Origin of the sequence: Dactylosporangium maewongense (assembly GCF_039531485.1) — a bacterium.
GTDB classification, from domain to species: Bacteria; Actinomycetota; Actinomycetes; order Mycobacteriales; family Micromonosporaceae; genus Dactylosporangium; species Dactylosporangium maewongense.
Window position 1 is genome coordinate 1 of record NZ_BAAAQD010000039.1, and the last position, 56,967, is coordinate 56,967.

Consider the following 56,967-nt stretch of genomic DNA (forward strand, 5'->3'; position numbering starts at 1 on the left):
GGACCTGTGCGTCGCCGGTCTCGGCCGGACCCGGCTTGCCAAGTCGGTGCACGACGCAGCGTGGGCCGGCTTCACAGCCATGCTGGAGTACAAGGCCGCCCGGTACGGGCGCACCTTCGCCCGGGTGAACCGCTTCTTCCCGTCCACCCGCAGGTGCTCCGACTGCGGACGCATCAACGAGAAGATGGCGCTCAACGTCCGAGCGTGGGACTGCCCCTGCGGAGCGGCCCACGACCGGGACGTGAACGCGGCGCTGAACGTGTTGGCCGCTGGACAGGCGGACAACGGAAACGACCGTGGAGCGCAGGTAAGACCGGGACACGTCCCGGCACCACGCGGCGAAGCGGTAACCCACCCGGACGCCGCGCGGTCCACGCGCAGCGTGGCGGGAATCTCCGTCCTTCAGGGCGGAGAGGATGTCAAATCTCGTGCTCCCACCAGCCGCGCGTGTCGACGTCCGCGGCGTCCGCCAGCGCCTCCAGTTCCGCGATCTCCTCGTCGGTGAGCTCGATGCCGCGAGCTCGGACCAACCCGTCGATGTAACTCGCCTTCGTGACGCCGATGATCGGGGTGGTCCCCTTGGCGATGGCCCAGGCGGTGGCGACGTCGGCGGCGGACGCGCCCCGGTCCCCGCCGATCGCCCGCATCCTGTCCGTCAGCGCCTGGAGCTTGGGCAGGATGCCGTTGTACGCGGCCGCCCGGTTACTGCCCGCGGGCAGCGGACGGGCTGGGCTGTACCTGCCGGTCAGCGCTCCCTGCTCAAGGACCATGTAGGCAAAGAACCGCACGTCGTGCTCGCGGCAGTGATCGAGAATGCCCGCGCGCTCGGAGCCGCGGTACAGGAGGCTGTAGTGGTTCTGGACCGCCTCCACGCGATAGCCGGCCTCGCCGAGGATCTGGTCGGCGAGAGCGATCTCCTTCATGTTGTGGTTCGAGACGCCGACATGCTTGATCTTGCCGCTGCGCAGCAGCGGAATCAGCGGCGGCGTCCAGCGGGCCACGTCGGCGGGGTTGTGGATCCAGTACAGATCCACATAGTCCGTGCCCAATCGTTCGAGGCTCTGCTCCAGCATCTCCGCGACCGGATCGTCGCCGTCGCCCGCGGCCTGCGGGGTGAACTTCGTCGACAGCTGGTACTCGCTGCGGGCGTAGCCCTTCAGCGCCTGAGCGAGGACCGTTTCCGAGTGACCCATGCCGTACACCACCGCGGTGTCCCACAAGGTGAACCCGTTCGCTTGCGCCTTCTCGACGACCTCGCGCAGGCCGGACGCGGTCAGCTGACTGCCGAAGTAGCCGTCGCCCGCCTCGCCGCTGTCTCCCCAGGCCCACGTGCCCAGCGCCACCGCCGGCGCTGTCAGCGTCTTGCTCGTCATGTCCCCTACCTCCATTACGCGTTCGGTCCCAGAAGACCGCGATCGCCGGTACCGGAGAAGGTCGCGTTTGTGGGGGTACAACCTCTACCCCCCCTCGCGCCGCGACCGGCGGATACGGTGAAGGACATGGACCAGCAGCCCGGAAACCGCGGCGAGATCCGGGACTTCCTCGCCGGCCGACGCGCCAAGATCACCCCGGCACAGGCCGGACTGCCGACCAGCGCCCGTCGCCGGGTCGCCGGGCTGCGGCGCGAGGAGGTCGCCGTCCTCGCCGGCGTGAGCACAGAGTGGTACACGCGGTTGGAAAAAGGTCACATCGCCGGCGTGTCCGAAGACGTCCTCGACGCGGTCGCCCGCGCCCTGCGGCTGGACGACGACGAACGCACCTACCTGTTCGACCTGGCCCAGTCATCGCGGGCCGGGAGTCGCACGCCATCGCGTCGCCGGGACGTCGAGGTCCCGCCCCGAGTCCAGTGGCTGCTCGACTCCATGACGATGTCCTCGGCGTTCGTGCGCAACGGCCGCACGGACGTCATAGCCAGCAACCCCCTGGCCCGAGCCCTGTACGCGCCGATGTTCGACAGCGCCACCATCGACAAGCGCGGCCGCCCCAACATCGCCCGCTACATCTTCCTCGACCCTGGCGCACACGACTTCTTCGTCGACTGGGACGCCGCCGGCAACGCCACCGCCGCCCTGCTGCGCGCCGAGGCCGCCCGCGAGCCACACGACCGGGCGCTGCGCGACCTCATCGGCGAGCTGTCCACCCTCAGCCCCGAGTTCCGCGACCAATGGGCCACGCACGACGTCCTGATCCGCCACGACGGCATCAAACGACTCCAGCACCCCGACGTCGGCCACCTGGAACTGACCTTCCAGCACCTCGACCTGCCCCTGTCCAGCCGAGCCGTGCACAACCTGATCATCTACACCGCCGAACCCGGCACCGCGTCCGAAGACCGACTCAAACTCCTCGCCAGCTGGTCAGCCACCCCACCTCGGGCGGCAGCCCCTCTTCATCAGAGCGGCGCTCCGACCTCATGAGCTACAGCGACAAACAACAACAAAACACCGCCGACCCCGTACGGCGACGGACAACCCACCCAGGACTGCTGAACCTCGACCAGTCACGGGAGAGGTCCCACTACTTGAGCCCAAGCCAGGGAATCACGTGACCGTCGACAGCGGGCGGCAGCTCGATCGGCGGTTGCGTCGACTCTGAACGCAGAGATCCCCCGGGTCCGGGCCGGGCTGCTGAACCTTGTCGGTCCGTTGCAAGCCTCAGTGACGCCGAATCTGTGCGGGCACCGCGTTCCACGTGCACGCCTCGGGTCGTGGCGGGGCCGGGTGGGATCACCCTGCGTAGCAGCACTCAGGTCACTGGATCAACCGCTGCCACCAATTCGCGATCCCATCGGTCTGGTAGTTGAGCCACCAGATCCACGGAAGTTGCTCCGACAGCTCTCGGACAGCCGGCATCGGCAGTTCACTCAACACCTTCCGCAACTCCGGCGGCACGGCCTCGTCGGTGAGATTGAGCCAGGCGATCACACCACCGAGCCGGATCTCCAGCGGCGAAGCGCGATCCGACCAGTTCGCCCGCGACCATGCCAGCGCCTCTGGAACCTGGTCCAGTTCCCTGAGGTGTTGCGCAATGCAGATGACAAGAATCATCCTCACCGACGCAACGGTCTCGGCCGCAAGTCGTAACCGCAGGATCTCGACCAGGTCCCCATCGACCGGCAACGCGGTGACCAACACGTAGGCCGCGCGACCTCGGACGTCGGGATCGTCGTCGTCCAGCAACTCAACCAGCAGATCCGTGTCGCGCCCGACCATCATCCGCGCGGCCTCAACCGCCCAGTTCTCCAGATAGCCACTGGAATCGTAGACCGGCATCGGCTGCATCACCCAGAGCATCGACGGCCGCATCTCCATGTTGAGGGTAAACACGCGGGCCAGGTCACCAATGAGTTGCAGCGCGTCAGCCCGCGATTGAGCAGACGTATCCGCCGCGGCACGGATCAACATCGGCACGACGAAGGCACCCGACGCGCTCGTGTTGCCATCACTGCAGACTGTCCATCCAAGATCGACGAGCGCCTCAGCCATGGTGGCGGGGCTGCTACCCCGCAGACCTTCGATGGCATCACGAACCCTGGACGGCAGCAGCCCGTTGTCATGCAACGTCTCCCACACCGGGTCGTCCGCGCCCACCGGACCGGCCGGGACACCCGCCACGAGCGTCCGCACGTCGAACTGGGTCAGCCACGGCAGATCCAGTTCATCAGGCACCCAATCGCCCTGCGCCACCCGTCATCCCTTCGCCGACCATGACAGCCGCCAGTTGCATGCCGCAGGCTAGCCTCAACCCCAGCCACCGGCGCGCTGCATCCTCCGATGCCGGCAGGGCCCCCGCCGGTCTCTGGCTGTCATCGCGTCACGGACCGTCCCGTCGACGCGCCGCGGACCACGACCCGCGACCTGACGTCCCACCGCGCCGGCCGGAACCCGGTCGCCAATGGCCTGCACTCCTACGCCGGCGTCTGGTCGGCCAGGCGGCGCCGGGTCCGCGGGGTGGTAGGCGTCGCCCGGGGCGGCAGAAGGCGCACCACCCAGCGGCGGGCGAGCAGGGCCGCGTGCACAGCGGCCCGCACGGGCCGGGGCGGCGGGCGCATGCCCACGGCGGCTCGGGTGCCCGGGGCCAGCAGGGCGGCCACGACCGGGCGGACCAGCGGGCGCAGCCACGGCCGGACCCGGGAGCTCGCCATCGCCAGCGTGCGTTGGCTACACAGCTGACCGGCCTCGCTGAAGGCGAAGCCGGCCTCGGCCCGCTCCAGCTCGCGGGCCAGCTCGTCCGGTGAGCGGGGCAGGGCGCGCACGCCCATCCGCCGGCCGAGCTCCGCGTAGAACACGGCCAGCGCGGTGCGCTCGCCCGGGGTGAGCGGCCGCCAGCCGAAGCGGTCCAGCCAGCGGGTCAGCGTCACCGCCAGGGCGGCCAGCGCGAACGCGTTGTGCTCGGCGGTCACCGGGGTGCCGCGGTGGCTGCGGTTGACCCATCGCAGGATCTCCCGGCCCCGCGGGGAGTCCAGGCCGTGCTCGACGAGGTCGCCGAAGGTCAGCGACGTGATCTCGGCCCGTTCCAGCAGGGCGTCGGTGTGCCCGACCGCGGCGGCGACGGGCGGGTTGGCGTACAGGTGCCAGATCATCAGGCGTCCGGCCATGCGCACGTCCCACGGAAACTCGTGGAACATGAGCAGACGGACGATCTCAGCGTGGTCGCGCACCGGGTCGAGGCCGGAGACGCGGTCTCGTAGGTGGTAGCGGCGCACACCGCCAAGATAGCCACGGGACGCTACTGCTCTTCGTGAGCGCGATCGCGGTAACGGTGCCGTCGGCCTTCTGGCTCTCCACGGTGACGGTGGAGCTGCATCCAAAGCGCCGTCGCGGCGCCACCCGCAACATCTGCTACTGGTCGCCCTGCTCGTTGTGACCGCATATTCGGCGTACCCGTTCATCTTGAGTTTATGCACCGACGTTGACTTCCTGCGTGGTGGCGCGCGGGCAACGCGCTGCGCTGAGCAAACGCGCTCATCCGGTCGGTCGGACCGGCGTTGTCCACACGGATCGTTCGTCGGATAGCCGCACCTGATTCGGGTAACGGATGGACGAGGAACGTGGTGAGGAGGCGACGATGGTTGAGGAGCACGGGCGGGAGGCCCGGTGGAGTCCCGCGCGCTGCGACGATGTCGCTGTGTCCGCGGAGGCCCGCGCCTGGCTGAGGCGCGTTGTCCCGGGTCTGCTCGACGGACCGCTCCGGCCGTGCCTGCTCGACGATGCCGAGCTGCTGCTCGGTGAGCTCACGGCAAACGCGTTGCAGCACGCCGGTGGTGTCGAGCGGGTGGCGGTCTGCTGCACCGGCAGGGTGCTGCACATCGTCGTGCACGATCCGGCGCCGGTGCGGCCGTGGCGCCCGCCTGCCGCCGACGCGGTCAGTGAGCGCGGCCGCGGCACTGTGCTGTTCGGGCGGCTGGCCGTCGACTGGGGTGTGTCGACCGGCCCGGACGATGGCAAGGACGTGTGGCTCGACATTCCGCTGTGACCTCGCCAGTACTGCGCAGGACGGGGTGCGGCGCATCGCCGGCATGGCGGTCTGGGAATGAACATGTCGCAGGCTCAGGCGTCCACGGCAGACGCTGCCGGACAGCGGGCTGGACTCTGGCGCCGGCCGGCCGGGCACTCGCTCGGCCCGGTCTTCGGCGCGGCTCACCGGAGTTCAGGCCAGTCGGCGCTTCGCACAGCTCGACCGGTATCAAAGGCGGAGGGTTCGACGCCGGTAGCTCGGGGTACGGGCGGGATCATGTCGTCGTTGCGTGCCCTGGTCCTGGTCTGTTCGCTGAAGAAGTCTCCGGCCCCGTCGAGTTCGGAGCTACTCGGCCGTGAGGTCCTGGCCGCGCTCGCCGATCACGATGTCGACGGCGAGGTGATCCGGGTCGTTGACCACGACGTCCGGTTCGGCGTCTCGACCGACGAGGGCGGCGGCGACGCCTGGCCGCGGATCCGCGCGAAGCTGCTCGACGCACAGATCCTGGTGATCGCCACGCCGATCTGGATGGGACAGCCCGCGTCGGTGTGCAAGGTGGTCCTCGAGCGGCTCGACGCCGAACTGTCCGAGACCGACGAGCAGGGCCGACTACTCACCTACGGCAAGGTCGCAACGGTCGCGGTGGTGGGCAACGAGGACGGCGCCCACCACGTGACCGCCGAGGTGTTCCAGGCCCTCAACGACGTCGGCTTCACGATCCCGGCGGCCGGCGGCACGTACTGGGTGGGTGAGGCCATGCAGAAGGTGGACTACGCCGACGCCGGCCCGAAGCCGGACACGACCGGTGCGGCGACGAAGGCCCTCGCCGCCAACGCCGCCCACCTCGCGCGGCTGCTGGCCGCCCAGCCGTACCAGCCGTCCAGCTGACTCACCGCACCTGCCTGCAGGCTCAACTCGCTGGTACCGGTGACCCTCAAGAAGCGCGTACTGCGTGGTGGTGAAGGAGCGTGACCGTACCGCTCGATCGACCGCGGTGACGCGTGACTCCTGACGCGTGGTGACGGCCTGCCCTGAACACCGTCACCACGCGACGCGCTCAAGTTCCGCAGCGATCCAGGCGGCCGCCGGACGTGGGAGCTACGATGTGCCGTCCGCCATTGGCCGTTGGGAGCCCGTCATGCAGCTGTCCGTGGCTTCTCCGGCAGGATCGCCGACCGTGGTGGCGGTGACCGGTGAGCTCGACGTCGCCACCAGCCCCGAACTACGCCAGTTCCTGCACGCCCGCCTGGACGACGGTGCGACGGCGCTGACCGTTGATCTGACCGGTGTGGGTTTCCTGGACTCCACCACGCTGAGCGTCTTCGTCGGCGTGCACAAGCGTTTACAGGACGAGGCCGGCGGGCGGCTGGCGCTCGTCGTCCCGCACGAGCGGCTGCTGCGGGTCTTCCGGATGACCGCTCTCGATCGTGTCTTCTCCATCGTGGACGCGTTGCCCGGCGGCGCCGGGGCATGAGCTGCCTCCGGAGGTCACAGGACCGGTTGCCGCCGGGGAAACGGTCAGGCGTCAGGGCATAGCCGGTGAGGCAACGCTGGCGCTGCCCGGTGTCACATCCGGCGGAGTTGCGGCCGGTGCGGTGTCCGTGCCGCGCCGGTTGTTGATGAGGTCGGCAGCCGCAGCTGGCGGGCGTGCGCGGTGAGCTGCTCGTACCGCTCACGTCCGGCCCGAGGCCCAGCACGTACCCGACGGCAAGTCCCGCCGCGAACGTCACCACCCGCCCGGCGACCTGCCGGAGCGGACCCGGCTCCCGGCGTTGGTCCCGCCCGCTGCCGGGCCGGCGGGCGGTGCTCAGGTGGGCCAGGAGCCGGTGGTGCGGCGCACCGCGACCGCTCCGCCCCGGTCGACGGCCGCCTTGACGACGGCGAAGATGGCGCCCTGCAGCGCGGCCGCGGCCAGGATCTCGCCCCAGCCGCGATCCTCGTCGGTGGCGTTCGGAGCGTCGTCGTCGTTGCCGGCCAGCCGCCACGCCTGCTTGAACAGCGCCCCGGCCACCGCGCCGGCGGCCACCCCGAGTAGCAACCCGACCGGCTTGTACGCCAGCTTGCCCACGATGCCGCTCACCGCCGCCCCCGCACGCCCATCGCGACCACTGCCACGGCGACGGTGACCGCGGCGCTCAGCACCGCGGCGGGGATCGGCCGGCGCAGCCGCCGCCACACCTGCGGGTCGCGGACCGCGACCACGACCGCCCCGCTCGTCGCACCGGCCCGCTCGGCGACCGTGGTCGCTGCGGCCGCCGCCTCGCCGAGGAGCACGCCGGCCACCGCTGCGGTCCTTGCCTGCACGCGGTACGCCAGTCCGGCCGCAGCACCCTTCGCGCGGGCCTTGACGTCGGCCTTCCCGGCGAGGGCTTCGACGGTCTCGCCGAGCGCCGCACGGGTACGGGCGATCTCGGCCCGCAACTGGCGCGGATCGCCCGCCGCAGTCGTCGTCATGCCGTCCATCCCTTCGCGTCTATCGCTGCCTCCACCCATTCCCTTGCCGTAAGGAAAATAAACATCGATCCGCCGCAGCTCACCGCCCCTGCGAAGCCGGTGGAACATGCGCCGCTTCGGCTGGCGGCTGCACCCGGCCGGGCATACGATGCACGGCAGGTCAGGTCGTCCAGCACCGGCGGCCAGCACGGACCGTCCGCGGGCACCGCGCAGTGGCACTCAGACCACGGGTAAACCACCGCACCACGCCGGCGTGCGCCACCGCACGCGGCACTGCCCGCATCCTTCGACGCATGCCGCGCTCACCGCTGACCGCCCGCCCCCTGCCGCCGATCACCGCGGTTCAGGAAACGGCACTGCGGAACTTCTTCTTCCGAGGGGTTGCTCACGATGACGACGACCGTTCCTGCGGACACCGTCCGCACCGCCACGCACGCGGCAGCCGATCCAGCGGCCGCAGCCCGCAGCCAGACCACGAACCGCGCCAGGGACCGCGCCGCGACCGACGCGGTCGCCATGTCGCTGCTGTCCCTGCTCGCCGATTTGCCCGCGGGCAGCCCGGACCGGTCCCGCATCAGGGGCCGGATCGTCGAGCTGTACCTGCCCCTCGCGCGCTACCTCGCCCAGCGGTTCCGCAACCACGGCGAACCCTTCGACGACCTCGTCCAGGTCGCCGGCGTCGGACTGGTCAAGTCCGTCGACGGGTTCGACCCCTCCCGCGGGGTCGGGTTCACCGCCTACGCCATCCCCACGATCACCGGCGAGCTCAAACGGCACTTCCGGGACCGCTGCTGGGACATGCGGGTCCCGCGCCGCACCCAGGAGATCCGGCTGCGGATCGGCCGCGTCAGCGAGGAACTCACCCAGTCCCTCGGCCGGTCCCCGACGGTCGCGGACCTCGCCGACCGGCTCGGCTGCAGCGAGGAAGACGTCATCGAAGGTCTCGACGCCGCCCACGCGTACCGCACCCTGTCCCTGGACGCCCCAGCCGGCGGCGACTGCGACGGCGAGTACACCGACCTCGGCGCCTACATCGGCGGCGCCGACCCCGGCATCGAGCAGGTCGAGGCCCGCGAGGCGCTGAAGCCGCTGCTGGCCGCCCTCCCGGAGCGGGAGCGGGTCATCGTCACCATGCGGTTCTTCGGCAACTGCAGCCAATCGCAGATCGCCGCCGAGCTCGGCATCTCCCAGATGCACGTCTCCCGGCTACTGCGCAGCACCCTCGACACGCTGCGGACTCACCTTCTGGCCGGCTGAACCCGGACGTTGACCGGCAGCGTGCCCTGGCGTGGCGCTGGTTGATCGACCGGGTGGGCGTACAGTTGCGCCGGCTCGAACTGCTGCGCCGCGCCGGCGGCGATCGCAGCAGGGCTCTCTCCATCGTTCAACGCGCAGACGGCGCGCCCACGCGGCATGCTCGATGAAGGGACCACCCGTGACCCCTGCTCAGACACTCACCGGTCAGGCGCTCACCGCGCAGATCCTGCTCGTCGAGGACGACCCCGGTGACGAGCTCATGGCCCGCGAGGCGTTCGGCGACGACGCCCAGGACAGCCAGCTGCACGTCGCCCGCGACGGCGAACAAGCCCTCGACTTCCTGTACCGGCGCGGCGACTACACCGACGCGCCCCGCCCGGACTTCATCCTGCTCGACCTCAACCTGCCCCGCGTCGACGGCCGCGAGGTCCTGCGCACCATCAAGGCCGACGCGACCGTGGCCAGCATCCCCGTCGTCGTGCTCACCACGTCCAGCGCGATCGAGGACGTCGTCGCCTGCTACGACACCCACGGCAACGCCTACGTCACCAAACCCGCCGACTATCAGGAGTTCGTCGCCATCGTGCGCCAGATCAACCAGTTCTGGCTCGACACCGTCCGCCTTCCCGGTGCCGCCACGCCCTGAGCGCGCTCAGGACCCGGAATTGGCTTCGCCGTTCGGGGCGGAAGCGATGTCGGTGGTGATGTCGAGGACGGTGTCCAGCGCGGTCAGCGCGAACATGCGATTGAGGACATGACCCGGACTGCAGATCGTGAAGCGGCGGCCGTCGCGCTGCGCGGCCTTGTGCGCGCGGACCAGAACGGCGAGCCCGGACGAGTCGCAGAACCCGACCCCGCCCAGATCCACCCGCACCACGTCGGCACCGGCATCGAACGCCTCCCGCACCGCCGTGATGAACGCCGCCGCGGTGTAGAAGTCGAGGCTACCGACGACCGTCAACACCACGGCGCCTGCCTCACCAGGCGTGGCGGAGGTAATCGCGAGGCGTGGCCCGCTGTCCGGCGAGGGCGCGGGCTGTTGATCAGGGCCCATGCACGCTCCGTTGATCCGCAGTAGGCGGCCAGCCTAACCCGGCGTGATCCGTCCCGCAGGTCGAACACAACGACAGCCATCACCGCGACGGCACAGCACCGCGATCGAGGAAGCCAAAATGGCGACGCCGACCTGCGCGCGGCGACAGGCCCGGCGAGAGGTCACTCAGCCTGGGGCCCGCACGCCGTTGCGGGTGCCCACAGCAGGCAGCCGGCCGGCAAGCGTCGACAGGCCCGCACGCGCCTGGTCCGGTGTGGCCTGCAACCCGACCAGGTCGCCGGCGGGCACACCCATGGCCGCGAGGTGGGCAAGGACCTGCCGCCACGCGCGGATCCGCTGGTCCAGCGCGCGGACCAGGACGGCGAGCCAAGGTTAGAGATCAAGTTAGGCCGGGCGACGGATGATCAGGAGGACGACGTCGTCGTCGACCCGGTCGGTGACGGTGGCGGACAGGTCGTCGCACAGCTGCACGGCGGTCAGTTGCTGGCGGCCGGTCAGCGTGGCACGAAGGGCGGCAATACCGGCATCCAGACCGCGGTCGGGACGCTCGACCAGGCCGTCGGTGTAGAAGATCACGGCGGTGCCGGGCGCCAGCCGCAGGCGGTGGTGGGTTCTGCGGGCCGCGACCCGGGCGCCGAGGATGATCTCGGCCGGCGTTTCGAGCACGGTGACGGTCCCGTCGGGGCCGAGGAGCAGCGGTGGCGGGTGCCCGGCGTTGGACCAGTGCAGTTCGTACGTCCCGAGGTCGACGTAGCCGAGGATGACGCTGGTGAGCGTGTCGACGCCGAACCGGGCCATGGCATCGTCGAGTGCGGTCAGGACCCGGTCCGGGGGTCCGGGCAGCGCCGAGGCGATGCCGCGCAGAAGGCTGCGGATCTGGCTCATGGCCGCGGCGGCCTCGCGGTCGTGTCCGGACACGTCGCCGACGGTGACGGCCAGCCCGCCGTCCGGCAGCAGGAACGCGTCGTACCAGTCGCCGCCGACCCGCGCGCCCTCGGAAGCCGGGTGGTAGCGCACCGCTACGTCAAGATTGTCCGGTTGGGCTGGGTTGCTGAGCAGGCTGCGTTGCAACGCCTCGGCGATCTCACGCTCGACGGCAGCGATCCGGCGGGCGGCGGCCCGGCTCAGACCCTGCACCAGCGCCGCCGCGACCAAGCGGAGAAACCCGCGGTAGGCCTCGTCGTCGGGCAGGTGCGGGCTCAGCCCGGTGATCAGGTCCAGACCGCCGGCCAGTGGGATACGGATCGGCCCGTCACCAGAGCGGTCCATAGGGCTGTCGCCCGCTGGCCGCAGGTCCACGTCGGGCAGGTCATCCGGATCGGACCGTAGGACGGGCAATGCCCGCGCGAGCAGCTGCGGGACGGTGTCGATGTCGCTGATGCGGTCGGTGAGCCGGCCGAGCAGGTCCAGCCGGCGTCGGTCGATCACCTGCACGGTGGTCTCGGAGGCGATGTCGATGACCCCCTCGATCACGCCGTCGGGGCCGCGCACGGCGGAGTAGGAGAAGGTGAAGTAGGTCTCCTCCGGGTACCCGTGCCGGTCCATGTACAGCTTCATGTCCTCGGCCCAGGTCGCCCCACGGCCGGCCAGCACCGACTCCAGCAACGGCCCGATCTCTTCCCAGATCTCGGCGAACACCTCCCGTGCCGGAGCGCCGAGCGCCGCTGGGTGCTTGTCACCGATCATGTCGACGTAGGCGGCGTTGTAGACCATCACGAACTGCGGACCCCAGAACAACGTGACCGCGTTGCGGGTCTGCAGCAGCAGGTCGACCGCGCCGCGCAGTGTCGGGCTCCACGTGGACACCGGCCCGAGCGGTCCGCCCGCCCAGTCGACGTCGAGGTACGCCTTGCGTAACGGCCCAGCGGCCTCGAACGGATCGATCACCCGCCGAATGTATGCCAGCCGGGCGTACAGACCCGAACACCCATGCCGATCAGGCCACGGCCATCAGCAGTACGCGCTCGCACCTGCCTGACGTGTGAACACCCGCTCGATTGGACAACGACTGACCAGCGACACCGACAACACCTGATGCGAAGGAGCCGACCGTACTCGGCGTACAGACAACTGGCCGCGAACCGCATCCGGGGCAGCACCAGCACTCCGGCGGGCAGCAGATCGCGTTGCAGCGCGTTGATGAGCTCACAGGCCTGCTCGTGGCGGCGTTCCGCCTCGGCCGCCTGCTGCTGGGCGGCCTGCCGTTCGCGTCCCCCGCCCGGTGGCGGCGGTCAGGACGACCGTAACCCGGTAGCCTTCCCCTGATGACGACGTCACGTACGGCTGCGAGCTGTTCGGTCACCTCGTCGGTACGCGCTCAACGACCCGTTGCTGTTCTTCGCCATCTTTGACACGGCAGGGCACGAGCTACGCGCCGGCCTCGGCACCACGTTGGTGATGTCGGCAATCCGCGCCGCCCGGCGGGCCGGTGCCGGATTGGACGCCATGGCTCGGGCCGCCGACCAGGCGCTCGAAGAGCACCTGGCCGGACTGCGGTTCACCACAGCGGTCCTCGCCGAGCTCGACCTCGCCAGTGGGTGTCAGCGCTATATCAACGCCGGCCATCCGCAGCCGTTACTGATCCGGCACGGCAAAGTGGTCCGCAGCCTTGTGAGTGGCCGGCGGATGCCCCTGGGGCTCGACGACTCGCAGGTCGAGATCGCCGAGGAGATGCTCGAGCGGGGTGACCGGCCGCTGCTCTTCACCGACGGCATCACCGAAGCCAGGGACCGCACCGGCGAGCTGTTCGGCACCGAACGGCTCATCGACCTGGTACAACGCACCGCCGGCCAGGTGCCGACGCCTGAAGCGCTGCGCCGGCTCTGTCATGCCGCTCTGTCACAGGCTGAATCGTTCATCCCTCGCCCGTGCGCTCACGCCAGTCGCGCATCGCGTCGCGGATCTTGTCGAACACCGCGGTCGGCGGGCCGACCATCAGATTGACGACCGCGGACTCCCCGGCCGCCGGATGCGGGCGTGTCGGCACGACCGCCTCGGCCGCCTCGAACGCGGTCGCCATCCGGCGCAGCCGGTCAATGTCGGCGCGCTGACGCAGCTGCGAGAACTCTTGTTGCTCCTCCTCCATGGCATGGGTCACCACCGACTCGGCCAGAACGCTCAGGTGCTGGTCGAACTCCGGATGATCGATACCTAGGTCGTAGATGTCAGCGAGCGCCCGCTTGGCCTCGGACTCCTCCTGAAGCCGTTCGCCGACCACCTCCTTGCCGTTGGGAATCAGGTCACGCGCCGCCGGATGTACGACCACTTCCTCGGCGTTCTCGTGCACAGCCAGCATCCTGACCAGATCGTGGAACAGCTCCTCCTTCTGCTTCCCCCGAGCGGAGCTGACGCGCGTGAACATCTGCTTGATCTCGGTGTGCCTGGCGAGCAGGATCTCCACGATGTCGCGCGCCTTCGACGGTTCGCTGATCGCCTGGGTGACATCGTTCGGTGAGGCGAACCGCTCGCGGGAAAGGTCCCGGAGGGTCCGCATGACATTTTCGTTGGCACCGTGGTCGCGAGCCTGCTCGACGAGGTGCTGTTTGTCCGTCGGATAGTCCACGTCGCCGAGATAGCGCTGGACCTCGATCGCGCTAGCAGTCATGGTCTTCCGCTACCCACCGCGGCGTGGTCCAAGCCCGGGCCACGCCGCGGAGTCGGCTCTCACCGGGACCGGATGAATTCGCGTTTGCGCAGCTCAACAGGAGAGTGCCCGGACCGCAATCACCCCGTCCGTAGGCACACAGGGAGTGGCGATGTCGGCCGACGCGATCGTGATGCTCAACGACGACCACAGGCACGTCAAGCGGCTGTTCAAGGAGTTCCGGGCCGCGCAAGACGGTGCTGCGGAGCGCAAGTCGAAGATCGCCCAGGAGATCCTCGAGGTACTGACCGAAGGACGTGCTGGAGTCGTACGAGCAACATCACGTCGCCGATGTGCTGTGCTTGGAGCTGTTCACCATGGACCCCGACGACGAGCACTTCGACGCGAAGGTCACCGTGCTCATCGAGAACGTCACCCACCACGTCCAGGAGGAAGAGGACGAGTGGCTCCCGAAGGTCCGTGAGGGCGCCGATGACACCCACTGAGCCCGCCGCCCTCAAGAAGGCGCTCGACGCCGTCTGCGTCTGAGCGTCGCGTCGTCTGCCACCAGGACCAGCCGACGAGTCCGGTCGGTCCTTGCTGTGCAGGAACCGTCGGTCGGTGGACTCATCGGTGTCTTTGCGACCGCTTCTCCGGCAAGCGCGTCGCCGGATCACTCCCGGTGATCGTGCTTTGTGCTGAGTGGTACGTTCCGGTTTCCAGCCGTCGGGCCAGCGCCCGCGACAATGCGGTGGTGAACGCCAGCTGGGGATTCCGCACCACGGAGGAGCAATATCGAGGGGGTGACCTGGCGTGCAGTGGTCCGAGGACGTCGCAGCGGCGCGGTGGATCGTCGAGAGACTGCATCCGTTCGCCCAGGATGTCGGCAGCCTGGTTCCCGAGGCGTTCGCGGCATACGCGCGGATCCGCCATCCGGACGCCGGTACGCTCGACCGGCCGCAACTGGACGCGCTCCTCGAGGTGCTCCCGCGGCACGCACCCGAACCGGGATCGTGTTGGTTCGCCATCTGGGACGGGTACGCCTGGCTGCATGGGCCTCCCGCGATGACCGCGCTGACCCGCGACGGCAGTGCTGATCCACCGGCGTGGCTCACCCCTCCACCGGCGAGGATCCAGATGCCATCTCGTTCCTTCGCGCTGTACCGCGGCGGGCTCGACGCCGCGCGGGCACTGTGGGATCTGTCGTGGGAGCAGAGTCCCAACCTGTGGTGGCCCGACGACCACTCCTGGTGCGTCGCCACCGAGATCGACCTCACGTCGACCTATCTGGGTGGCCCGGCCGCACTCGTGCGCGAACTGCTGGACGACCGCCGGATCAACGCGCAGCCGGCCCGCCCGGGCGACCCGATCGGTGCCGGCGCGTAGCCAGGTCAGGCATAGCACGGACCGTCGGGCGCCGCGACGATGTCGTGCACTGCTGTGCACATTCCTGTTGGTCGGCGTCACTGCCGTGATCACCCGGCAAGCCGATCGGCGATCTGGGTGAGGCATTCAAGGGCCTCGCCGGGTGATCACCGCGTTGGCCGGCTCCTCCTGACAGCGTCCCGGTTGGGTCATCAATGTGATGATGGCGGCCCGCTGAGCTCCCACGCTTCCCCGGACACCTGAGCTGAGGCGACACCGGTCGCCGAGGAACGAGTTCGGATGCCCGCACCACACCGCCGGGAGTTCCGTCAGCGCTTGGGGGGAACTGGGCCCGGCTGCGGGAAAGGTGTCCGCGCGGCCGGTGCGCTGGCTGGGCGGCCCGCCCCGGTGTTCGTGTCTGCGTGCACCGAACCCTGATTGCTCAAGATCGACGAACGTGGCTAGAGCAACAGTGTGCTCGATCTGCCCAGAACGCACCCCACCGCACGCTCACGCGTGCCCATGATCACTCGGAACCTACAGATCAAGGTCGCCGGGCAGGACCCGGCAGCGGCCGCGCCCTACGGATGCCTCACTCCTCGCCAGGAAGAGGACTCCCACCACCGGCACACCGCCGTGCTGATAGGTCACGCCTGTTGAGGCCCCATCGTGTCCGGGTTCAGAACCACGCAACGACCCAGCCACCACGGCGTGGCCCTCGGCGCACCCGCCGCATCCCAATCCGGGCCGCCAGCGCCGGCGTCGTCACCGTCGCCCGCTGTAACCTCACTCCCGCCAGCCACGGCTGCGACCGTGACGGGTCCCCACCCACACCCGGCTGCGGCTGGATGCCCGCCAGGTCGCTACGCCGGTTCGACGGGCAGCCAGAGCTCACGGGCTGCGGTGCTGAAGCCGTTCGTAGGCTCGAGCACCGCGACGATCTCCGGACCTGGCCGCAGTCGCCACGGGTTGGAGGGGAACCACTCGGCTGCGGCCGTGGCCCAGGTCTTCTGCAGGGTCTGCGGATACGGTCCCGCGTCCCGGATGACAACCCATCTGCCGGCCGGGACCTCGATGATGTCGAGGCCGCCGGGGACCGGCGTATCCGGGGACACGGCGACCCCGTGAAGGTAGGTCAGCTCACTGCCCTCGGTGTAGTCGGGGTCGAGATCGTCGCTGACCGCGAGCAGGCCGCTCGGCTCAGCGTTGCCGAGGGCCTTCAAGCGCAGGTGCTCCTCTGTCGGCAGTGCGGTGATGTGCTGCTGGATGTGCGGGTTGACGCCTTGGTGGATCAGCGGCACACGGGCAGCGTGCCCCACGAGCCGGAACGCGGGATGGTCGACGATGCGGGTGTCCATGTGTTCGTTCCCTTCGACGGTCAGGCGGAACTTGAATTGTGGTTGTGCGAAGGGGTCTCCGTCGCGGCGCACATCACCAGGGCCAGCGCCGATGACCGCCCGGAATGCTCGCCCGAACGCCTCGGTCGGGCCGCATCCGTGCCGAATGCCGACATTCAGCCGGTCTTGCTCACCTCGGACGACGTCGGCGAGTCGGTTGAGCGCCGAGATCATCAAGCCTCCTTCTGGCATCAACCTTGGTCCAAGGCACACCGGTCACGCCCGATCGCTGTGGTCCGATCCGATCGTGCGCCTTCGCTGTTGCGGCACATCCGATAAAAGCGGTGCGGAAAGTGTCGGGTGATCGGGACCAATGTCGCCGCACGATGGGGGCGTGGATGACACAACCTTGGTATCCCGCTTTCTTCGCGACGGCTTCGTGAAGGTGAAGGGCGCCGTCGCGCCGCGTGTGGCTGCGGACTGCGCGCGGCTGCTATGGCGCGAGACGGGCTGCGAACCGGACGATCCAGCAACGTGGACGCAGCCCGTGCACTGGGTATCCGGCATGGCGCAGGGGCCGTTCGCCGCCGCACCCAACTCCCCGTTCCTCCATCACGCGTACGACCTGCTCGTCGGCGCGAGACGCTGGGAGCCGCGCTATTCACTAGGCACGTTCCCGCTGCGCTTCCCGCACGAAATGGAGCCGGACGACGCGGGCTGGCACATCGAGGGGAGCTATCTGCCGGAGGGCGAGAGCTGGTACTTCACAAATGTGCGCTCACGGGGCCGGGCGCTGCTGATGCTGTTCCTGTTCAGCGAGGTCGGCGAGGAGGACGCCCCGACCCGGATCAGGGTCGGGTCACACCTCGACGTACCGAAGGTGCTGGAGAAGTACGGGGAGGACGGAGCGAGCGGGCTGGCCCTTGCGCCCGATCTGGTGGCGGCGTCCGACCACCGGCCACTCGTCCTCGCCACCGGGTCCCCAGGCGACGTCTTCCTGTGCCATCCATTCCTGGTACACGCGGCGCAACCGCACCATGGGGTGCGGCCGCGCTTCATGGCCCAGCCAGCACTGATGCCGGCTACACCGTACGAACTGGAGCGGACCGACGGCGCGTACTCACCCGTAGAGATCGCGATCCGTCGCGGCCTCGGACACGACACCCCCGGTCTGGACGGGGACGGCACCAACTGCAGAGCCGGGTAGACATGGCAGGCTCAGCAGGCACCAGGCAGGGCATGGGTGGGCGACGAGCGACGGAGGCGGGGTTGGCGATGGGTCTGCGGGTGAGTGGCCGCAATGCGCGGTTCCAGCAATGGCAAGCTCTCCTCGGCAATCGGACCAAGCGGCAGCGTCGCGGCGAGTTCCTCGTGCAGGGCGTACGCCCGATCACCATGGCCATCGAACACGGCTGGCAGATCCGAGAGCTGCTCTACGACACCAGCGCTCAGCTGTCCCGCTGGGCACGCAAGGCCCTGGACACGGTCCGGGCCGAGAAGATCGCCGTCTCCCCTGAACTGATGCAGGAACTAGGCGAAAAGGTAGACACAGTTCCAGAGCTGCTGGCTGTGGCCGCGATGCCGGAGGACGACCTGCGCCGAATCCCGGTCGGGCCGACCATGCTCACCGCCGTGTTCGATCGGCCCACCAGCCCCGGCAATATCGGGACCCTCGTTCGGTCCGCGGACGCCTTCGGCGCCTCCGGTGTCATCATCACCGGGCACGCCGCCGACGTATACGACCCGAAGGCCGTCCGGGCGAGCACCGGCTCGCTGTTCGCCTTGCCCGTGGTCCAGATGCCCTCACACCAGGCCGTTCTGTCCTGGGTGGCTGACGTCCGCGCCGACGGCATCGGCATGAGCATCGTGGGAACCGATGAGCGCGGCGCCCTGGCCGCCGCCGAGTACGACTTCACGCAAGCCACGCTGACGTTGGTCGGTAACGAGACCACCGGCCTCAGCTCCGGCTGGCGTGCGGCCTGCGACCAGTTCGTCCGGATTCCGATGTTCGGGTCCGCCAGCTCCCTGAACGCGGCGACCGCCGCGACGGTCGTGCTGTACGAATCGGCACGCCAGCGAACCGCTGCTGCCCGGCAGTAGCGCACTGATCGCCGGCGGCCTCCGGCGGCTGCCACCAACCGGCACCCGCCTGCTCGCGTGGGAGAAGCTGGCCTCGGTCGCGCTCGGCGGCGGCGCATACGCCATCCAGACCGTCAACGGCCACTACCTCACCGCCGTGACTCCGGCGTCCGCGTCACCGACACGATCCAATCCAACGCCACCCGCATCGGCGATTGGGAACGGTTCCGCTTCACCTGCGGCATCTGAGGTTCCCTACCGGCCGGCGTACCCGCGGCACCGGGTGTGCCAGCCGGGCCCGTCGCGCGCTGAGTCGTCAGGACGGCGAACCCGGCCCGCCGCGGCGGTGAGTCTCCCAGTTGATCTGGGCGGTGCGCCGCTGCATCGCCTCGAGGTCGAACCGCGGGTCGCCCTCGAGGTCGAAGACGACCTTCAGCGTGGCGGGGTCGTACTTCACCCGCACCACCTCCGCCTCGACCGGCTTGCGTTCGGCGATGTAGAACGCTTGCCGGACGTGCGCCTGGAACGGTGCGCGGTCGTGCGGCCGGACCTCCAGCGCGAAGTCGTAGCGGGGCTTCTCGTTCGAGCTGAACCTGGAGTGTTCCTTGGCGGACAGCACCAGCGCCTGCGCGGCGAGCCCGTTCTTGCGGACCTTGCGGTTGTCGAACATGCCTGCACTGTATTGATCACCGTTCCCCGGCGGTCGATTCCGGCGTGTCGGTGTTGCGACTCGCGAAACCGTGAAGGCTCGCTGTGAGCGATCACAGGACCGGTTGATTCCGCCGGGGGGATCGGCCCTGAAGCGGCCCTGACGTGCGGACCCGCCGAGGCGCTCGATGTCGGATCCATCCGTCGGTGCGGACCTCCATGCCCTGTGGGCCTCGGAAGGGGGACGTGGCCATGTCCTCGGCGGACATCTGCGGGTGAACGGCGAAGACGGTGCCGTTGAAGCGGGTGCGCCTGGCGCCGTACGACTTCAGGCCCACCACCGGCTACTCCAGCATGGTGTGGAACGTTCCGACGACCGCGAAGAAGGCCAGGATCGCGACCCGCAGGCCCGGTGATGCGCCGCATCCGAGGTGAATTATGGGGTGATCCGCTGCGCCCGGGCCGCAACGAGTCCGGCGTTCGATGCCTGCCGCCCTAGCATCGACTGGTTGCCTCTGCTCGACCGGCTCCGCCTGCCCAGCCAGGCCGGAACCGATGTGTTCGACAAGAGGGTCGATTGATGCACGGACGCCTAGCGTCATGGCTGGTGCGGGTCAGCCAGCCGTCAGCCGCCGTAGGGATCGTAGTCGGCGCGGGGTTCACCGTCGTGGAGACCCTGCTGGTCGTCCCGTTGCGGCAGGTTGCTCCGATGGAGGCCCTGGCTCTCGTCTACCTGCCTGGTGTCCTCGTCGTCTCCACGGTGTGGGGCCTGTGGGCGGGTGTGGCGACGTCGATCGTCAGCGCGCTCGCGTTCGACTACTTCCACACCCCGCCGATCGGGCGTTTCCAGACCGGGGACTGGCGGGACTGGCTCGGGCTTTCGGTGTACCTCATGGTCGCCACGGTCTCCGGTTCGCTGGCGCAGCTGGCCCGCGCGCGGGCGCTCGAGTCCATCGAACGGAAACGGGACGCCGACGCGGTCGCCGAGATGACCCGGCTCATCCTCGGCGCGGACGATGTGCGCGCTGTACTTCCGGCAGCCTCCGATCGGATCGCGTACGCCATGCGGCTGCCGTATGCGGCGATCGAGCCTGACCCGGTACCGCGGCGCGAGGACCAGATCCAGCTGCCGTTGGACCCGGGCGCGCTCGTCGTCCCCGGAGACGTCCCGGACCGTGTCCTGCGGCGTCTGCGGGACGGGGTGGTGCCCGGGCTGGCGACCGTGCTGCGGGCCGGTCGATCCTTGCAGGCGAGCCGGGCCGGGCAGCAGGCGCTCCTCACCCAGCAGGCGGCGTTACGCCGGGTGGCGGTGCTGGTGGCCAACGGCGTCGCCTTCGCCGAGATCGTCGCAGCGGTCGCCACCGAGGCGGCCGACCTGTTCGACGCGGACGCCACGCGGGTCTGGCGCTGGGACGGTCCCAGGACGGTGACCGGCGTCGCCGAGTACAACAGAGAGCCAGGATCCCAGTCGATGCTGGGCAAACAGGTCGACTTCGCCGGCGGCGTCGCGGAGCTGGTGCTGCACGGCTCCCGTCCGACCCGCATCGACTCGTATGAGGGCCGCAGCGGCCCGCTGGCCGATCTCGCCCACGCGGAGGGCATGCACGCCTCCGTCGGCGCGCCGATCGTCGTCGAGGGCCGGGTCTGGGGCGTCGTCATCGCCCTGTGGCGGCGGGCCGGCCCGCCGCCGCTCGGCATCGAGCATGAGCTTGCGAAGTTCACCGAGCTCGTCGCGACCGCGATCGCCAACACAGAGAGCCGGGCGGAGCTCACCGCGTCGCGGGCCCGGCTCGTCCACGCCGCGGACGAGGCACGCCGCGGCATCGAACGCGAACTGCACGACACAGTCCAGCAGCGGCTCATCTCACTCGGGCTGGAGCTGCGCTTCGCCGAGGCCATGATCCCCAAGGAGTTCGGCGAGGTACGGTCCCGGTTGGCGGACACCTCCGCGGGGCTGTCCGCCGCCTTCGACAACCTTCAGCGGATCGTCCGCGGCATCCATCCGGCGCTGCTCTCCCAGGGCGGACTGGTCCCCGCGGTCAAGGCGCTCGCCCGCCGCAGCGCGGTCCCGGTGGCGGTGCACGACGGGCTGAACCATCGCCTGCCCGGCAACGTTGAGGTCGCCGCCTACCACGTGATCTCGGAGGCGCTCGCCAACTCGGCCAACCACGCCGACGTCTCGGAGGTCTCCGTGAAGATCGACGTCATCGCCGACGAGTCGGCGATGGACGAGTCAGCGCCCGGCGAGATCCTCACCGTGACCGTCCACGACGACGGCACCGCCCGCGCGGACCCGAACCAGGACTCCGGCCTGGCCGGCCTGCGCGACCGCGTCGAGGCGCTCGGCGGCACATTGACACTGACCAGCCCGACCGGCTCCGGCACGTCCGTCAACGTGAAGCTGCCCATGGGCGGCCAAGGCCGGCAGGGTGTGGAGGCCGACCAGTCAAGTGGTGGAACGTGACGGAGCAGGGCGCAGCGACATGGCCGCCGAAGCTGCTGGTGGCCTTGAACCCGGCCGCGGCGACGCCCACCCTGCACGGCGGTGACGGTACGCAGGACCACGGACTGCTGACCGGCCTCCTGGGCGCTACCGGTCCGTAGAGTTCAGCGCCACAATGACCGTAAACTGCGACATCGGCCAACCCGCAACGGCTCAGGGACGCGAGGTCATGGCAGACACTGGCGCATACGGCGAAGCCGATCTTCTCATCGCCGATGACGAGATGCGGGTGTGGATCTGTCCGGTCATCGCCCTGGGAGAGACGCTGCTCGTGTCCCTGATGGTCGAAGGTGCCGACCCGCTCAGCTTGACAGCCCCGGGAGCCAGGCCGACCGTCGCATTGGCCGCCCGGCTGCCGGGGGAACGCTGGACGGAATGTCGAAGCACCGCCAACGGCGGCGGCACCGCCGACACAGCAATGATTCGGTACGCGACGTTTCAACGCCCGTCACGCGAATCCATCACCCAGGTCCGGGTGGACGTGCGATTCCAAGGAGCCAGCGTCACCCGCACAATGACGCTCCACAGCTCAGACCCGCATCCTCGATAGCTGCAGCATGCCGTGTCCGCTGGCAGCGGACCTGCACGTTGGCCGATACGGCCAGGCAGCAATACCAGTTCCCGGCATCCCGCCACCAGGCCCATAGCGACGTCAATCGCCTCGGTACGACACTAAATAGCAGCATTTGCGGCAGTACGCTTGATCCGAGCAGGACTGTCTTAGCTCGACAGTGCGATGTCATCGCCTCCCAGCTGGCGCATTTCCCGTCCCGGCGGCGGTGTGCTGGATGGAGATCTGCGGTGAAGGTACACAGGTGGGGTTTCGGGCATCGGCCGTCCTGGTCGGGACTCCTCGGCGCCGGGCTCACCCGCCAGGTGGTCGGGCTGTGCACGGTGTTCGCGGTGGCGTTGAGCGCGATCCTGGCCGTGATGCTGACCGCGGTGGCGAAGCTGGATCAGGAGGTTCGATCGGCACGCAGCTCGCAGGCCGCGCTCATCAGCGCTGGGCAGCTGCAGTCCTCCGTGCTCGCGGTGGCGAGCGCTGAACGCGGCTACATCATCACCCACGATCCACGGTTCATGCAGTCGTGGGAACAGGCTCGCACGGCGATCCCGCAACAGACCACCCAACTCGCCGGCTCCGTCCTGGGAGATCCGCGGCAGCAGGCCCGCGTCCAGCTCCTCAACCAGGAGATCACCGCGTACATGAGTGAGGAGTCCGCACCGGTGGTGGTCGGGGTCCACCCCGGCGGCCCAGCGTCTGACCCGGTCCATCTGGTCGACAGCCAGCAGCGTCTCGATGAGATCCATACCGGATTCGCGCAGTTCCACGCCATCGAGTTGCGGGCCGCGGCCCGACAGGCGGCCGGCGCCGACGTTGCCACCGTGTGGGCACGGGCCGTGGCCGGCGCCGGCCTGGCCGGCTCCGTGCTTGTCATGCTGATGTTCGCAACGCTCGTGAACCGCGGGATCGTTCGACCGGTGCGCGCGGCGGCCGGGATGGCCGATCAATTGGCCGGCGGCGCCCTGTCCACCCGGATGCCTGAAGACGGTCCGCACGAGATCGGCAGCCTGCAACGTTCGTTCAACACCATGGCCACGTCGTTGGAAAGCCACCGTGACGACCTCAACCGGTTTGTGGCCGAGCAGCGCGCCCTGCGGCGGATCGCGACCCTGGTGGCCCGCGCATCGCCGCCGCAGACCGTGTTCAGCGCGGTCACCGACGAGGTCAGAGAACTCCTGGGAGCCGACCTGACGATGCTGTTGCGGTACGAGCTGGACGGTGCGGCGACCGTCGTCGCGGCGTGCAGCCCGCATGACATACCCGTGGCGGTCGGCACCCGCACGATCCTGCCACCGCACGGAGCAGCCGTGCATGTCTACACCGAACAGCGGCCATGCTGGACCCGCGTCGGCGAGGGAACCTGCGTCGCCGACCCGTTCCTGTCCCAGTACGGGATCAAGGTTTCCGTGGGCGCGCCCATCGTGGTCCAGGGCAACCTGTGGGGGGTGCTGATCGTCATGGCCTCAAGCGACGAACAGCTGAGTCCGGACGATGCCCCGCGGACCGCAGCGTTCACCGATCTCGCCGGCCTGGCCGTCGCGAACCTCCAGGCCCGCGCCGACCTGGCTGCCGCGAGCGTCCGCATCGTCGAAGCCAGCGACCAGGCCCGCCGCAAGGTCGAGCGCGACCTGCATGACGGCACCCAGCAACGGCTCCTCGCGCTTCTCCTGGGTTTGCGCCAGCTCCAGGCGCGGACAACCGCCGAGCCACCGGGGCTGGCCGACGAGCTCGCGACGATCAACGCCGACCTGGCTGGCACCCTCGACGAGCTCCGGGAACTCTCCCACGGCATCCACCCGGCGATCCTGACCGAACGTGGCCTCGAATCCGCCCTCAAGACCCTGACGCGCCGCTCACCGGTGCCTGCCGAACTGCACATCCACCTACCGTCCCGGCTCCCGCCCAACATTGAGACCGGTGCGTATTACATCATCGCCGAAGCGTTCACCAACACCGCCAAACACGCGAGCGCCTCATACGTGTGCGTCACCGTCACGGCCGACGCACACACCCTGCGGCTGCGCATCGAAGACGACGGCGTCGGCGGAGCGGACCCGAGCGCCGGCTCCGGCATCCGCGGCCTCGACGACCGGGTGACCGCCCTCGGTGGCAGCAGCCGGCTCACCAGTCCACCCGGCCAGGGCACGACGCTGCGGTTCACCATCCCGCTCGAACTGACAACCGTCGACAACCCCACCCAGACTCGCCGACCGCCTCCCGGGACCGCACCCGGCGCGAACGGCGAGTGACCGGACATCGATCTGGGTACCTGCTGAAACCACGCCCGAGCCGCAGCTGAGCCAGCACGCCTACCACCAGCTCAACCAGGTCGGCCTGCACCTGGTGCACTGGGTCAACCACATCAACCGGCTCCTGTCCGCCGACCTCGCCGCCGTCCGCCGCCACGACCAGCGCCACCGCGCCCAGTTGCACGAGCTCACCACCCGCATCGAGGCGACCCGGCAGCGCGCCGACCGGCTGCAGTCGTGCGCCCGCGAGGCCGCCACGCTGCCCAGGCAGCGCACCCGCTGCGCAGGTCCGCACCCTGCCTATGCTGGCACCATGTTCTCCAACGCGGACCTGCCGCTGTACTACGAATGGCACGGCGAGGCCCGCGCGGACCGCCGGCCGCTGCTGCTCATCCACGGCGGCGGGTCCACGATCGAGTCGAACTGGGGCCGGCTCATCCCGCTGCTGCGCGACTCCCGCCGCCTGCTCGCCGTCGAGCTGCAGGGGCACGGCCGGACCGGCGCGGGCGAGGGGCCTGCGTCGTTCGAGCGTTCCGCCGACGGCGTCGCCGCGCTGCTGGCGGAGCTGGGCGTGGGGCCGGTCGACGTGCTCGGCTTCAGCAACGGCGGCCAGGTCGCCATGCAGCTCGCCGCGCGCCACCCGGCGGCGGCCGGCCGCCTCGTCGTGGCGTCGGCGCCGTTCCGCCGCGACGGCATGATCGACGGCTTCTGGGAGGGCATGGCCGGTGCGACGTTCGAGCACCTGCCGCAGGTGTACCGCGACGCCGACCTCGCGGTCAGCGGCGACCCGGCCCACGCCGAGCGGATGTTCGATCTGGACCACGAGCTGATGCTCACCGGATTCACCGACTGGCCCGACGCCCTGCCCGCCGCGATCGCCGCGCCGACCCTGGTCGTCGTCGCCGACCGGGACGTGGTGCGGGTCGAGCACGCCGCGCGCCTGGCCGCCCTGATCCCCGGCGCCCGCCTGCTGGTCGTCCCCGGCAACCACGGCGACTACCTGGGCGAGCTGGCCGCGGCGAGCGACCCGGGCCCGCTGCGCCGCACACTGCCCTTCATCGAGGACTTCCTGGCCTGACGCGCCGCTGGCGCCTACTCCCCCGCGACGGCGGTGTCGAAGCGGCCGGCCAGCTCAAGAAACGCGTCCCCCCAGCCGCTGGAGATCGCGACCTCCTGGATGGGACCGGTCGGCGCGAAGAGGATCGACAGCCCCACGGGTGTACCGCCGGCCAGGACCGCGGCCATCGCATTGTCGAACTCCTCGACGGCGGCCGCCGAGTCCACAAAGGACGACCAGGTGAAGTCGTTGCCGGGCCGGGCCAGCAGCGCCCGCGCCGCCTCGAGCACCCGCACCAGCTCGACACGGCTCACGACGCCTGCCCGGCGCGGCAGGCGTCGAGGATGTCCGGGCGCAGCAGGTGGCCGAAGCCGGCCCGGTCCAGCCGCTGCACCAGGCCCGGCCGGTCGGTGCCCAACGCGGCGGCGGTCGCGTCCAGGTCCCATCCGGTGGCGGCGAGCCGGGACAGCAGGTGCCCGCGGCGGGTCTGTGCCGCGGACAGCCGGAACGTCTTGAGGTACGCGACGGTGCCGTGCTCGTCGGTGATGACCTCGCCGATGTGGTTGTCCAGTGCCGGATCGAACGGTGGCAGGAACCGCGACAGCGTGAAGCGGCCCATGCGGTACACCGGCCGCGTCGTCCCGGCCGTCACCGTGAACATGGTGTCGTCGTGGAACGCCGACCACTGCGCCGCGACCCGGGACAACTCGGCCTGCAGATCGTCCACGGTGGACACCGCGGCGGCGTCGAGCGGCTGGTGGAAGTCCGGCACGGCCGGGAAGAGGTGCGCGTACTGGTACAGCAGCTCACCGTAGAAGTCGCGCAGGAGCGTCGGGTGCAGGGCGCGGTAGTCGGCCGGGTGCGGCACGGCGAAGACCGCGGCGAGCGCGTCGGCGAGGTACACCACCACGCCGCACTGCGTGGGGTGGATCTCGAAGATGCGCAGGGCGTCGTCGAGGCCGGTGATCGAGGCGCCGCAGTAGGCCTCCTCGACCCGCGGCGACAGGCCGTGCGTGACGGCCCGGTGGGTCCACTCCTGCCAGGCGATCGGCGGCCCGCCGAACTGCAGGTCCAGGAAGCCTTCCAGGGCCAGGTGCAGCGGCAGGAAGCGCAGGCGGCGGCGGTCCTCGCGGCGGGCGAGCCGGCGGCGGAACCGCAGCCCGATCGCCCGCGGCAGGCCCGGCTCCCGCGGGTCGATCAACTGAGTGCCGTACGCGGCGGCGGGTGAGCCGTCGGACGTCCACGTCGCGACGAACGCGTGCGGCACGTACGCGACGTAGGCCTCCCGCGGCGACAGCTCCACCACGGACAGTTCGTCCTCGTCGTGCAGCCGGGCGTGCAGCCGCAGGTCGGTGACCGGCTCGTCGCGCAGCAGCGGTACGAGCCGCACCGCGCCCCACGTCTGGGCGGGGCCGGCCCGCAGACCGGCGATCATCGCAGGAATCCTTCCACCAGATCGTCCAGGTACGCGCGCAGCTGCGCGAAGGTCGCCGTCCCGGTGGAGAACCGGGCCAGCTCGACCAGGGCCGCGGCGTCCTCCGCGTCGCGGACCCCGACCGTCGCGACCGTCGGCGCGAGGCGACGCACGTCGAACGCCTCGCCGTCGTACACCGGGTTGAGGTGCACGATCGACGTGTGGCCGGCCGGGTCGAGGCGCTCCCGCCACACCCGCAGCACCTCCGCGGCCTGCCCGGGCGGCGCGTTGTCCCAGCCGTCGGAGACCACGACGAGCCGGTCGGGGCGCAGCCGCAGCCCGTCGAGGAGCCGCTGGCCCAGCGGTGTCGCCCCGATCGGGTGCACCAGCAGCGGGTCGCCGGTGTGCGCGAGCCAGACCGTGTGGTGCCGCGTGGCGAGCGCCTCCAGCAGGTAGTGCATGGCCAGGGCGACCGCGAGGGGCCGGCGCCGCTTCACGCCGGAGCCGGCGGCGGAGTAGCTGTCGTCCAGCACACCGACGACGGTGCCCCAGGTGCCGGCCCGGCGTCCGGCCGCGCGCCGGGCGGCCGAGCGCAGCGCCGCGGTCAGCTCGTCGCGGCGGCGGGCACGCTCCGGCCGCGGCAGGGACAGCACGTAGACGGCGAGGCGGGTCAGCGGGGTCCGGTGGAGGTCGACCTCGACCCGTACGGGGGCCTTGCGACCGGCCCGGGTGGCGGTGTCCTGCAGCCGTAGCCGCTCCAGCCCGGTCAGCTGCGGGCCCACCTGCCGCAGCAGCCGGGCCCGGTCGATGCGGTGCATGGCGGCGAAGCCCTCCGCGACCGTGTACGGCAGGTCGAACACGGCACGCTGCTCGTAGTGCGCCCGCCGCCACGTCTCCAGGATCGGGGTGGCGTAGCGCTTGGGCCGCCGCCAGTCGAACAGCATCGTGCCGACCTCGTCGGGCAGCCGCACGTGCGTGTGCCGGACGGCGCCGGCCAGGTGGCGCCGGTACTTGACGGCGTCGAAGGCGATGTCGGGCCGGCCCGCGACCCAGTCCCGCACGATCGCTCGGGTCCGCCGGTTGTTGATGCCTTCCGCCCGCAGGGTGCGCAGGATGCGGTACACGCGCTGCGGCGGCAGCGTCCGCAGCCGCGCGGCGATCAGGGCGCCTTCCAGCTTCCGTCGTGGCAGCGGTACCTCCTGCGCCGTGCGCAACAGGTTGAGCACGACGAGCCCGGCGTTGAAGTCGTTGACATCCAGGGCGAGCGTGGCGGCGTACAGCTCACGGTAGTTGACGAGCACGTACTCGTGCAGGAACGCCAGTGACAGCCGCTGCTGCGCGGCGCCGGCGTGGAACTCCCGTTGCCCGGTGGACGTGACCGCGGCGTTGACGAACATGACGACGTCCTCGCACGCGACCCGCTCGGCCAGGTCCACGGCCCCTCCCCCACGTTGTCGAGGGCCGGTCGGGGAGTTCGCCGCGCGAACTGCGAAGCATCGCTTCAGAGGCGGGTTCCGGAAGTCGCACAGACAGTCCCGCGACCGGCCCCGGCCAGGATAACGTCACGTTCGCCCGGCCCGCGCGCCAGTTTCATCGCCGGCCGGGCCGGCCGGCGCGCTTCGTCGGGGTCAGCCGGCGGGGATCCGCGGGGTCACGGCGCGGGCGGGGCGGTGCGGCGCTGCTGTGGCGCCAGTCGGGGTCGGCGGTGTCGATGGCACCGTCGAGGGTCTCGTCCTTGGAGGCGACGTGGTTGTACAGCGGCTGTGCGCGGACCGGTGGCCTGGACGGCACGGAAACCGGTGGTGTGCGGCGGGGCCGGCTGCTATCAAGGTCCCCGTGATCGCCCTTGAGCCGTAGCCTGCGCACCGACCCGTACCCGATCCGCGCCGCCCGGCGCGCCGGCGCTTCCGTGCCCGTGCGGGTGTGCCGGCCGCGACCGGGGTTCGTTCACCCGGCCGGCGCCGACGACGTCGTTCGGGTCCTGACCTTCTTCGGGCCGGCGGCCGCGTACGGGCTGCGCGGCGTCGAGTTGCGGCAGTGCCCGGCAGCATCTGCCGGGCCGGCGGTCGCGGTGCTGCGGGTGCCCGGGGTGGTGCTGCTGTTCGAGCAGCCCGCGCCGCCGTGGGTACTGCCGGGCCGGCTCACCGATGCCGCCGCAGCGCGGCTGGAGCGTGCCGGTGCCCGGGTGATGGCTGGTCCGGCCGGCACGCTGGTGGACTGGCCGTCGGAGGAGGCGCTGCGCGACTTCGTGCTCTTCGACGGGCTCATGCACGAGATCGGCCACCACCGGATCCAGCACGCGGCGCGCCGACGGCACACCCGCGCGATGCGTACCGCCGACCATGAGCGCCGCGCGGACGCGTTCGCCGCGCGGGCACGGGCCGCCTGGGCGGCGCGGTGGTGAGCCCACGCGCCCGCCTGGTCGGCGACGGTGTGGAGAACCCCGCCAACGCGCTGGCGCTCGCCGAGGCCGCGCGGATGTTCGCGGTGCCGTGCGTGTTCCGCGACAGCCGCGGCCTCGCCGGGCACGTCCCGGACCTGTCCACTGTCGACACTGAGGCGCTGCTCGGCGGCGCGGACCCGGTCGTGGCCGTGGACAACGCACCGGGAGCGGAGTCGGTGTACCGCGCCGGAACAGTCCACGGTGGAGCGTCCATCGTGGTCGGCAACGAACGCCGTGGCATCCGCCCGGACGTCCTGCGCGCCGCCGCGAAGACGGTGCACATCCCGATGCCGGGCCGGGGCGTGAACACGCTCAACGTCGCCACCGCCGCGGCCGTGGCGCTGTACTACCTTCTCGACGCGGACGGCCGTCGCCGCCCCCGCGCCCCGCGGCCCGAGTCGCACCGTCCGGCGCTGCTGCTGGCCGCCCCGCGGGACCACGTGGAGGCCGGCAGCACGCTGCGTTCCGCGGCGGCGTTCGGATGGCAGAGCGTGACGCTCGACGACCGCGAGAAAGTGTGGTTCGGCACGCCGCGCCCGGTTCGCAACGAGGCCCGCGCCGCCGCGCGCAGCCACCGCAACCCGCTGCGGGTCGTGCCGGCCGGCGACGCCTGGTCCCCGCCACCCGGCGGCCGGGTCGTCGTGTGCGGACCTGACGTCGACGGACCGCCCCTGCACCGCACCGAGCTGACCGGCCCGGGCACCACGCTGGTCATCCCGGACGGTGACGGCTGGGAACCCGTGCCCGGCGCCGAGTTCGCCCGCGTCACCACGCCCGGCAACGTCGGCCGGTACCGACTCCTCACCGGCATCGTGCTCGCCGAGGCGGCCCGGCAGCTCGGCGCCCGCACCGGCGGGGTGCCCCGCCCGCCGCGGCGCGGCCTGTCGTTCGGCAGCGGCGTCGACCTGACCGTGCCGCCGGACGCCGACCTGGTGCAGCCGTGGGAGCTCACCCTGTACTGAGTGCTACCCGCGTGAAGGACGGTGTCTGACCGTCACGCCGGCTACCGGCTCGCGGCCGCCGCGACGTCGATGACGACCTTGCCGCGACGGTGCTCTGTCTCCAGCGAGGTGTAGGCGGCGCGTGTGCCGGCCAGTGGGACGGTGCGGTCCACCATCGGGATGAGCCGTCCCGCCTCCACGAGCTGCGCGATCGTCTGCAGCTGTGCCCGGTCCGGCTCGACCACGAAGAAGGCGGCCCGTACCCCGTGCGCGGCGGCTCGCTCGGCGTCCGGCGGGGCGGCGACGCTCACCAGTACACCGCCGGGCCGCAGGACGCCCCACGACCGGTCCTGCATGTCGCCTCCGACCAGGTCGAGGACCACGTCGACGGCGGCGACGCGGTCCTCGAAGCGTTCGGTGGCGTAGTCGACGACCGCGGCGGCGCCGAGCTCGGTGACGAAGTGCCGGTCTCGCCCGGCGGCGGTGGCGGTGACCGTGGCGCCCAGGCTCACCGCGATCTGCACCGCGAGTGACCCCACCCCGCCGGCCGCGCCGTGGACGAGCACGTGCTGGCCGGGCCGGACGGATGCGTGGCCGACCAGCGCCTGCCAGGCGGTGAGCGCGGGCATGGGCACGGCGGCGGCCGCGACGTGATCGACGGTCGTGGGCTTGGCCGCGAGGACGTCGGCCGGCACCGTGACGTACTCGGCGGCGGCGCCGTCGCGGACGAACGGGATGAGACCGTAGACCTCCTCGCCGGGGGCCGGCTCGGTGACGCCCGGACCGCGGGTGGTCACCACCCCGGACAGCTCGTGCGCGGGGATGATCGGGGTCCGGTCGCGGCCGCCCGGACCGGTCCGGTCGGTCCATGTGGCGTTCCACGAGAGTTCGCCGGGGGTGATCGCGGCGGCCTGCACGGCGACCAGCACCTCGCCCGCCCGCGGTTGCGGGCGTGGAGCGGTCTCGTCCACGAGCTGCTCCGGGCCTCCACGCCGATGGGCGCGTACCGCTCGCATGGTGTGCATCGGCGTCTCCGTCGTCACGGGCTGCGGGTGGGCCGCGGCGCGGCGGCCGTGCCGATCCCGAGCAGCGGCAGCACCACCTCGGCGAGGTTCGCCGCCTGCATCGGCGTCTCGGCCGACACCAGCAGGGCCACCCGGCGTGCCGGACCGGCCCGGCTCGGGCCGTCATCCATCGCGTGTCCGATCCACGAGGGCTCTGGCTGCCCAGTCCGGCGAGGGCCAAACCAGGCGACGCTCCGTCACGTCGTCGCGAAGATCGGATGGATGCCGGCATGCCGGCCCGCTGGGCCAGGTTTCGGCGGTGGGTAGGTGTCGTGCTCGAGGTAGTAGCGGCCGCGTCGACGTCCACGGCGGCGACCCGGCCGGCCAGGGCGCGGCCGAGCAGGTGCCCCGCGCCGCGGACCACGGTGGCCGCGACCGGTCGCCCGCCCGCAGCCGCGCCACGACCTCGGTCAGCGGCGGTGTGCCAATGGCCCGGTGCCGCCCGTACACCGCGGCAATGGCAGGGCCCGAGACCGCTGCCTCGAGGTGGTCCAGCTGGCCGCAGCCATACGGGATCGAGCCGCGCACGGGGACGAGCAGGTGCGCCAGCTCGCCGGCGCCGGCGTGCGGTCCAGCCACCGCGGTGCCGTGCCGAGCAGGGCGCGGTCGGACATCCGGCTTTGGCCTACAAGCATCGGCCGGCCCGACGGCGAGCGCCGGATCAGCGGAACCAGACGAACCCAGACACCGGACCCCCTCACGAACGCTGTGCACGGCGACGCCGGCCGGCCCTGTTCACAGCAGATCGTCGGCGCGAGTGCGGTGAACAGTTGTCGGCTCTGCCCGCCTCCTGGAGGTCATTCGGATCGGCCGAGGCCGGCTCACCCGGTCCGGCAGGAAGCTGCAACGAAACGACGAGAAGACGCCGAGGAGCCTGCGCCATGCCCGCCGGGCTGAGCGGCGAAGGCAGCGACCCTCGAGAGGTACGCCCAGCATGACCACGATGAAGCAACAGGCCAGCCACGTCGTCCGACCGTTCACCGCGCAGATCGCCGACGAAGTGCTGGAAGACCTGCGGCGACGCGTGGCGGCGACGCGCTGGCCGAGTCCGGAGCTGGTCGACGACCGCTCGCAGGGGGTACAGCTGGCCACGATGCGGGCGCTGTGCCGGTACTGGAGCACCGACTATGACCGACGGCGGGTCGAATCCCGGCTGAACGTGCTGCCGCAGTTCACCACCGAGATCGACGGCATGGCCATCCACTTCGTACACGTCCGGTCCCGGCACGAGGACGCGCTGCCATTGATCATGACCCACGGCTGGCCCGGCTCGGTCATCGAGATGCTCGACGCCGTCGACCCGCTCACCGACCCCACCGCCCACGGCGGCACCGCCGAGGACGCGTTCCACCTGGTGCTGCCGTCACTGCCCGGGTACGGCTTCTCCGGCGAGCCGGCCGAGGTCGGGTGGGATCTCGTCCGGACCGCGCGCGCCTGGTCAGAGCTCATGGCCCGGCTGGGCTACGACCGCTACGTCGCCCAGGGCGGCGACGTCGGCGCCGGCGTCACCGACGCAATGGGTCGTCTCGGCCCCGACGGGCTGGCCGGCATCCACACCAACCTGCTCGTGCCGGCGCTCAACGATCCGGCGTCGCTGCCCGCCGACGGCGACGCGGAACACGCCGCCCTGGCCGCGATCACGACCTTCCAGACGAGCGGGAACGGCTACTTCGTGGAGATGGCCACCCGGCCGCAGACCATCGGGTACGCGCTGATGGACTCACCGGCCGCGCTGGCCGCCTGGATGCTCGACCACGACACCGACGCCTACAACAAGATCACCCGCGCGTTCGTCGACGGTCAACCCTCGGGCAACCTCACCCGCGACCACATCCTCGACAACATCACGGCCTACTGGCTGACCGGCACCGGGGCGTCCGCCGCCAGATCGTACTGGGAAGCCTACGGGCCGGACGCGCCGTCCGCGGGCAGCCAGCCACTCCCACCACCCCGAGTCCCCGTCGGCTTCAGCACGTTCCCCGGCGAGATCTGGCGGACACCGCGCAGCTGGGCCGAGACCTCCTACCCCACGCTCACCTACTTCGGCGAGGCCGAACGGGGCGGCCATTTCGCCGCCTGGGAGGAGCCGGAACTGTTCGCGGCGGAGCTGCGGGCCGCGTTCCGTCCGCTGCGGGAACCGCAGCGGACGGAACGCGGCGCTGACCTGCCAGAGCTGGTCACGGCACGAACGGGCGTCCCGGACACCGCGCCGGGGCCAAGTCCTGAGAGGAGCCGGTGATGACACAGCCGTACCGGCGCCGGCGCGACCCCGGGCGCGGGAGGCGTGCAGCACCTGGCCCGGCTGCTCGGGCGGGGCCGGGCCATGGAAGCGATCCTCGGCGCGGCCGACTTCGACGGTGACCAGGCCGAACGCTACGGCTGGGTCAACCGCGCGCTACCCGACACTGAGCTAGACGCGTTCGTCGCACGGCTCGCGCGGCGGATCGCGTCGTTCCCGGCCGAGGCGGTGCGATCCGCCAAGCGCGCCATCAACGAGCTGACCCTGCCCGGCGCGGACGCTATCCGCGCCGACGCCCGGCGATTCCAGCAGCTGGTCCGCTCGGACGCGGCCAAGCAGCGGACCGCCGCCCTGTTCGCGCAAGGGCTGCAAACCCGTGGCCCGCTCGAACACCACCTCGGCGAACGCCTCGGAGCCCTCTGACCCGGGGCCGGAGTAGCACTCGAAGAAAGCGAGATCGATGGCAAACGAACACGTCCTCGACATCCCCGTTCGCCGCTACGTCATCGAAAGCGAACGGTCGTTCCCAACCGTGCTGGGCGGTATCCTCGGCGGCATCGGCCAGCCTGACGTCACGTCGCTGCTCGCCGACCTCGAGGCGAGCACCTCGTACGAGCAGTTCAGCGCTCTCGTCCGGCAGGCGCAGGGCACTGCCGGACTCTTCCGGTTCTGGCAGCTGAATCTCGACGTCGCGCTGACCCTCGACCCGCTGGTACACCGGCAGACCAGCCGCCGCCTGGTCCGGCTGATCGCCGGCAATCCGGTCACCATGGGTGAAATGACGAGGCATGTCGCCGACGCCGGCTCGTACGCACCGGTCACCGTCCTGATCGAGGAACTGCCCGATGGCGGAACCCGGGTCGCCTACGACTCGGTCGCGAGCGCGATCGCTCCCTACCACAACGCCGCCGCGTCCACGGTCGCCGAGCATCTCGACGCCGAGGTGCTCACGCTCCTGCGGAAAGCGACCGGCGTGCCGGCATCGACGACCACCGCATAGAACCGATGGGACCCGGATGTGATACGACGTCGCGCAGGCCGTCATCGGTTTGAAACGGACGTCAGGCGAACGTGAGCAGGATCTTTCCGCTGCGTCCCGGTGTCATCGCGCACCATTGGCTCCAGCGGCAGCCCTCGACAGACGCGGAGCCGAAACCGGGAAAATCGGACTACAGTTGCTCGGTGCATGTCGGTTCGCGGCCGCGACTGGTGCGACTGAACCCTCCTTCCCGCAGGGCCGGAATCACGGTCGCGGTCTTGATGATCGTGGTGGAGACCGTTGTGCTCTACCCGCTGCGATCGATCGTGCAGCCGTTGTCCCCGGGCATGATCTACATCATCGGCGTGCTGGTCGTCTCAGTGGTGTGGGGAACGCGGTTAGGCATCGCCACATCAGTGGCGAGCACCCTGGCGTTCGCCATCTTCCACGTCGCGCCCTCCGGCAAGCTTGCCGTCTCGGACGTGCGGGAACTGTTCGAAGTGGCGGTCTTCCTCGTCGTCGCGGTGGCCACGAGCGTCGCGGCGAACGTGTTTCGGCGGCGCATCGTGCAGGCGGAGGAATCCGACCTCACCGCCGACATGGCCAGGCTGCTGCTACACGCGGACGATCCTGCCCAGGTACTGCCCGCAGTCGCGCAGCGCATCGCAGACGCGCTCGAAGTACCGAATGTCGCGATCGATCACGCCGCCGCTTCCGACGTAGACCGGCAGTGGGCCTTTCCGTTGCGTGCCGGCGCCACCTCGCTGGGCACCCTGCTTGTGCCGAGCGGGGCGCCCGAGCCGACGGTGCAGCGCCTGCGGGAGCGCGTCGTGCCGTCGCTGACCTCACTGCTGGAGGCAGGGTACGAACGCGCGGCAATGATGGACTCACTGGGTCGGCTCGCCACCGAACAAGCAGCCCTGAGGCGAGTGGCGACGCTCATGGCGAGAGGTGGCCCTCCACCCGAGGTCTTCGACGCAATCACCACGGAGCTGCACGGGCTTCTAGCTGACGGCACTCTGCAGGGTCAGTACTCCACATCGCTGCTGCGCTACGAACCCGACAACATGGTCACCGTCCTGTCGACCACCCTCTCCGGTCCCACCCCGGAACAGCTGCACTGGTCGGCGGAGGGCGAGAACCTCCTGGCGCTGGTGCGGGACACGGGCCGGCCCGCCCGGATGGACAGCCTGGAAGGCGCCACCGGTCCCGCCGCCGCGCTCGCACACCAGCTAGGCATCCGCTCCGCGGTCGTGGTCCCGATCACCATCGAAGGGCAGCTATGGGGCGCGGCGACCCTGGCATCGGATCAGCCCGGTCCGCTGCCACCCGATACCGAGGCGCGTTTCGCGAACTTCGTTGACCTCGCCGCCACCGCAGTCGCCAACGCCGACAGCCGAGCCGAACTCGCCGCATCCCGCGCCCGGCTCGTCGCCGCCACGGACAAGGCCCGTCAGCGGATCGAGCGCGAGCTGCACGACAACGCGCTGCAGCAACTCATCGGCATCGGGCTGCAGCTCGGTCTCGCGCAAGCCAGCCTGTCGCCCGAACTGGACCGGACCAAGGCAGAGCTGTCGAACGCCGTGTACGGCCTGAACAACGTCGTGGACAACATGCGAGAGATCTCGCGGGGCATCCATCCGACACTGCTCGCCGATGGCGGGCTGCACCCCGCGATCAAGTCACTCGCCCGCAAATCACCGGTACCGGTCGAACTCGATATCCATGCCGAACAGCGCATGCCCCCGGTCATTGAGGTCGCCGCCTACCACGTCGTGTCCGAAGCGCTGACCAACACGGCCGAATACGCCCACGCCTCCGTCGTCCAGGTGGAGGCGGCAATGCGAAACGGCACGCTGCGGCTGTCCATCCACGACGACGGTGTCGGAGGCGCCGACCCCGATCGCGGCTCTGGCCTGACCGCCCTGCGGGACCGGGTCGAAGCCCTCGGCGGACACCTGACCATCACCAGCCCCACCGGCAGCGGCACATTACTGCAGGCCGACATCCCGACCGAGCTTCCCGAACCCCACCCCGACGCCGACCGGCCTTCGCAGAGACACCGACCATAGCCAAGTGGCCCACGTGTGTCACGAACGTCGATGGGAGCCTGATGTACGAAAGCTGCTTGTCGTCCCCGCGCCGGGCCAGCGACACATCTTGTACGACACGCCGAACCTGAGGAAACGTCATACCTGCCACCGGATGGCGACGACCGGGCATACGCCGTCCCCAGCCGTCCATGAGATCGCTGCATATCGGGATAGTGGCAGGGTAGGTGAGCGGGTCAGGTGAACAGCTACTCCCGGCTGGAGACTGACGTGACCAAGGTACTCATCACCGGATGCGGCACCGGTTTCGGCCATGAGGTGGCGATGCGGCTGGCCAAGAAAGGCTTTGACGTCATCGCCTCCGTGGAGATCTGGGCTCAGGTTCAGACCTTGAAGCAGCAAGCCGCACAACGCGGAGTCAACTTGCAGGTGGAAAAGCTCGACGTCACCGACGACGGAGATCGCCGGAAGGCCTTGACCTGGGACGTCGAGATTCTGGTGAACAACGCCGGCGTCGGCGAGGGAGGTTCGACGCTCGACATCCCGGCCGCGAACGTCCGCCGGGAATTCGAGGTGAACGTCGTCGGGCCGCTGCTGCTGACACAGGGCATCGCCAAACAGATGGTCAAGCGCGGAAAGGGACGTATCGTGTGGGTCTCTTCTCGGGAAGGGCTCAACGTCAATCCCTTCACCGGCATCTATTCGGCGTCCAAGCACGCGCTGGAGGCCATCGCCGAGACCATGGCGCAGGAGCTGCAAGAGTTCGGGATCGAGGTCGCCACCGTCAACCCAGGGCCGTTCCTGACCGGGTTCAACGACCGGATGTTCCAGACCTGGCAGAGCTGGGAGGACGACCAGTCCGAGCGACTCTTCGACTACTCGAGACTCGCGTTCCCCCGCGCGCAGTTCGACCCCGAGGAGGTGTACGCCACGCTGACGGCAGTCGCCGCCGGCGAGGTGGACACCTATCGCAACCTGGTACCGAAGTCGATGATCGACGAGACCAAGCGCCTGCAGCGGGAACCGTGGGATCGGAAGACGAAGGACGGCCTTGGCACGCGACCCAAGCAACTGCAAGCCTCCTACGACATGGAGCCCGAAACCCTGATCGCTGCGTAGGAGATGAGACAGACGGCATGCTCGCGTATCACCTGTCCTGACCCGCTTCAGGTCACTGCGTTGATCTCCGGGCCGGTTTCATCGAGTCTTCGGTCGGCGCCCGAAAGGCCCGTTCCTCGGCCACCGCGAGTTCGCTGAGCGTGGCGACCGCCTGCCGCATGTATCCGCGCCAGAAGATCTTGACGATGGGCAGCAACGCTATCGCGGCGAGCCGGTTGCGGGCGTTGAACGTGTAGGTCCACGTGATGTCCGTCGACCCGTTCGGCCCGTCGGCGAACCACCATCGGCCGACCGCGTCGGCAGCGAGCCGGCCGAGGAAGTTGTCGAAGTCGCTGACCCGGTAGGCGAAATAGCTCGACCGCTGGTAGCCCGTCACCGACTCGCGAGCTGTGTGGCCGTCGGCAAGGTGCACGATGCGGCTGTTGCCGACGACGTCCCAGGGGCCGGTCTGCCCGGTGGTCGAGGCGACCGACGGGATCGGGCCGTACTTCAGCAGGATGCGCGGCAGCGGGATCGAGATGAACCAGTCGAACAACGCAGCACGGGGAGCTGCCACCCGGGCCGTCACCGTGGAACCGATGGTGGTCATGATTGTAATCCTGTTCGTCTCGAGGGTGCTGATGCCCTCGACGATGCTGCGGCCGGTCACGTGATACCAGAGCCCTGCGTTGCCTGGCACTGACAGGTCCACCCTGATCACGGGCCCAGCCAGTGGCGCGGTGCGATGATGGCCGAGTGGACGCCGAGGAACTCGCCACCGCACTGCGATCCTGGCGCGACCGGCTGGAGCCGACCGCGGTGGGTCTGCCGGCAGGCGGCCGGCGCCGTGCGCCTGGGCTACGCCGGCAGGAGGTCGCCACCCTCGCCGGTCTCACCGTTGACTATCTGGCCCGCCTGGAGCAGGGACGGGCGAGCAACCCGTCGCCGTCGGTGCTGGAGGCGTTGTCCCGCACCCTGCGGCTCAGCGATGCGGAGCACGACCACCTGTTCCGGGTCGCCGGGCAGGCCAGTTCCCGAGCAGTCCGCATGAACACACACGTGACACCCGGCGTGCAACGTCTCCTCGACCGCCTCACCGACGTACCGGTGATGGTGCTCAGCGCGTCATGGCATCTCGTGGTCGTCAACCGGCTAGGCGCTGCGCTGCTCGGCGACCTGTCGTCCGCGCCGACGCGTGAACGCAACATGATCTGGCGCCACTTCACCGGACTACCGGACCGCTTCGTCATGACGGCCGCGCAACGGCGGGCGCTGGAGGCCGAGGCTGTGGCAGACCTCCGCGTGGCGTTCGGCCGCTACCCGCACGATCGCGACCTGCGTGCCTTGCTGCGCGACCTGCGGCGTACTAGCGAACGATTCCGAGAGCTGTGGAATCGCACGGACGTCAGCGAGCGCGCCACCTCCCGCAAGACCATCGAGCACCCGGAGGTGGGCCGGCTGACGCTGGACTGCGATGTCCTCACCGTCGCGGGAACGGACCTACGGCTGGTCGTCTACACCGCCGAATCAGGCTCGGCGGACGCCGGTGCGCTCGCGCTGCTCGCCACGATCGGCACCCAGGCGATGCAGAGCCCGACCCGGCCCGCGTAGCCCGTCAACGATCGGCGCTCAGCCGGGACAAGAAGACGCTCACGGTGCCGTGCCGGCCGTACCTTCAAAGCAGTGGACCTGATCGCCGCATGGCTACGTGACATCGGCTATGGCGCCGCTGTACAACAGACCGGATTCCACCCGCTCGACGGCGCCCGCTACCTCGACACCCATGGCTGGCCGCCACGCATCAGCGCCCTCGTCGCGCATCACTCCGGAGCTCACTTCCTGGCCCGCGCCCACGGCCTGCACACCGCCCTGGCCCACTATCCCCAGGAGCACATTCCGGTCGCCGACGCCCTGACCTACGCCGATCAGACCACGAAACCCACTGGCGAACACGTTGACGTGCACACCCGCATACGCGAGACGCTCGAGCGGGCCGGCAGCGTGCGCCGCCGCGAACAAACGGTCAGGAAACTCCAACACCGCTCCCGGGCAGGCCCGCGCGAGCGCCTCAAGCCCCACGACGGCCCGCGCGTCAAGATCAACGATCGCATCAAAGGATCTCTAACGCATCCCACGGAACGCACGGCGCAGCTGGTCGACAAACAGGTCCGGCTGTTCGAACGCGGCGAAGTGGCCGCCCCGGTCGACCTGCTCGTAGAAGCGCAGGTCGGCGTACTGCCGCTCACACCAGCGCCGCGACGGCCGGGTGATCTCCTTCGGGAACACCGAGACGCCGACCGGCACACTCACCGGCGGGACATGCCACTCGCCGCCGCGCGCGAACCCATCCTCCCAGTAGATGCGCGCTGACGAGGCGCCAGTCCGGGTGTGCCAGTAGACGCTGATGTTGTCAAGGATCTGGTCGCGGGTCAGGGCGGTGAGCGGGTCGCCGGCGTGGTCGGTCCACGCCCAGAACTTCTCGGCGATCCAGGCGCATTGGCCGACCGGCGAGTCGACCAGCGCGTAGCCGATCGTCTGTGGGCGAGTCGCCTGCTCAACGGCGTAGCCGCTGCCCCATTCTCTGTGGTTCGCCAGATCGGCGATGCTGTGCCGCTCGAAGTCGGTCAACTCCTCGGCGGTGTCCGCTGCGGGCGGCGGGACGGCCGACGGCGCAAAGTTGAGGTGGATGCCGACGACCCGGTCGGGATGCTGCGCCGCCAGGTGCGTCGTCACCGTCGCACCCCAGTCGCCGCCCTGCGCGCCGAAGCGTTCGTACCCGGCCCGGCTCATCACCACCGCCCACGCCGCGGCGATGCGCTGCGGTCCCCAGCCCGACTCGACCGGCTTCCCGCTGAACGCGAACCCCGGCAGCGACGGGCACACCACGTGGAAGGCGTCGACGGCGTCGCCGCCATGCGCGACCGGGTCGGTGAGCGGGCCGAGGACGTCGAGGAACTCCACGACGGAGCCGGGCCAGCCGTGGGTCAGCACGAGCGGCAACGCGTCCGGCTGCGGCGACCGAACGTGGAGCAGATGGATGCCGAGCCCATCCACATCGGTGACAAACTGTGGCACGGCATTGATCCGGTGCTCAAATCGGCGCCAGTCGTAGCCGTCGGCCCAGTAGTCGCACAGCTCCCGCAGCCAGCCGGCGGGCACGCCCTGGCTCCAGTCCGGCACCGTCGCCGGTTCCGGCCAGCGGGCCCGGGACAGCCGCCGCCGCAGATCGTCGAGCGCGTCGTCGGGGACGTTCACGGTGAACTCCTCCATGCCGCCACCGTAGGCCGGGCGGGTGCCGCCGCCGGGGCCGTTGCAGACCCGCTCACCCGCCGGCCCCTTCGGCCGGGCTCGCCGTACCAGAGGACCATTCGGCCGGGTTGTGGGCGACGGCTTGGGCCTGGGCGACGGCGAGCGACGCCACGGACGACAGGCGGCCTGGTAGCCGCGCGGTAGCCCAGCCGCATGAGGCTCGGGTACGTCTTGTCGTGCAACGAGAACGGGCCGGCCGACCTGATCGAACGGGCCACGGCCGCCGAGCGAGCCGGCTTCGAGGGACTGTGGATCTCCGACCACTACCATCCCTGGCCGGACGATCAGGGCCAGTGCCCGTTCGTCTGGTCGATGATCGGCGCGCTCAGCCAGGTCTGCTCACTGCCGATCACGACCGCGGTGACCTGCCCTACGGTTCGCATCCACCCGGCGGTCGTCGCCCAGGCCGCGGCGACCAGCGCGGTGCTCACAAGTGGGGAGTTCGCCCTGGGCGTGGGCACCGGCGAAGCCCTCAACGAGAGACCATCGGCTCTGGACCTCGATGCTTGGACACGGGCTACCGCGCGCGCCGCAGTGTAGGTGCATTTTCCTTTCGCTGGCGGGTACGGCATGGATGCCGGATGTGGGGAGGGGCCGGCGCCAAGCCGCGACGGCGCTTTGACGCCGCAGAGGTGGCCGAACTCGTTACTGCGATGAGGTGGGCATGACGGGACAGATGGATGGGAAGATCACGCTGGTGACCGGTGGTTCGGCCGGGATCGGTCTGGCTATCGCTCGCCGGTTCGCCGCCGAAGGCGCCATCGTGTACCTCACCGGTCGACGCACGGAGGAGTTGGACGCGGCCGTGGAATCCGTCGGCGAACGGGCCGTAGGCGTGCAGGGCGATGTGTCGAAGCTCGACGATCTCGACCGGCTCTTCGCGACCATTGAGGCGCGCAGTGGACGGCTGGATGTGGTGGTGGCCAATGCCGGAGTCGGTGAGTTGGCCCGGCTGGAAGAGATCACCGAGGAGCAGTACGACAGGACTTTCGACGTCAACGTCAAGGGGACCCTCTTCACTGTGCAGAAGGCACTCCCCCTGATGCCGCGTAACGCTTCGGTGATCGTGCTCGCTTCCACCAATGCGTCGATGGGCGTGGAGGCGATGAGCGTCTACAGCGCCACGAAGGCCGCCGATCGCAACTTCGCCCGCACCTGGGCCGTCGAACTCGCGGGCCGCGGCATCCGGGTCAACGCCATCAGCCCGGGCCCGATCGAGACCCCTGGCATCCGCGGCCTGGGGGCCGCGGCGCAGAGCGACCAGCAATTGGCGGACGCCATCGGAGACATGGTTCCGTTCGGCCGGCTGGGACGCGCTGACGAAGTCGCCGCCGCAGCCGTATTCCTCGCCTCGGACCAGAGTTCTTTCACCACTGGGGCCGAACTCTTCGTCGACGGCGGGCTGTCCCAGACCTGAACCCCGATCGCCAACTCCCGCCGCCAAACTGTACGACGGGAAGGGATTCGCGAAATGAAGGCGATATTGTTTGACACGTTCGGCGGCCCCGAGGTGCTGCACGTGGCCGACGTTCCTGTGCCCGATCCAGGACCGCGGCAGGTGCGCATCAGGGTACGTGCGAGCGGGGTCAACCCGGTGGACTCCACGATCCGCTCCGGTGCAATACAGGCCATCATCCCGACCACTTTGCCGGCAATCCCCGGCATCGACGTCGCCGGCGTCGTCGACGCGGTCGGAGCGGATGTAACGGATGTTGCGGTAGGCGATCCGGTCGTCGGCTGGGCCGACTCCCCGGCCGGTTCGTACGCCGAGTATGCCCTGGCCAGCCAGATTGCCCCCATACCTACCGGGCTGTCGTTCGCCGATGCCGCCACGTTGCCCACCGCTGGTGAGACCGCCGAACGCGCCTTGGACCTGCTGGGACTACGAGCCTGAGAGACCGTGCTCATCCACGGGGCCAGCGGGTCGGTGGGGACCATCGCCGTCCAGCTGGCTGTTGCCCGCGGCGCAACGGTCATCGGCACCGCGAGCGAAGACAATCAGGACTACGTCCGATCGTTGGGCGCCATCCCGATGCCCTACGGTGAAGGCCTCGTCGACCGCGTTCGTGCAACGTCCCGGCAGGTCGACGCCGTATTTGACGTGGCCGGCAAGGGCGCGCTCCCCGACTCCATCACGCTGCGTGGAGGAACCGACCGGATCGTCACCATTGCCGACCCGACCGCCAGAGAGCTGGGCGTAACGTTCAGTGCCGGCACGCCGAAGGACTGGTCCACGGGCGATCTGGCCAGATTGGCGGAGCTGGTCGCGCGCGGCGACTTGACCACCGCGGTAGCCGGCACGTATCCACTCGAACGCCCGGCTGGCATCGGCGTTGGGCCTACGGGTCGGCCGTGACACCCTGCTCGACTGGCGTGCGTGGTTCAGCCGGTGGTGTCCGGTTCGCCTGGGCGGAGCAGGCCGCTTTCGTATGCGAACGCGACGGCCTGGACCCGGTCGCGCAGTCCCAGCTTCATGAGGAAGTTCGCGACGTGCGTCTTGACGGTCGCCTCACCGATGTGGAGCCTTGCGGCCACCTCGGCGTTGGACATGCCCCGGGCGACGAACGCGAGCACGTCAAGCTCCCGTGGCGAGAGCCTGGCCAGGTCGTCGGCACGGCTCGTCCGTCCGGCCTGACCGGAGAACGTCTCGATCACCCGCAGGGTCACCGACGGGTCGAGCAACCCGCCGCCGTCGGCGACGACCCTGATGGCGTCGAGCATCTGCTGCGGCGGGGAGACCTTGAGCAGGAACCCGCTTACCCCCGCCCGCAGCGCGTCTTGCAGGTACCGGTCCTCGCGGAACGTGGTCAGCATAACGATCCGGGCCTCCGGGCGGGCGGCGATGATCTGCCGGGCGGCTTCGATCCCGTCGACGTTCGGCATGCGGACATCCATGAGGACCACGTCCGGCGCGGTCCGCCCGGCGACCGCGACGGCCTCGGCACCGTCGACGGCCTCGCCGACCACCGTCAGGTCGGGCTCGTTGTCGATGAGCAGCCGCAGGCCGGCCCGGACCATCGCCTCGTCGTCAGCGAGCAGCACGCGGATGGTCGTGACGGTCACAGTTGCCTCTTCCGGATCGGGAACGTTGCGGTGACGCGGTAACCGCCGGTGGGTTCGGGACCGACGTGGAGGACGCCTTCGTACAGCGTGACCCGCTCCCGCATGCCGACGTGCCCGTTCCCGCCGCCGGGCACCCGCGTGGCGGGGACGGGGACCGGCCCACCCGGCGCGTTGACGACTTCGACCGTGAGAGTGTCGCGCTGGTACCGCAGCCGGACGTCGGCCGGGGCGCCCGGTGCGTGGCGCAGGAGGTTGGTGAGCGCCTCCTGCACGATCCGGTACGCGGACAGCTCCAGCCCAGCAGCGAGCGGCACCGGGTCGCCTTCGACGTGAAGCGTCAGTGGGCAGCCGGCCCCGCGGACCTGCGCGACCAGGGCGTTGAGCGAGCGCAGTGACGGCTGCGGGGCATGCTCGTCGGCCTCGTCGGCCTCGTCGTTGTCGCGCAGGATGCCGACGGTCCGGTGCAGTTCGGCGACCGACTCCCGGCCCAGCCGCTCGACGTCGGTGAGCAGTCGCTCGGCCTCGGGCCGTCCGTACAGGCGGCGGGCGACACCGACCTGCAGCACCATCACACTCACGGAATGCGCGACGGCGTCGTGCAGCTCGCGGGCGATCCGGGTCCGCTCCGCCGCCACCGCACGCTGGGTCCGCAGCTCACGCTCTTCGGCCAACTGCGCGGCGAGTTCGGCCAGTTCGGCCGAGCGGGTTCCCTCTCGCCGCACGAGGCTGCCCGCGCCCCAGGCCGCGCCGGCGACGAGGGCGAAGAACACCGGGTCCCACGCTGGTGCGCCCTCGCTGAGCGTCGTCATCCCGAACACCGCGACGAGGGCGGCCGTCGCCCATGCCGCCCGCGTGACCGATGCGGCCTGGGCAGCGGCCCAGCCCACCACGACGAACATCGCGACCAGTCCCGCCCCGCCGAGGTCGGTGAGCCCGAGCAGCTTCGAGGACGGGTAGAGGGCGGCGACGATGACCAGCGATGTCAGCGGCCGGATTCCCGCCAGGATCACCGCGAGGCCGTATGCGACTGCTACGCCGGCCGCTGTGGCCTGCCGCCCCCGCCAGAGGGCGTCCGCATACGCTTCGTAACTGCCAGCGGCGGCCAGCAGCAGCCCGAGCGGTAGCGGCGCCCAACGGCCGGCGATGTGCGACCCGTTCCCGCGCATCGGTTGCCCCTCCGGTTCCGGCGTTCGGCTCGACGCCACCGGCGCTCGACGATACGGCACTGGGCTGTGTGGATGCCTCCGTCGTCGGGCGGAGTGCCGTTCGTTGCGACCTCCGCCGCACGGCGGAGGTCGCATTCGGCACCGCGGCAGAGGCCCGACGAACGCATCGGTTCCTACGGTGGTCACCGATCGCCGCTACTTCGCGGCGACAACTACCTGGAGTGACGTGATGACTGAACAACATATCGACGCCAGTCTGACCAAGCGCCGTGTCCTGACCGGTACGGCGCTGATCCTCGGCGTGGTGATCGAGGTGGCCGGTTGGGCGACGGTCCCGCCGCAGGAAGACCTGAAGAGTGCGACCTACCTTGCGGCGCTCGGGAGCCGGCCCGGCCTGGCTCAGCTGTCGGCGGTCCTGCTGAGCTTCGGCTGGGCGATGCTGGCACTCGGGCTCGTCGGCGCGGTGACGCTGGTCCGCGGGCCCAGGGGTGCCGTGCTGACAATGCTCGGCGCGGTCCCCGCCGCCTTCGGGATGATCTCCGTGTCGGGCCAGGTCTACTCGGACTTCTACAAGATCGCCCTGCACCGCGGGCTGCCTGTCGGTGACGCGGTCCGGGTGTACGAGAGCGCCGAAGCTCTCAGCGGGACCACCGCTTGGACGGTGACCGGGTTCCTCATGTTCCCGGCGCTGCTGGTGATGCTCGTCGGGTACGTGCGGGCCGGCGTCCTCGGCTGGTGGGCCCCCGCGCTGTACGGCGTCGCCACGGTCGGCTTCTTCGCCACGCCACCGGTCGGCTGGATCCCGACGGCGGTCCTCGCCGTCATGTTCGCGCCGCTCGTCGTGCTGGGCGTCCGGGCGTTCGACAGGGCCCGTGCCTCGGTCGTCGCTGCCGAGCGTGTGCCGGCATCCGCCCGCTGAGCCACGCCGGCGCTGTGCCGGGAAAACCCGTCGGCATGCCTGTCGCCCACTCGGGCGTGCAGATGGCGACAGGCACGCCGGTCGTAGGCCGTCACCTACTCGACCCCAATCGGCTCTACGGGGTGGCCCGAGGTCACAGTGAAGCACTACGCCAAGCGCAAGTACACGGCCTACGATGCCTGACCACGCTCGGGTTCGCGTTGCCTGACTCGGCGCGGCAGTGGGCGCAGCGCCCACCAGCGACCCCCTGCCGTACCGTCGAGCGCGCCACTCGCCCGGTCCACGACGAGTGGGGAATCATGCAGGACGGCAGGCCGTTCTTCGTTGCGGGCTACACCTCCGGTGGTGCTCTGTACGGCTGGTTCCGCATTCCGGCGGCGTCATTTGCATGTGCCCGGCGGCCTACGATTCGGTGGTTGATCGTGACGTTGAGGTGCCGGTTTGGGGTGGTTGCATGTATCTAACCCAGGTTTTGCACAACGCTGTCCGGCACCGGGCCGCCTACCCGTTGACGATGTTCGACGGTCGGGTGCGGTCGGTGGCCGAATGCGTCGACCGGGTGGGGCGGCTCGCCGCCGGTCTGCGGGTGCTGGGCGTTGGTGAGGGCGATCGGGTGGCGCTGCTGGCCGCCAATTCCGACCGGTACCACGAGTCGCTGCTCGCTGTGGCCTGGGCCGGCGGGATCGTGGTGCCGCTCAACACCCGGTGGGTGGCCGATGAGGTCCGGTTCGCGTTGTCCGACTGTTCGGCGACGGTGGTGATCACCGACGAGCGGTTGCTGCCGGTCGTGGCTGCGGTCCGGCAGAGCGCCCCGGTCCGCACTGTGGTGGTGATGTCGGATGGCCGTCCGCCGGCTGGAATGGTGTCGTTCGAGGAGCTGATCGGTGGCCACGCTCCGATGCCCGACGTGGGCCGCGGCGGTGCCGAGACGTTGGGCGTCTTCTACACGGGTGGCACGACCGGCCGTGCCAAGGGTGCGGTGCTCAGCCACGACAACGTGTTCGCGTCGGCGTGGGGGTGTCTGGCCACGGGGCAGTTCACCACGCCCGGGGGGCGGTTGTTGCACGCGGCGCCGATGTTCCACCTGGCCGACTTCGCGATCTGGATCGCCGGCCTGCTGACGGGCGGCACCCATGTGATGGTGGACGGGTTCACGCCCGGCGGCGTGTTGGCGGCGATCGAACGGTACGCGGTGACCGACGTGCTGCTGGTTCCCACGATGATCCAGGTGTTGGCCGACTGCCCGGAGGCGGAGCGGTTTGACGTGTCCAGCCTGGTCCGGTTGATTTACGGCGGTTCGCCGATGCCAGCGGCAACGCTGGCTGCGGCGCGCAGGATGTTCCCCGGGGCGGGTCTGGTTCAGGCGTACGGCATGACAGAGCTGGCGCCGGTCGCGACGCTGCTCGGCCCGGCGGAGCATGACGTGCCGCGGCTTGCCGCGTCGGCGGGACGGGCGGCGCCGCACGCCGAGGTCCGTGTCGTGGACGCCGCCGGTGACGAGGTCGCGGCTGGGGTCGTCGGTGAGGTCGTGGTGCGCGGCGACCACGTGATGGCCGGTTACTGGCAGCGGCCGGAGGAGACCGCGGCGGCCCTGCGGGACGGCTGGATGCATACCGGCGACGCCGGGTACTTCGACGACGACGGCTACCTGTTCGTCGTCGACCGGATCAAAGACATGATCATCGTCGGCGGCGAGAACGTGTACTCGGTCGAGGTCGAGCATGTGCTGTTGCAGCACCCGACGGTGGCCGCGTGCGCCGTCATCGGCCTGCCTGATGCGCGGTGGGGCGAGCGGGTGCACGCGCTTGTGGTACCGGCCGGTGACGGCGCGGATGGTGAGCAGCTGCGGGCGTTCTGTCGCGGGCGGCTGGCCGGATACAAGATTCCGCGCACCGTGGAGCTCGTGGCGTCGCTGCCGGTCTCGCCGGCGGGCAAGGTTCTCAAGAGCCGGCTCCGGCAGGAACGCGTACGGTGAGCGACGACCCCGGGTGGCGTGCACACACGCTGGTCGGCCGTGACCATGACGTTGCCCTGGTCCGGTCGTTCGTCGACGACGCCGCGGTCCGCGGAGGGGCCCTGGTCGTCACCGGCGACGCCGGCGTGGGCAAATCGGTGCTGGTCGTCGATGCGGCAGGTTACGCGGCGACGGTCGGCGCCCAGGTGATCTGGGCCGTCGGCATAGAACACGACGCCGGCGTCAGCTTCTCCGGCCTGTCCCAGGTCCTGTCGCCGTTGCTCGACGAGCTGGACGGGCTCGACGCGGGGCACCGCGCCGCGTTGCGCAGCGCGCTCGGCCTGCAGACCCCGAGCACCGCGCCCGGCCGGCTGGCGATCTGCAATGCGGCGCTGGACCTGCTTGTCCGGGCCGCACAGGCCCGCCCGCTCCTGCTGGTCGTCGACGACATGCCGTGGCTGGACACGATCAGCGCCCAGATCCTGGCGTTTCTTGCCAGGCGCGCCGTCGGCCACCGGTTCGGCGTGCTCGCCACCGCCCGGACCGGCGAGCCGACCGAGTTCGACACGAGCCAGCTGCGCACGCACGAACTCGGGCCGCTCACCGACGATGCGGCCCGTGCCCTGCTCGACAACCGCCACCCGGCACTGGCGCCACGATCCCGGCAGCGGCTGCTGGCCGAGGCCCAGGGCAATCCGCTTGCACTGCTGGAACTGCCGATCGCGCTCGCGTCACGCGGCGCACGGCCGACGGAGGTGCTGGCGCCGGTGCTGCCGCTGACCGGTCGGCTGCAGCAGGTGTTCGCCGCCCGGATCGATGCGATGCCGCAGGGCACCCGGGACGCGCTGCTGCTGGCCGTTCTCGACGGCTCCGGTGACGTCGGGGTCCTGGGTGAGCCGTTGAGGGCCGCCGAAACGCTGGCCCCTGCCGTGCGCGAACGGCTGGTCACCATCGACGTTGCCGCAGCGGTGCTGCGTTTCCGGCACCCCTTGATCCGGTCCGCGATCGTCGGCGGTGCGACGGAAGCCGAACGTCGGCAGGCCCATCAACTGCTCGCCAGGCATCACACCCAGGATCTGTTGCGGCGTGCCTGGCATCTTGCTGAGGCGAGCACCGGCCCGGACGAGACCACCGCTGCGTTGCTGCAGCAGGCCGCCCATGTCAACCTCTTCCGCGGCGACGCCGTCCGCGCGATCAGCGAACTGCTACGCGCGGCCGACCTGAGCCCAGCCGGCACCGACCGCAGCCCCCGGCTGGCCGAGGCGGCGTACCTGGGTGCGATCGTGACCGGTGACCTCCGTGACGTACCGGCCCTGCTCGACGCGGCCCGCCGGGCCGACCCAGAGCACCACGGATCGCTGGCCGGGGCGGTGGCCGGGGCCTATCACCTGCTCAACGAGACCGGCGACGTGGACACCGCCCACCGGCTGCTGAGCGGCGCCGTCAACGCGCTGCCGGACCCCGGCGACGCCGGCAACAAGACCCTCGTCGAGGCCCTGTACACGCTGCTGATGGTCTGCTTCTTCGCCGGCCGGGCCGAGTTCTGGCCGGACTTCCACACCGCCGTCGAGCGCCTGAAGCCCCGCCCGCCGCGGCTGTTGTCGGTCCTGGCCGGCACGTTCAGCGATCCGGCCCGGGCCGCGCCGCCAGTGCTGGACCTGCTCGACGAGGCGGTCGCGCAGCTGCACAAGGAGAACAGCCCGGCCCGGATCGTACGCACCGCCATCGCCGGGAGCTTCCTGGACCGGATCGGCGACTGTCGTGAGCCACTGTGGCGCGCGGTGCGGCACGGGCGCGAAGGCGGCGCCGTCACCTCCGCCATCGAGGCGCTCGCGTTGCTGGCCAACGACGCCTACTTCGCAGGCCGCTGGGACGAGGTGCAGACCCTGACCGCCGAGAGCCTCGACCTGTGCCGGACCCACAACTACCGGCTGCTGCGCTGGCCCGGGCTCTTCCTGCAGGCTCTCGTGGCCGCCGCCCGCGGCGAGGAATTCGCCGCCCGTGCGGCCGTCCAGGATATGACCCGCTGGGCCGCGCCCCGTCGGGTAGGCGTCGTCACCTGGTACGCGTGGCACGTCCGCACCCTGACCGCGCTGCCGCGAGGTGAGTTCGACGAGGCGTACCGGTGCGCGGCGATGATCAGCCCGGCCGGCCGGCTGGCGCCGCACACCCCGAACGCCCTCTGGCTGATCATGGAGCTGGTCGAGGCCGCCGCCCGCACCGGTCGACTCGCTGAGGCTCGCGCGCACGTGGCCGCGGCCGACGCGGCGATGATCGGCGACCTGTCCGGCCGTTTGGCGCTGACCGTCGCGGGAGCGCGCGCGATGGCCGCTGACGACGCGGCGTTCCCGGCGCTGTTCGATCGGGCACTGTCGCTTCCTGATGTCGACCGGTGGCCGTTCGACTTGGCCCGCATCCGGCTGGCGTACGGCGAGCGGCTGCGGCGCACCCGGGCCGCGGCCGCTGCCCGCGATCATCTGCGGGCCGCTGCCGACGCGTTCGATCACCTCCGGGCCCGCCCGTGGGCGCTGCGCGCCGGGGGCGAGCTTCGTGCCGCTGGCGGCCACCGTGACGCTGCCGCCGCGACGGTGCCGTCGGCGGTGCTGACCCCGCAGCAGGACCAGATCGCGCGGCTGGCCGCCACCGGGCTGACCAACAAGCAGATCGGGGAACGGCTCTTCCTGTCCGCCCGCACCGTCGGCTACCACCTCCACCAGATCTTTCCGAAACTGGGCGTCGCGGCCCGGGCGGGGCTGCGCGACGCGCTGCAGGACCGGCCGCCACCCGGACCGGTCATTTGACAGACGCGGTCCGCGGCGATCCGGCCGTAGCGTCCAACTCCAGATCCCTGACCGGACGGAAAACTCGGTCCTTCCCCGGACGAGCTACTGGAGATGACGATGCGCATGGCCGGCGACTCCAGCCGGGCGGCAGCCGGCCCGCGATGACCACCACATTCGCGCTGCTGCTTCGGACCGCGCGGCACGAATGCGGCCTGACCCTGGAGGAACTGTCGGAGGTCTCGGGCGTCAGCGTACGCGCACTCAGCGACATGGAACGTGGAAAGGCGCTGGGCCCGCAGCGACGGACCGTCGAGCTGATCGCCGACGCGCTCAAGCTCGAGGGGGTACGCCGCGCCGAGTTCGTTGCACTGGCGAAGGCCGGCCGCGCCCGCCCGGAGCGGTTGACGGTCGCGCCAGGGTTGTGTGAGTTGCCGGGGTCCATCGGAGACTTCACCGGCCGGACCGCGGAGCTTACGTGGATCGCCGGGCTGCTCGACGCGTCGGACGGGCCGACCGACCGGCTGGGCGCGGCGGTGATCTCCGGCGGCGCCGGCGTGGGCAAGACGACCCTCGTCGTCCGCGCCGCGCACCGGCTACGCGACCGGTTCCCCGACGGCGTGTACTTCCTCAACGCCCTGGGCATGAGCCGCCGGCCAGCGGCCAGCACCGATCTGCTCGGACTGGCGCTGCGGGCAATCGGTGTCCGCGACCAGCAGCTGCCGCAGGCACCGGCCGAACGCGCCGGGCGATACCGGCAGTTGCTGCGGCAGCGGCGCGTCCTGGTGATCGTGGACGACGCGGCGGCGGAGTCCCAGGTGCGGCCACTGCTGCCCGGCGCAGGACCCAGCCAGCTGATCGTCACCAGCCGGCGGCTGCTGGCCGGGCTGGAAGGCGTCCAACGGCTCCACCTGGATCCGATGCCGGCCGTCGACGCCAAAGACCTGCTGGGCCGGATCCTGGCCGAGCGGGCCGGCCCGCCGCGCGCCGACGACCTGCAGCAGCTGGTCGACCTGCTGGGCGGACTGCCGCTGGCGGTGCGCATCGTGGGCAACCGGCTGACCTCGCGGCCGGGCTGGAGCACGGCGGACCTGGTGGCGCGGTTGTCGGCAGCGGAGCGCCGGCTCGATCAGCTCAACGCCGGCGACCTGAAGATGGCGGCCGCGTTCGAGATGTCGTACGAACAGCTCCCCGATCTGGTGCGGCCCTTGTTCCGCCGAGCGTCGCTGGTGCCCGGGGCGGACTTCAGCGCGGCGCTGCTGTCGGTCATCGGCGAGGTCCCGGTCGCTGTGGCCGAGGACCGGCTCGACGATCTCGTCGACCTGGGGCTGCTGGACGCCGCAGAGGGCGGCCGATACCGCTTCCACGACCTGGTCCGCCTGTACGCGAGCCGCTGCCTGCAGGCCGAGGACCCGGTCAATGTCGTGACCGACGCGCGGCGACGGATGGTCGCCTGGCTGCTCGACACGCTGACGACGGCGGGCCGGTCGGTCCAGCCGGGAGGGGTCGACACCGCGGTGTTCGGCTGCGCCGACGACGCGGAGGCGTGGATCCGTGCGGAGTCCGAGCACTGGTTCCAGGCGCTCGGCGCCGCGGCCGTCGCCGGAGACCACCGGGCCGTCGTCCGCGCGGTCAACGCGGTCTACGCGTTCTACGAGCGCTGGGTGCACTGGCCCCACTGGGCCGACGTGTTCACCCTCGCGCTGGACTCGGCGGTGCAACTCGACGACGCTGCGTTGCAGGCCGAGTTCCTGAACCATCTCGCCTACACCCACACGCTGCCGTGGCGGATGGACGGCACGGCCGCGCTGGACTGCGCGCAACGGGCGCGGGCCCTGGCCCGGCAGGCCGGCGACCTTCGGCAGGAGGCGTTCGCTCTGCTGTACACGGCCGCAGCCCTGCGGGTTCGGCCGCCGCGCGACCCCCAGGCGGCGCTCGGCGCCATCCGGCAGGCCACCGATCTCTTTGCACGGGTCGGCGACGTCGGCGCCCACATGGAAAGCGTCCTGGGCTGCGGCGTCATCGCCTTCGACCTCGGCAACACCGCAGCGGCGCTGGCCGACTACCAGCGGGCGCTGGCCATCACCGAGGACCCCGGCTCCGGGCTGACACCATTCGCCGTCGAAGCGGTCCTCCCGCACATCCTCGGCCACACCGCCCAGGCACTGGGCCGACTCGGCCGCCGCGGCGAGGCCATCCCGATGATGCTGCGCGCGGTGCACCTCTTCGAACGCCTGCAGGTCGTCATGGGCCAGGCGGCGTGGCTGCGGATCCTCGGTGAGGAGCTCTACGGCAACGACCACGCGGCGGAGGCGCGGGCGAGCCTGTCACGGGCGGGCGAGCTCTACGAGACGGTCGGCCAGCATGATCGCGCCGCGTACTGCCGGGACAGGGCCAACGCCATCTCCACGGCTGGCGCGGAACCGTAGTTCTGCGTCCTGTTCTGCCTGGGCTGGCGCGCCCGGCGGGACTTGCATGGAGGACGAGCGGCGGGCGTCTCGCCCGCCGCCGGACCCGAGGAGCATCCCATGATTCGCAACGTCGTGCTGGTGCACGGTGGGTTCGTCGACGGATCGGGCTGGCTGGGCGTACACCGGCTGCTGACCGCCGACGGGTTCACCGTCAAGATCGTGCAGAACCCGACGCTGTCGCTGGAAGGCGACGTCGCCGCGACGCGGTTCATCCTCGACGGGCTCGACGGGCCGGCCGTGCTGGTCGGTCACTCCTACGGCGGGGCGGTCATCAGCGAGGCTGGCACCCACGACGCCGTCGCCGCGCTCGTCTATATCGCGGCGTTCGCCCCGGACAAGGGCGAGTCCGTCAACACGCTGATCGCCGACCCGCCGCCCGGCGCACCGGTCCCGCCGATCCTGCCGCCCCGCGACGGGTTCCTGTTCCTCGACCGGGACAAGTTCCACGCCTCGTTCGCCGCCGACCTGCCCGAGGACGAGGCCGTGTTCCTGGCCGACGCGCAGGTGCCGTGGGGCGTCGACGCGCTCGCCGGCACGGTCACCGAACCGGCCTGGCGGCACAAGCCCGCCTGGTACCTGGTCGCGACCGAAGACCGGATGATCCCACCGCCGGCCCAGCGGGCAATGGCGACCCGCGCCGGCACAGTCACCGCCGAGGCCATCGGCAGCCACGCCATCTACGCCTCCCAGCCTGGCGCGGTCGCCGACCTCATCCGCCAGGCCGCCGCCGACCGCTGACCATCACCAGGAGATCACCATGACACCGAATGTCTCACGTCGGCAGGTGCTGGCGGCCGGCGCGGCACTGGCCGGGTCGGCGGCGCTGGTAGCCACCCCGCTCGGCGCGGAGGCCGCAGCCGCTGCGGCGCCCCGCACGGACCGGCCCGGGTCGAGGATCAAGCCGACCGTCGTGCTGGTGCACGGCGGCTACGCCGACTCGTCGTGCTGGAACGCGGTCATCGCGGACCTGCAGCGCAGGGGCTACCCCACGATCGCGGGCTCGAACCCGCTGCGCGGCATCCCGACCGACGCCCCCTACATCGCCAGCCTCCTCGACTCCATCGACGGGCCCGTCGTGCTGGTAGCCCACTCCATGGGCGGCACCGTCATCACCAACGCCGCCGCCGGCAAGAGCAACGTCAAGGCCCTGGTCTACGTCGCGGCGTTCGTGCCGGACGTGGGCGAGACTCAGGCGGATCTCATCAACAGGTACCCCGGCAGCGAGGTCCTGCCCGTGAGCGTCCCAGTCCCGTACACCAAGCCCGACGGCAGCACCGGCACCGAGCTGTACCTGAGCGAGGACGGCCAGGCGGCCTTCGCCGCCGACATCTCCCCGGCGGCGTTCCGGCTCCTGCAGGCCACCCAGCGGCCGTTCGACGCGGACTCATTCATCTACCCCACCACGGCCGCCGCGTGGCGGACCATCCCGACGTGGGGGCTGGTCGCCGGCCGGGACAAGGCCATCCCGCCCGCGTGCGAACGCTTCATGTACGGCCGTGCGAAGGCCCGCAAGGTCGTCGAGGCGCCGACAGCGTCCCACGTCGTCATGATCAGCCACCCCAGGACCGTCGCGGACCTGATCCACGACGCCGCCACGGCCACCTGCTGAACCCGTCGTTCGCTGCGGTACCCTCCGCCGTCAGTGCCCCGGCTCGCCGTCGCGAGCCGGGGCACTGTCACGCCCGGCGAACGGCGCCGTGCCGTCGTGCGCTCGGCGGTCCTGATCAGGCAGTACGCCGCGGCGGTCAGCGCGCTGCTGGCACAGCCGGACACCATCGCGCGGGCCTCCCGGCTCGACGAGGCCCTCGTGGCTTCTTCGCAGGCGGCGGAGATGTTCAAGAAGGCCGACTTCTACGTCCAGGGCCGCCCCGCAGTCACCAGGTGCCGCTTCGACGCAGGGCGCTACGCCGAAGCGTCACTGCCGGAACACGGCATCCTCGGAAACGCGCGAAGTTCGTGTGGCCGTAGAAGCGGAACCAGCTGCATGTCCTCGGGGTCCGGGTCAGCCGGGCTGCGCGTTCGCCCGGCTGACCCGGAGTTGTACGAGGAAGTGCCCAGGCCTGCGCTCGCGGCCGGTGGTGCTTCCGAGCCCTGCTCCACCAGTGCGACCGCCAACCGCGACACCACGCCAGTGGCAGCACCATCGTCAACCGTCAGAACAAGCTCGATGTCGGTGTCGCAGTGCAACAGCGTTGGCGGTTCGAGTAGACCCGGCTCACCGCGGCGTGCGGCGGGCCACGACGGGTGGTGTCGCGGTGGCGCCCGCGGCGAGCAGCGGCGCGGCAGCGTCCAGCAGTACCCGGCCGAGGAACGCGGCCAGGTACGTACCCGTGACCCGCAGCGCGGTGCCGCCGTCGACGGGACCCAGGGCGAACAGTGCCCGCAGCGGCGCGGCGAGGTAGTAGACGCCGGCGTCGCTGAAGTTGAAGTGCTGGGCACCGCGGATCTCGTAACACCACACGTCGCCGGTCCCGGCGGCGAAGAGCGCGCGGGCCGTGTCCCGGTCGGCGGTGTCCACCGGCCCGGCCGGGTCGCAGGCGCCGGTCACGCAGGAGCCGTCGCTGCCGACGATCATCATCGGCCGGTCGAGTCCGTCGTGCACGACGGAGCCGAACTGGGTGCCGTCGAGGTCGGCGGCACCGGCGCAGCGGTCGTCGAGATGGCACGCTTCCAGCGCCGCCGCGCCGCCGAACGAGTGGCCGATGTAGGCGGTCCTCGCGGTGTCGACGTGCCCGGCGAACGGTCCACCGGCGTCGAGGGCGCCGAGGGCGGCGGTCCGGGCCACCGCGAAGCGGGCGTCCGCGGCCCACACGGCGACGAGCTGGTCGCCGGCGGCCTGGGCCGGCCCGGCGTGCAGATCCTCGGCGTTGAACGCATCCGGGTTGCCGGCAGCGGTGGCGGTCACCGGCCGCCCGTCCAGCACGGTGAGGTTGGCGCTGTAGGTGGGGGTGACGCCGGCGACGAGGAAGCCGTGCGAGGCCAGTTCCTCGGCGAGGCTGCTGTACTGCGGTGCGGCGAACCCGAGACCGGGTGCCAGGACCACGACCGGGAACCGGCCGGCGGCGACCGGCGAGTCCTGGACGGCGTGGCCACGGATCTTGTCGAAGCGGGTCTCGCCGAGGCCGGGCAGCCCGCCGAGGTGCAGCCGCGCCCAGGCGCCCGGTGCGTAGGCCGCGGGCCGGGCTCCCGCCGGCGGGGCGGCCGGATACCAGAGCCACACCGACAACGTGCGATGGATGTCCGGCTGCGGTCCCAGCGGGTCAGTACGGGACTCGTCGGTCCAGTCGAACATCGCCCGGCCGACCGGGTAGGCGCCGTCCGGTGCGGGCAACGTCACCGGCCGGGAGTGCCGGACCGCCGCGTAGCCGACGTAACCGACGCCGACGCCGACGCCGGTGATGGCGAGCAACGAAACCAGCACATATCGCAGCAGCCGGCGCGCGAAGGTCGAACGGGTCGCCATGACCG

General features: G+C 70.6%; 54 protein-coding genes and 2 pseudogenes. 34 read left to right on the forward strand and 22 right to left on the reverse strand.

The annotated features are described in order from the left end of the window. The first annotated feature begins 79 nt into the window (after window positions 1–79). The gene (locus tag ABD332_RS60330) at window positions 80–505 is read left to right on the forward strand and encodes a zinc ribbon domain-containing protein (RefSeq protein WP_425552443.1); all 426 of its coding nucleotides are present in this window, start codon (window positions 80–82) and stop codon (window positions 503–505) included. Here the strand turns inward: ABD332_RS60330 and ABD332_RS52865 are convergent. Next, window positions 420–1,343, reverse strand: coding sequence for an aldo/keto reductase (locus ABD332_RS52865; protein WP_344513482.1), 924 nt, complete (start codon window positions 1,341–1,343; stop codon window positions 420–422). The genes ABD332_RS60330 and ABD332_RS52865 overlap by 86 nt on opposite strands. Before the next feature lie 156 nt (window positions 1,344–1,499). Here ABD332_RS52865 and ABD332_RS52870 point away from each other — a divergent pair, with 156 nt between their 5' ends. Further along, window positions 1,500–2,417 carry a helix-turn-helix transcriptional regulator gene (locus ABD332_RS52870; RefSeq protein ID WP_344513484.1) on the forward strand — a complete coding sequence of 306 codons (918 nt, stop codon included), beginning with the start codon at window positions 1,500–1,502 and terminating at the stop codon, window positions 2,415–2,417. 333 nt (window positions 2,418–2,750) lie between these two features. Here the strand turns inward: ABD332_RS52870 and ABD332_RS52875 are convergent, their stop codons facing one another. After that, a complete protein-coding gene (locus tag ABD332_RS52875; RefSeq protein ID WP_344513486.1) occupies window positions 2,751–3,686 on the reverse strand; it encodes a hypothetical protein in 936 nt (311 codons plus the stop codon). Between the two features lie 221 nt (window positions 3,687–3,907). Further along, on the reverse strand, window positions 3,908–4,705 hold the full coding sequence (locus tag ABD332_RS52880) for an oxygenase MpaB family protein (protein WP_344513487.1): 798 nt from the start codon (window positions 4,703–4,705) through the stop codon (window positions 3,908–3,910). Between the two features lie 35 nt (window positions 4,706–4,740). Between ABD332_RS52880 and ABD332_RS52885 the strand changes: the two genes are divergently transcribed. The 4 genes from ABD332_RS52885 to ABD332_RS52900 all read left to right on the forward strand — a co-directional run bounded on the left by ABD332_RS52885 (window position 4,741) and on the right by ABD332_RS52900 (window position 6,931). Beyond that, window positions 4,741–4,866 (forward strand): hypothetical protein, encoded by a 126-nt coding sequence (locus ABD332_RS52885; RefSeq protein ID WP_344513489.1) that lies wholly within the window; start codon window positions 4,741–4,743, stop codon window positions 4,864–4,866. A gap of 261 nt (window positions 4,867–5,127) precedes the next feature. After that, window positions 5,128–5,475 carry an ATP-binding protein gene (locus ABD332_RS52890; RefSeq protein ID WP_344513491.1) on the forward strand — a complete coding sequence of 116 codons (348 nt, stop codon included), beginning with the start codon at window positions 5,128–5,130 and terminating at the stop codon, window positions 5,473–5,475. A 258-nt stretch (window positions 5,476–5,733) separates the two neighbouring features. Then, window positions 5,734–6,345 (forward strand): flavodoxin family protein, encoded by a 612-nt coding sequence (locus tag ABD332_RS52895; RefSeq protein ID WP_344513493.1) that lies wholly within the window; start codon window positions 5,734–5,736, stop codon window positions 6,343–6,345. Window positions 6,346–6,595: 250 nt separating this feature from the next. After that, window positions 6,596–6,931, forward strand: a complete 336-nt coding sequence (locus ABD332_RS52900) for an STAS domain-containing protein (protein WP_344513495.1) — start codon at window positions 6,596–6,598, stop codon at window positions 6,929–6,931. A 333-nt stretch (window positions 6,932–7,264) separates the two neighbouring features. Here the strand turns inward: ABD332_RS52900 and ABD332_RS52905 are convergent, their stop codons facing one another. Both ABD332_RS52905 and ABD332_RS52910 read right to left on the reverse strand, forming a co-directional pair. Further along, entirely contained in the window at window positions 7,265–7,537 is a 273-nt protein-coding gene (locus ABD332_RS52905; protein WP_344513497.1) for a DUF4235 domain-containing protein, read from the reverse strand. Next, a complete protein-coding gene (locus tag ABD332_RS52910) occupies window positions 7,534–7,911 on the reverse strand; it encodes a DUF3618 domain-containing protein (protein ID WP_344513499.1) in 378 nt (125 codons plus the stop codon). Before ABD332_RS52910 ends, ABD332_RS52905 begins: the two co-directional genes overlap by 4 nt. 390 nt (window positions 7,912–8,301) lie before the next feature. Between ABD332_RS52910 and ABD332_RS52915 the strand changes: the two genes are divergently transcribed. Continuing rightward, window positions 8,302–9,168 (forward strand): RNA polymerase sigma factor SigF, encoded by an 867-nt coding sequence (locus ABD332_RS52915; protein WP_344513501.1) that lies wholly within the window; start codon window positions 8,302–8,304, stop codon window positions 9,166–9,168. Window positions 9,169–9,346: 178 nt separating this feature from the next. After that, on the forward strand, window positions 9,347–9,814 hold the full coding sequence (locus tag ABD332_RS52920; protein WP_344513503.1) for a response regulator: 468 nt from the start codon (window positions 9,347–9,349) through the stop codon (window positions 9,812–9,814). A gap of 6 nt (window positions 9,815–9,820) precedes the next feature. Here the strand turns inward: ABD332_RS52920 and ABD332_RS52925 are convergent, their stop codons facing one another. After that, window positions 9,821–10,222: an STAS domain-containing protein gene (locus tag ABD332_RS52925; protein WP_344513505.1), complete on the reverse strand. Its 402-nt coding sequence runs from the start codon at window positions 10,220–10,222 to the stop codon at window positions 9,821–9,823. 384 nt (window positions 10,223–10,606) lie between these two features. Further along, window positions 10,607–12,109 (reverse strand): PP2C family protein-serine/threonine phosphatase, encoded by a 1,503-nt coding sequence (locus tag ABD332_RS52930; protein ID WP_344513507.1) that lies wholly within the window; start codon window positions 12,107–12,109, stop codon window positions 10,607–10,609. 441 nt (window positions 12,110–12,550) lie between these two features. Between ABD332_RS52930 and ABD332_RS52935 the strand changes: the two genes are divergently transcribed. After that, window positions 12,551–13,165 carry a PP2C family protein-serine/threonine phosphatase gene (locus tag ABD332_RS52935; RefSeq protein WP_344513509.1) on the forward strand — a complete coding sequence of 205 codons (615 nt, stop codon included), beginning with the start codon at window positions 12,551–12,553 and terminating at the stop codon, window positions 13,163–13,165. Here the strand turns inward: ABD332_RS52935 and ABD332_RS52940 are convergent. Continuing rightward, window positions 13,077–13,826, reverse strand: coding sequence for a DUF2795 domain-containing protein (locus ABD332_RS52940; protein ID WP_344513511.1), 750 nt, complete (start codon window positions 13,824–13,826; stop codon window positions 13,077–13,079). The genes ABD332_RS52935 and ABD332_RS52940 overlap by 89 nt on opposite strands. A gap of 341 nt (window positions 13,827–14,167) precedes the next feature. Between ABD332_RS52940 and ABD332_RS52945 the strand changes: the two genes are divergently transcribed. Continuing rightward, a complete protein-coding gene (locus ABD332_RS52945) occupies window positions 14,168–14,311 on the forward strand; it encodes a hypothetical protein (protein WP_344513513.1) in 144 nt (47 codons plus the stop codon). A gap of 307 nt (window positions 14,312–14,618) precedes the next feature. Continuing rightward, on the forward strand, window positions 14,619–15,191 hold the full coding sequence (locus tag ABD332_RS52950) for a hypothetical protein (protein WP_344513515.1): 573 nt from the start codon (window positions 14,619–14,621) through the stop codon (window positions 15,189–15,191). Window positions 15,192–16,033: 842 nt separating this feature from the next. On the opposite strand, the gene ABD332_RS52955 is transcribed toward ABD332_RS52950, so the two are convergent. After that, window positions 16,034–16,741 carry a GyrI-like domain-containing protein gene (locus ABD332_RS52955; protein WP_344513517.1) on the reverse strand — a complete coding sequence of 236 codons (708 nt, stop codon included), beginning with the start codon at window positions 16,739–16,741 and terminating at the stop codon, window positions 16,034–16,036. Between the two features lie 160 nt (window positions 16,742–16,901). On the opposite strand from ABD332_RS52955, the gene ABD332_RS52960 reads away from it, so the two are divergent. Both ABD332_RS52960 and ABD332_RS52965 read left to right on the forward strand, forming a co-directional pair. Next, window positions 16,902–17,714, forward strand: a complete 813-nt coding sequence (locus ABD332_RS52960; protein ID WP_344513519.1) for a phytanoyl-CoA dioxygenase family protein — start codon at window positions 16,902–16,904, stop codon at window positions 17,712–17,714. Window positions 17,715–17,776: 62 nt separating this feature from the next. Continuing rightward, a complete protein-coding gene (locus tag ABD332_RS52965; protein ID WP_344513520.1) occupies window positions 17,777–18,607 on the forward strand; it encodes a TrmH family RNA methyltransferase in 831 nt (276 codons plus the stop codon). A 295-nt stretch (window positions 18,608–18,902) separates the two neighbouring features. Here the strand turns inward: ABD332_RS52965 and ABD332_RS52970 are convergent, their stop codons facing one another. Further along, window positions 18,903–19,256, reverse strand: a complete 354-nt coding sequence (locus ABD332_RS52970) for a hypothetical protein (protein ID WP_344513522.1) — start codon at window positions 19,254–19,256, stop codon at window positions 18,903–18,905. Between the two features lie 558 nt (window positions 19,257–19,814). Between ABD332_RS52970 and ABD332_RS52975 the strand changes: the two genes are divergently transcribed. From ABD332_RS52975 to ABD332_RS52990, 4 genes are all read left to right on the forward strand, one after another. Then, entirely contained in the window at window positions 19,815–21,698 is a 1,884-nt protein-coding gene (locus tag ABD332_RS52975; protein WP_344513524.1) for a sensor histidine kinase, read from the forward strand. 208 nt (window positions 21,699–21,906) lie between these two features. Then, window positions 21,907–22,287: a hypothetical protein gene (locus tag ABD332_RS52980; RefSeq protein WP_344513526.1), complete on the forward strand. Its 381-nt coding sequence runs from the start codon at window positions 21,907–21,909 to the stop codon at window positions 22,285–22,287. Between the two features lie 353 nt (window positions 22,288–22,640). After that, window positions 22,641–24,551, forward strand: coding sequence for a CHASE3 domain-containing protein (locus ABD332_RS52985; RefSeq protein ID WP_344513527.1), 1,911 nt, complete (start codon window positions 22,641–22,643; stop codon window positions 24,549–24,551). Between the two features lie 94 nt (window positions 24,552–24,645). Continuing rightward, window positions 24,646–25,629 carry an alpha/beta fold hydrolase gene (locus ABD332_RS52990; RefSeq protein ID WP_344513529.1) on the forward strand — a complete coding sequence of 328 codons (984 nt, stop codon included), beginning with the start codon at window positions 24,646–24,648 and terminating at the stop codon, window positions 25,627–25,629. A 14-nt stretch (window positions 25,630–25,643) separates the two neighbouring features. On the opposite strand, the gene ABD332_RS52995 is transcribed toward ABD332_RS52990, so the two are convergent. The 4 genes from ABD332_RS52995 to ABD332_RS53010 form a co-directional block, all read right to left on the reverse strand. Beyond that, window positions 25,644–25,922, reverse strand: coding sequence for a hypothetical protein (locus ABD332_RS52995; RefSeq protein WP_344513531.1), 279 nt, complete (start codon window positions 25,920–25,922; stop codon window positions 25,644–25,646). Next, entirely contained in the window at window positions 25,919–27,043 is a 1,125-nt protein-coding gene (locus tag ABD332_RS53000; RefSeq protein ID WP_344513533.1) for an ARPP-2 domain-containing protein, read from the reverse strand. The genes ABD332_RS52995 and ABD332_RS53000 overlap by 4 nt, the downstream gene beginning before the upstream one ends. Continuing rightward, window positions 27,040–28,458 carry a hypothetical protein gene (locus ABD332_RS53005; RefSeq protein WP_344513535.1) on the reverse strand — a complete coding sequence of 473 codons (1,419 nt, stop codon included), beginning with the start codon at window positions 28,456–28,458 and terminating at the stop codon, window positions 27,040–27,042. The genes ABD332_RS53000 and ABD332_RS53005 overlap by 4 nt, the downstream gene beginning before the upstream one ends. A 154-nt stretch (window positions 28,459–28,612) precedes the next feature. Further along, window positions 28,613–28,813 carry a hypothetical protein gene (locus tag ABD332_RS53010; protein ID WP_344513537.1) on the reverse strand — a complete coding sequence of 67 codons (201 nt, stop codon included), beginning with the start codon at window positions 28,811–28,813 and terminating at the stop codon, window positions 28,613–28,615. Between the two features lie 55 nt (window positions 28,814–28,868). Between ABD332_RS53010 and ABD332_RS53015 the strand changes: the two genes are divergently transcribed. Together ABD332_RS53015 and ABD332_RS53020 are read left to right on the forward strand one after the other, a co-directional pair. After that, a complete protein-coding gene (locus tag ABD332_RS53015) occupies window positions 28,869–29,426 on the forward strand; it encodes a hypothetical protein (protein WP_344513539.1) in 558 nt (185 codons plus the stop codon). Next, window positions 29,420–30,427 (forward strand): TrmH family RNA methyltransferase, encoded by a 1,008-nt coding sequence (locus ABD332_RS53020; protein ID WP_344513541.1) that lies wholly within the window; start codon window positions 29,420–29,422, stop codon window positions 30,425–30,427. The genes ABD332_RS53015 and ABD332_RS53020 overlap by 7 nt, the downstream gene beginning before the upstream one ends. Window positions 30,428–30,468: 41 nt before the next feature. On the opposite strand, the gene ABD332_RS53025 is transcribed toward ABD332_RS53020, so the two are convergent. Both ABD332_RS53025 and ABD332_RS53030 read right to left on the reverse strand, forming a co-directional pair. Further along, window positions 30,469–31,431: an NADP-dependent oxidoreductase gene (locus ABD332_RS53025; RefSeq protein ID WP_344513543.1), complete on the reverse strand. Its 963-nt coding sequence runs from the start codon at window positions 31,429–31,431 to the stop codon at window positions 30,469–30,471. A 14-nt stretch (window positions 31,432–31,445) separates the two neighbouring features. Next, window positions 31,446–31,601 (reverse strand): hypothetical protein, encoded by a 156-nt coding sequence (locus ABD332_RS53030; RefSeq protein ID WP_344513545.1) that lies wholly within the window; start codon window positions 31,599–31,601, stop codon window positions 31,446–31,448. An 803-nt stretch (window positions 31,602–32,404) separates the two neighbouring features. Between ABD332_RS53030 and ABD332_RS53035 the strand changes: the two genes are divergently transcribed. The 5 genes and pseudogenes from ABD332_RS53035 (at window position 32,405) to ABD332_RS53055 (ending at window position 37,858) form a co-directional block, all read left to right on the forward strand. Next, entirely contained in the window at window positions 32,405–33,709 is a 1,305-nt protein-coding gene (locus ABD332_RS53035; protein WP_344513547.1) for an epoxide hydrolase family protein, read from the forward strand. 30 nt (window positions 33,710–33,739) lie between these two features. After that, a pseudogene (locus ABD332_RS53040) lies at window positions 33,740–34,132 on the forward strand (enoyl-CoA hydratase/isomerase family protein); the annotation flags it as partial. Between the two features lie 37 nt (window positions 34,133–34,169). Beyond that, complete coding sequence (locus ABD332_RS53045; protein ID WP_344513549.1) at window positions 34,170–34,709, forward strand: DUF302 domain-containing protein; 540 nt, start codon at window positions 34,170–34,172, stop codon at window positions 34,707–34,709. A gap of 257 nt (window positions 34,710–34,966) precedes the next feature. Then, window positions 34,967–36,760 carry a sensor histidine kinase gene (locus tag ABD332_RS53050; RefSeq protein ID WP_344513551.1) on the forward strand — a complete coding sequence of 598 codons (1,794 nt, stop codon included), beginning with the start codon at window positions 34,967–34,969 and terminating at the stop codon, window positions 36,758–36,760. Window positions 36,761–37,009: 249 nt separating this feature from the next. Then, window positions 37,010–37,858: an SDR family oxidoreductase gene (locus tag ABD332_RS53055; RefSeq protein ID WP_344513553.1), complete on the forward strand. Its 849-nt coding sequence runs from the start codon at window positions 37,010–37,012 to the stop codon at window positions 37,856–37,858. A 52-nt stretch (window positions 37,859–37,910) separates the two neighbouring features. Here ABD332_RS53055 and ABD332_RS53060 read toward each other — a convergent pair whose 3' ends face one another. Beyond that, complete coding sequence (locus tag ABD332_RS53060) at window positions 37,911–38,558, reverse strand: SRPBCC family protein (protein ID WP_344513555.1); 648 nt, start codon at window positions 38,556–38,558, stop codon at window positions 37,911–37,913. Between the two features lie 35 nt (window positions 38,559–38,593). On the opposite strand from ABD332_RS53060, the gene ABD332_RS53065 reads away from it, so the two are divergent. Beyond that, window positions 38,594–39,448, forward strand: a complete 855-nt coding sequence (locus ABD332_RS53065) for a helix-turn-helix transcriptional regulator (RefSeq protein ID WP_344513556.1) — start codon at window positions 38,594–38,596, stop codon at window positions 39,446–39,448. Window positions 39,449–39,541: 93 nt separating this feature from the next. On the opposite strand, the gene ABD332_RS53070 is transcribed toward ABD332_RS53065, so the two are convergent. After that, entirely contained in the window at window positions 39,542–39,874 is a 333-nt protein-coding gene (locus ABD332_RS53070; RefSeq protein WP_344513558.1) for a hypothetical protein, read from the reverse strand. Between the two features lie 84 nt (window positions 39,875–39,958). Then, window positions 39,959–41,107, reverse strand: a complete 1,149-nt coding sequence (locus tag ABD332_RS53075; RefSeq protein ID WP_344513560.1) for an epoxide hydrolase family protein — start codon at window positions 41,105–41,107, stop codon at window positions 39,959–39,961. Window positions 41,108–41,299: 192 nt separating this feature from the next. On the opposite strand from ABD332_RS53075, the gene ABD332_RS53080 reads away from it, so the two are divergent. The 3 genes and pseudogenes from ABD332_RS53080 to ABD332_RS60335 all read left to right on the forward strand — a co-directional run bounded on the left by ABD332_RS53080 (window position 41,300) and on the right by ABD332_RS60335 (window position 43,502). Then, window positions 41,300–41,686 carry an LLM class flavin-dependent oxidoreductase gene (locus ABD332_RS53080; protein ID WP_344513561.1) on the forward strand — a complete coding sequence of 129 codons (387 nt, stop codon included), beginning with the start codon at window positions 41,300–41,302 and terminating at the stop codon, window positions 41,684–41,686. 124 nt (window positions 41,687–41,810) lie between these two features. Next, window positions 41,811–42,563 (forward strand): SDR family NAD(P)-dependent oxidoreductase, encoded by a 753-nt coding sequence (locus ABD332_RS53085; protein ID WP_344513563.1) that lies wholly within the window; start codon window positions 41,811–41,813, stop codon window positions 42,561–42,563. 54 nt (window positions 42,564–42,617) lie between these two features. After that, window positions 42,618–43,502, forward strand: a pseudogene (locus ABD332_RS60335) (NADP-dependent oxidoreductase). Between the two features lie 26 nt (window positions 43,503–43,528). On the opposite strand, the gene ABD332_RS53100 reads toward ABD332_RS60335, so the two are convergent. Together ABD332_RS53100 and ABD332_RS53105 are read right to left on the reverse strand one after the other, a co-directional pair. Next, window positions 43,529–44,209 carry a response regulator gene (locus ABD332_RS53100; protein ID WP_344513569.1) on the reverse strand — a complete coding sequence of 227 codons (681 nt, stop codon included), beginning with the start codon at window positions 44,207–44,209 and terminating at the stop codon, window positions 43,529–43,531. Continuing rightward, the gene (locus ABD332_RS53105) at window positions 44,206–45,375 is read right to left on the reverse strand and encodes a sensor histidine kinase (protein ID WP_344513571.1); all 1,170 of its coding nucleotides are present in this window, start codon (window positions 45,373–45,375) and stop codon (window positions 44,206–44,208) included. Before ABD332_RS53105 ends, ABD332_RS53100 begins: the two co-directional genes overlap by 4 nt. A 229-nt stretch (window positions 45,376–45,604) precedes the next feature. Here ABD332_RS53105 and ABD332_RS53110 point away from each other — a divergent pair, with 229 nt between their 5' ends. The 6 genes from ABD332_RS53110 (at window position 45,605) to ABD332_RS53135 (ending at window position 55,108) form a co-directional block, all read left to right on the forward strand. Beyond that, on the forward strand, window positions 45,605–46,294 hold the full coding sequence (locus ABD332_RS53110; RefSeq protein WP_344513573.1) for a hypothetical protein: 690 nt from the start codon (window positions 45,605–45,607) through the stop codon (window positions 46,292–46,294). Window positions 46,295–46,682: 388 nt separating this feature from the next. Continuing rightward, entirely contained in the window at window positions 46,683–48,269 is a 1,587-nt protein-coding gene (locus tag ABD332_RS53115; protein ID WP_344513575.1) for a long-chain-fatty-acid--CoA ligase, read from the forward strand. Next, complete coding sequence (locus ABD332_RS53120) at window positions 48,266–51,049, forward strand: ATP-binding protein (RefSeq protein WP_344513576.1); 2,784 nt, start codon at window positions 48,266–48,268, stop codon at window positions 51,047–51,049. The genes ABD332_RS53115 and ABD332_RS53120 overlap by 4 nt, the downstream gene beginning before the upstream one ends. A gap of 143 nt (window positions 51,050–51,192) precedes the next feature. After that, window positions 51,193–53,457, forward strand: coding sequence for a helix-turn-helix domain-containing protein (locus tag ABD332_RS53125; protein ID WP_344513578.1), 2,265 nt, complete (start codon window positions 51,193–51,195; stop codon window positions 53,455–53,457). Between the two features lie 99 nt (window positions 53,458–53,556). Beyond that, window positions 53,557–54,237 (forward strand): alpha/beta fold hydrolase, encoded by a 681-nt coding sequence (locus ABD332_RS53130; protein ID WP_344513580.1) that lies wholly within the window; start codon window positions 53,557–53,559, stop codon window positions 54,235–54,237. A 19-nt stretch (window positions 54,238–54,256) separates the two neighbouring features. Then, entirely contained in the window at window positions 54,257–55,108 is an 852-nt protein-coding gene (locus ABD332_RS53135; protein ID WP_344513582.1) for an alpha/beta fold hydrolase, read from the forward strand. 606 nt (window positions 55,109–55,714) lie between these two features. Here the strand turns inward: ABD332_RS53135 and ABD332_RS53140 are convergent. Next, window positions 55,715–56,962 (reverse strand): alpha/beta hydrolase, encoded by a 1,248-nt coding sequence (locus tag ABD332_RS53140; RefSeq protein WP_344513584.1) that lies wholly within the window; start codon window positions 56,960–56,962, stop codon window positions 55,715–55,717. Window positions 56,963–56,967: the final 5 nt, after the last annotated feature.

Bases quoted from the DNA above. Each gene is read 5' to 3' on its own strand.
- ABD332_RS60330 (WP_425552443.1), top strand. From the start codon at position 80: ATGCTGGAGTACAAGGCCGCCCGGTACGGGCGCACCTTCGCCCGGGTG.
- ABD332_RS52870 (WP_344513484.1), top strand. From the start codon at position 1,500: ATGGACCAGCAGCCCGGAAACCGCGGCGAGATCCGGGACTTCCTCGCC.
- ABD332_RS52895 (WP_344513493.1), top strand. From the start codon at position 5,734: ATGTCGTCGTTGCGTGCCCTGGTCCTGGTCTGTTCGCTGAAGAAGTCT.
- ABD332_RS52900 (WP_344513495.1), top strand. From the start codon at position 6,596: ATGCAGCTGTCCGTGGCTTCTCCGGCAGGATCGCCGACCGTGGTGGCG.
- ABD332_RS52910 (WP_344513499.1), bottom strand. From the start codon at position 7,911: ATGACGACGACTGCGGCGGGCGATCCGCGCCAGTTGCGGGCCGAGATC.
- ABD332_RS52915 (WP_344513501.1), top strand. From the start codon at position 8,302: ATGACGACGACCGTTCCTGCGGACACCGTCCGCACCGCCACGCACGCG.
- ABD332_RS52925 (WP_344513505.1), bottom strand. From the start codon at position 10,222: ATGGGCCCTGATCAACAGCCCGCGCCCTCGCCGGACAGCGGGCCACGC.
- ABD332_RS52940 (WP_344513511.1), bottom strand. From the start codon at position 13,826: ATGACTGCTAGCGCGATCGAGGTCCAGCGCTATCTCGGCGACGTGGAC.
- ABD332_RS52955 (WP_344513517.1), bottom strand. From the start codon at position 16,741: ATGATCTCGGCGCTCAACCGACTCGCCGACGTCGTCCGAGGTGAGCAA.
- ABD332_RS52970 (WP_344513522.1), bottom strand. From the start codon at position 19,256: ATGTTCGACAACCGCAAGGTCCGCAAGAACGGGCTCGCCGCGCAGGCG.
- ABD332_RS52975 (WP_344513524.1), top strand. From the start codon at position 19,815: ATGCACGGACGCCTAGCGTCATGGCTGGTGCGGGTCAGCCAGCCGTCA.
- ABD332_RS52980 (WP_344513526.1), top strand. From the start codon at position 21,907: ATGGCAGACACTGGCGCATACGGCGAAGCCGATCTTCTCATCGCCGAT.
- ABD332_RS53000 (WP_344513533.1), bottom strand. From the start codon at position 27,043: ATGATCGCCGGTCTGCGGGCCGGCCCCGCCCAGACGTGGGGCGCGGTG.
- ABD332_RS53025 (WP_344513543.1), bottom strand. From the start codon at position 31,431: ATGCACACCATGCGAGCGGTACGCGCCCATCGGCGTGGAGGCCCGGAG.
- ABD332_RS53030 (WP_344513545.1), bottom strand. From the start codon at position 31,601: ATGGATGACGGCCCGAGCCGGGCCGGTCCGGCACGCCGGGTGGCCCTG.
- ABD332_RS53035 (WP_344513547.1), top strand. From the start codon at position 32,405: ATGACCACGATGAAGCAACAGGCCAGCCACGTCGTCCGACCGTTCACC.
- ABD332_RS53045 (WP_344513549.1), top strand. From the start codon at position 34,170: ATGGCAAACGAACACGTCCTCGACATCCCCGTTCGCCGCTACGTCATC.
- ABD332_RS53075 (WP_344513560.1), bottom strand. From the start codon at position 41,107: ATGGAGGAGTTCACCGTGAACGTCCCCGACGACGCGCTCGACGATCTG.
- ABD332_RS53080 (WP_344513561.1), top strand. From the start codon at position 41,300: ATGAGGCTCGGGTACGTCTTGTCGTGCAACGAGAACGGGCCGGCCGAC.
- ABD332_RS53085 (WP_344513563.1), top strand. From the start codon at position 41,811: ATGACGGGACAGATGGATGGGAAGATCACGCTGGTGACCGGTGGTTCG.
- ABD332_RS53105 (WP_344513571.1), bottom strand. From the start codon at position 45,375: ATGCGCGGGAACGGGTCGCACATCGCCGGCCGTTGGGCGCCGCTACCG.
- ABD332_RS53110 (WP_344513573.1), top strand. From the start codon at position 45,605: ATGACTGAACAACATATCGACGCCAGTCTGACCAAGCGCCGTGTCCTG.
- ABD332_RS53115 (WP_344513575.1), top strand. From the start codon at position 46,683: ATGTGCCCGGCGGCCTACGATTCGGTGGTTGATCGTGACGTTGAGGTG.
- ABD332_RS53125 (WP_344513578.1), top strand. From the start codon at position 51,193: ATGACCACCACATTCGCGCTGCTGCTTCGGACCGCGCGGCACGAATGC.
- ABD332_RS53130 (WP_344513580.1), top strand. From the start codon at position 53,557: ATGATTCGCAACGTCGTGCTGGTGCACGGTGGGTTCGTCGACGGATCG.
- ABD332_RS53135 (WP_344513582.1), top strand. From the start codon at position 54,257: ATGACACCGAATGTCTCACGTCGGCAGGTGCTGGCGGCCGGCGCGGCA.
- ABD332_RS53140 (WP_344513584.1), bottom strand. From the start codon at position 56,962: ATGGCGACCCGTTCGACCTTCGCGCGCCGGCTGCTGCGATATGTGCTG.